General features: G+C 70.1%; 52 protein-coding genes and 3 tRNA genes. 39 read left to right on the top strand and 16 right to left on the bottom strand.

The genetic code is table 11. The features are described from left to right. Positions 1-237: 237 nt before the first annotated feature. Entirely contained in the window at positions 238-567 is a 330-nt protein-coding gene (locus tag ACOJUJ_RS05160; RefSeq protein ID WP_420125781.1) for a hypothetical protein, read from the top strand. Between the two features lie 169 nt (positions 568-736). Next, complete coding sequence (locus ACOJUJ_RS05155; protein ID WP_420125780.1) at positions 737-1,528, top strand: TerC family protein; 792 nt, start codon at positions 737-739, stop codon at positions 1,526-1,528. Between the two features lie 89 nt (positions 1,529-1,617). Here the strand turns inward: ACOJUJ_RS05155 and ACOJUJ_RS05150 are convergent, their stop codons facing one another. From ACOJUJ_RS05150 to ACOJUJ_RS05140, 3 genes are read right to left on the bottom strand one after another with little or no spacing between them, the layout of a single operon-like run. Next, positions 1,618-2,055 (bottom strand): helix-turn-helix domain-containing protein, encoded by a 438-nt coding sequence (locus ACOJUJ_RS05150; protein WP_420125779.1) that lies wholly within the window; start codon positions 2,053-2,055, stop codon positions 1,618-1,620. Between the two features lie 46 nt (positions 2,056-2,101). Beyond that, positions 2,102-2,515, bottom strand: coding sequence for a helix-turn-helix domain-containing protein (locus ACOJUJ_RS05145; RefSeq protein WP_420125778.1), 414 nt, complete (start codon positions 2,513-2,515; stop codon positions 2,102-2,104). 1 nt (position 2,516) lies between these two features. Next, positions 2,517-2,903, bottom strand: a complete 387-nt coding sequence (locus ACOJUJ_RS05140; RefSeq protein ID WP_420125777.1) for a type II toxin-antitoxin system RelE/ParE family toxin — start codon at positions 2,901-2,903, stop codon at positions 2,517-2,519. Between the two features lie 327 nt (positions 2,904-3,230). Between ACOJUJ_RS05140 and ffh the strand changes: the two genes are divergently transcribed. The 5 genes from ffh (at position 3,231) to rplS (ending at position 7,135) form a co-directional block, all read left to right on the top strand. Further along, positions 3,231-4,601 carry a signal recognition particle protein gene (ffh, locus tag ACOJUJ_RS05135; RefSeq protein ID WP_420125776.1) on the top strand — a complete coding sequence of 457 codons (1,371 nt, stop codon included), beginning with the start codon at positions 3,231-3,233 and terminating at the stop codon, positions 4,599-4,601. Between the two features lie 140 nt (positions 4,602-4,741). Further along, entirely contained in the window at positions 4,742-5,446 is a 705-nt protein-coding gene (rpsP, locus tag ACOJUJ_RS05130) for a 30S ribosomal protein S16 (RefSeq protein WP_420125775.1), read from the top strand. Between the two features lie 22 nt (positions 5,447-5,468). Continuing rightward, complete coding sequence (gene rimM / locus ACOJUJ_RS05125) at positions 5,469-6,008, top strand: ribosome maturation factor RimM (RefSeq protein WP_420125774.1); 540 nt, start codon at positions 5,469-5,471, stop codon at positions 6,006-6,008. Further along, entirely contained in the window at positions 6,005-6,709 is a 705-nt protein-coding gene (gene trmD / locus ACOJUJ_RS05120) for a tRNA (guanosine(37)-N1)-methyltransferase TrmD (protein ID WP_420125773.1), read from the top strand. Before rimM ends, trmD begins: the two co-directional genes overlap by 4 nt. Positions 6,710-6,784: 75 nt before the next feature. Beyond that, positions 6,785-7,135: a 50S ribosomal protein L19 gene (gene rplS / locus ACOJUJ_RS05115; RefSeq protein WP_420125772.1), complete on the top strand. Its 351-nt coding sequence runs from the start codon at positions 6,785-6,787 to the stop codon at positions 7,133-7,135. A 230-nt stretch (positions 7,136-7,365) separates the two neighbouring features. Here rplS and ACOJUJ_RS05110 read toward each other — a convergent pair whose 3' ends face one another. Next, on the bottom strand, positions 7,366-8,820 hold the full coding sequence (locus ACOJUJ_RS05110) for a sensor histidine kinase (protein ID WP_420125771.1): 1,455 nt from the start codon (positions 8,818-8,820) through the stop codon (positions 7,366-7,368). 222 nt (positions 8,821-9,042) lie between these two features. On the opposite strand from ACOJUJ_RS05110, the gene ACOJUJ_RS05105 reads away from it, so the two are divergent. The 7 genes from ACOJUJ_RS05105 to ACOJUJ_RS05075 all read left to right on the top strand — a co-directional run bounded on the left by ACOJUJ_RS05105 (position 9,043) and on the right by ACOJUJ_RS05075 (position 19,686). Further along, positions 9,043-9,792: a ribonuclease HII gene (locus ACOJUJ_RS05105; protein WP_420125770.1), complete on the top strand. Its 750-nt coding sequence runs from the start codon at positions 9,043-9,045 to the stop codon at positions 9,790-9,792. Continuing rightward, positions 9,792-10,214, top strand: coding sequence for a hypothetical protein (locus ACOJUJ_RS05100; RefSeq protein ID WP_420125769.1), 423 nt, complete (start codon positions 9,792-9,794; stop codon positions 10,212-10,214). Before ACOJUJ_RS05105 ends, ACOJUJ_RS05100 begins: the two co-directional genes overlap by 1 nt. A 164-nt stretch (positions 10,215-10,378) precedes the next feature. Continuing rightward, positions 10,379-10,699, top strand: coding sequence for a hypothetical protein (locus ACOJUJ_RS05095; protein WP_420125768.1), 321 nt, complete (start codon positions 10,379-10,381; stop codon positions 10,697-10,699). Between the two features lie 370 nt (positions 10,700-11,069). Then, on the top strand, positions 11,070-12,362 hold the full coding sequence (locus tag ACOJUJ_RS05090; RefSeq protein WP_420125767.1) for a dicarboxylate/amino acid:cation symporter: 1,293 nt from the start codon (positions 11,070-11,072) through the stop codon (positions 12,360-12,362). Between the two features lie 54 nt (positions 12,363-12,416). After that, positions 12,417-14,630, top strand: coding sequence for a sodium-translocating pyrophosphatase (locus ACOJUJ_RS05085; RefSeq protein ID WP_420125766.1), 2,214 nt, complete (start codon positions 12,417-12,419; stop codon positions 14,628-14,630). Between the two features lie 153 nt (positions 14,631-14,783). Next, positions 14,784-16,274: an APC family permease gene (locus ACOJUJ_RS05080; protein WP_420125765.1), complete on the top strand. Its 1,491-nt coding sequence runs from the start codon at positions 14,784-14,786 to the stop codon at positions 16,272-16,274. 895 nt (positions 16,275-17,169) lie between these two features. Next, the gene (locus ACOJUJ_RS05075; RefSeq protein ID WP_420125764.1) at positions 17,170-19,686 is read left to right on the top strand and encodes a TonB-dependent receptor domain-containing protein; all 2,517 of its coding nucleotides are present in this window, start codon (positions 17,170-17,172) and stop codon (positions 19,684-19,686) included. Positions 19,687-19,811: 125 nt separating this feature from the next. On the opposite strand, the gene ACOJUJ_RS05070 is transcribed toward ACOJUJ_RS05075, so the two are convergent. Beyond that, on the bottom strand, positions 19,812-20,303 hold the full coding sequence (locus ACOJUJ_RS05070) for a GxxExxY protein (protein WP_420125763.1): 492 nt from the start codon (positions 20,301-20,303) through the stop codon (positions 19,812-19,814). A gap of 106 nt (positions 20,304-20,409) precedes the next feature. Then, a complete protein-coding gene (locus ACOJUJ_RS05065; protein WP_420125762.1) occupies positions 20,410-22,104 on the bottom strand; it encodes an NFACT RNA binding domain-containing protein in 1,695 nt (564 codons plus the stop codon). 97 nt (positions 22,105-22,201) lie between these two features. Between ACOJUJ_RS05065 and panB the strand changes: the two genes are divergently transcribed. The 8 genes from panB to ACOJUJ_RS05025 are packed head-to-tail and all read left to right on the top strand — an operon-like array spanning position 22,202 to position 26,725. After that, entirely contained in the window at positions 22,202-23,023 is an 822-nt protein-coding gene (gene panB / locus ACOJUJ_RS05060; RefSeq protein ID WP_420125761.1) for a 3-methyl-2-oxobutanoate hydroxymethyltransferase, read from the top strand. Continuing rightward, positions 23,023-23,889 carry a pantoate--beta-alanine ligase gene (panC, locus tag ACOJUJ_RS05055; RefSeq protein ID WP_420125760.1) on the top strand — a complete coding sequence of 289 codons (867 nt, stop codon included), beginning with the start codon at positions 23,023-23,025 and terminating at the stop codon, positions 23,887-23,889. Before panB ends, panC begins: the two co-directional genes overlap by 1 nt. Positions 23,890-23,936: 47 nt before the next feature. After that, positions 23,937-24,311, top strand: a complete 375-nt coding sequence (gene panD, locus ACOJUJ_RS05050; RefSeq protein ID WP_420125759.1) for an aspartate 1-decarboxylase — start codon at positions 23,937-23,939, stop codon at positions 24,309-24,311. Positions 24,312-24,319: 8 nt separating this feature from the next. After that, positions 24,320-25,141 (top strand): hypothetical protein, encoded by an 822-nt coding sequence (locus tag ACOJUJ_RS05045; protein ID WP_420125758.1) that lies wholly within the window; start codon positions 24,320-24,322, stop codon positions 25,139-25,141. Positions 25,142-25,160: 19 nt separating this feature from the next. After that, the gene (locus ACOJUJ_RS05040; RefSeq protein ID WP_420125757.1) at positions 25,161-25,712 is read left to right on the top strand and encodes an HD domain-containing protein; all 552 of its coding nucleotides are present in this window, start codon (positions 25,161-25,163) and stop codon (positions 25,710-25,712) included. Then, positions 25,690-26,241 (top strand): LytR C-terminal domain-containing protein, encoded by a 552-nt coding sequence (locus ACOJUJ_RS05035; protein ID WP_420125756.1) that lies wholly within the window; start codon positions 25,690-25,692, stop codon positions 26,239-26,241. The genes ACOJUJ_RS05040 and ACOJUJ_RS05035 overlap by 23 nt, the downstream gene beginning before the upstream one ends. After that, a complete protein-coding gene (locus ACOJUJ_RS05030; protein WP_420125755.1) occupies positions 26,238-26,417 on the top strand; it encodes a hypothetical protein in 180 nt (59 codons plus the stop codon). The genes ACOJUJ_RS05035 and ACOJUJ_RS05030 overlap by 4 nt, the downstream gene beginning before the upstream one ends. Then, positions 26,414-26,725, top strand: a complete 312-nt coding sequence (locus ACOJUJ_RS05025; RefSeq protein ID WP_420125754.1) for a type II toxin-antitoxin system RelE/ParE family toxin — start codon at positions 26,414-26,416, stop codon at positions 26,723-26,725. Before ACOJUJ_RS05030 ends, ACOJUJ_RS05025 begins: the two co-directional genes overlap by 4 nt. Here the strand turns inward: ACOJUJ_RS05025 and ACOJUJ_RS05020 are convergent. From ACOJUJ_RS05020 to ACOJUJ_RS05005, 4 genes are all read right to left on the bottom strand, one after another. After that, complete coding sequence (locus tag ACOJUJ_RS05020) at positions 26,722-27,645, bottom strand: RluA family pseudouridine synthase (protein ID WP_420125753.1); 924 nt, start codon at positions 27,643-27,645, stop codon at positions 26,722-26,724. The genes ACOJUJ_RS05025 and ACOJUJ_RS05020 overlap by 4 nt on opposite strands. 184 nt (positions 27,646-27,829) lie before the next feature. Beyond that, positions 27,830-29,188, bottom strand: a complete 1,359-nt coding sequence (locus ACOJUJ_RS05015; protein WP_420125752.1) for an amidohydrolase family protein — start codon at positions 29,186-29,188, stop codon at positions 27,830-27,832. Positions 29,189-30,063: 875 nt separating this feature from the next. Then, on the bottom strand, positions 30,064-30,810 hold the full coding sequence (locus ACOJUJ_RS05010) for a LytR/AlgR family response regulator transcription factor (protein ID WP_420125751.1): 747 nt from the start codon (positions 30,808-30,810) through the stop codon (positions 30,064-30,066). Continuing rightward, positions 30,792-31,901: a sensor histidine kinase gene (locus ACOJUJ_RS05005; RefSeq protein WP_420125750.1), complete on the bottom strand. Its 1,110-nt coding sequence runs from the start codon at positions 31,899-31,901 to the stop codon at positions 30,792-30,794. The genes ACOJUJ_RS05010 and ACOJUJ_RS05005 overlap by 19 nt, the downstream gene beginning before the upstream one ends. A 405-nt stretch (positions 31,902-32,306) precedes the next feature. Here ACOJUJ_RS05005 and ACOJUJ_RS05000 point away from each other — a divergent pair, with 405 nt between their 5' ends. After that, entirely contained in the window at positions 32,307-32,615 is a 309-nt protein-coding gene (locus ACOJUJ_RS05000) for a hypothetical protein (protein ID WP_420125749.1), read from the top strand. A gap of 2 nt (positions 32,616-32,617) precedes the next feature. Continuing rightward, positions 32,618-32,875 carry a hypothetical protein gene (locus ACOJUJ_RS04995; RefSeq protein ID WP_420125748.1) on the top strand — a complete coding sequence of 86 codons (258 nt, stop codon included), beginning with the start codon at positions 32,618-32,620 and terminating at the stop codon, positions 32,873-32,875. 25 nt (positions 32,876-32,900) lie between these two features. Here the strand turns inward: ACOJUJ_RS04995 and rlmN are convergent, their stop codons facing one another. Next, the gene (gene rlmN, locus ACOJUJ_RS04990; protein WP_420125747.1) at positions 32,901-34,007 is read right to left on the bottom strand and encodes a 23S rRNA (adenine(2503)-C(2))-methyltransferase RlmN; all 1,107 of its coding nucleotides are present in this window, start codon (positions 34,005-34,007) and stop codon (positions 32,901-32,903) included. A 174-nt stretch (positions 34,008-34,181) separates the two neighbouring features. On the opposite strand from rlmN, the gene ACOJUJ_RS04985 reads away from it, so the two are divergent. The 8 genes from ACOJUJ_RS04985 (at position 34,182) to recN (ending at position 44,418) form a co-directional block, all read left to right on the top strand. After that, complete coding sequence (locus ACOJUJ_RS04985) at positions 34,182-34,640, top strand: PTS sugar transporter subunit IIA (RefSeq protein WP_420125746.1); 459 nt, start codon at positions 34,182-34,184, stop codon at positions 34,638-34,640. Continuing rightward, positions 34,637-35,026, top strand: a complete 390-nt coding sequence (locus ACOJUJ_RS04980; protein ID WP_420125745.1) for a VanZ family protein — start codon at positions 34,637-34,639, stop codon at positions 35,024-35,026. Before ACOJUJ_RS04985 ends, ACOJUJ_RS04980 begins: the two co-directional genes overlap by 4 nt. Beyond that, the gene (gene aspS / locus ACOJUJ_RS04975; protein ID WP_420125744.1) at positions 35,023-36,891 is read left to right on the top strand and encodes an aspartate--tRNA ligase; all 1,869 of its coding nucleotides are present in this window, start codon (positions 35,023-35,025) and stop codon (positions 36,889-36,891) included. The genes ACOJUJ_RS04980 and aspS overlap by 4 nt, the downstream gene beginning before the upstream one ends. Positions 36,892-37,237: 346 nt before the next feature. After that, positions 37,238-38,227, top strand: a complete 990-nt coding sequence (locus tag ACOJUJ_RS04970; RefSeq protein ID WP_420125743.1) for a PhoH family protein — start codon at positions 37,238-37,240, stop codon at positions 38,225-38,227. Further along, positions 38,224-40,527: an HD family phosphohydrolase gene (locus tag ACOJUJ_RS04965; protein ID WP_420125742.1), complete on the top strand. Its 2,304-nt coding sequence runs from the start codon at positions 38,224-38,226 to the stop codon at positions 40,525-40,527. The genes ACOJUJ_RS04970 and ACOJUJ_RS04965 overlap by 4 nt, the downstream gene beginning before the upstream one ends. After that, positions 40,520-40,972 (top strand): rRNA maturation RNase YbeY, encoded by a 453-nt coding sequence (gene ybeY / locus ACOJUJ_RS04960; protein WP_420125741.1) that lies wholly within the window; start codon positions 40,520-40,522, stop codon positions 40,970-40,972. The genes ACOJUJ_RS04965 and ybeY overlap by 8 nt, the downstream gene beginning before the upstream one ends. Positions 40,973-41,021: 49 nt before the next feature. Next, the gene (mgtE, locus tag ACOJUJ_RS04955; RefSeq protein ID WP_420125740.1) at positions 41,022-42,395 is read left to right on the top strand and encodes a magnesium transporter; all 1,374 of its coding nucleotides are present in this window, start codon (positions 41,022-41,024) and stop codon (positions 42,393-42,395) included. A gap of 346 nt (positions 42,396-42,741) precedes the next feature. Then, positions 42,742-44,418, top strand: a complete 1,677-nt coding sequence (gene recN, locus ACOJUJ_RS04950; protein ID WP_420125739.1) for a DNA repair protein RecN — start codon at positions 42,742-42,744, stop codon at positions 44,416-44,418. A 350-nt stretch (positions 44,419-44,768) separates the two neighbouring features. On the opposite strand, the gene ACOJUJ_RS04945 is transcribed toward recN, so the two are convergent. Further along, a complete protein-coding gene (locus tag ACOJUJ_RS04945) occupies positions 44,769-46,592 on the bottom strand; it encodes a hypothetical protein (RefSeq protein ID WP_420125738.1) in 1,824 nt (607 codons plus the stop codon). Positions 46,593-46,780: 188 nt separating this feature from the next. Here ACOJUJ_RS04945 and ACOJUJ_RS04940 point away from each other — a divergent pair. The 3 genes from ACOJUJ_RS04940 (at position 46,781) to ACOJUJ_RS04930 (ending at position 47,178) form a co-directional block, all read left to right on the top strand. Beyond that, a tRNA-Cys gene (locus ACOJUJ_RS04940) sits at positions 46,781-46,851 on the top strand. A gap of 80 nt (positions 46,852-46,931) precedes the next feature. Next, positions 46,932-47,004, top strand: a tRNA-Glu gene (locus tag ACOJUJ_RS04935). A 99-nt stretch (positions 47,005-47,103) separates the two neighbouring features. After that, positions 47,104-47,178, top strand: a tRNA-Val gene (locus tag ACOJUJ_RS04930). A 155-nt stretch (positions 47,179-47,333) separates the two neighbouring features. Here ACOJUJ_RS04930 and ACOJUJ_RS04925 read toward each other — a convergent pair. Beyond that, positions 47,334-47,792: a hypothetical protein gene (locus ACOJUJ_RS04925; RefSeq protein WP_420125737.1), complete on the bottom strand. Its 459-nt coding sequence runs from the start codon at positions 47,790-47,792 to the stop codon at positions 47,334-47,336. A 240-nt stretch (positions 47,793-48,032) separates the two neighbouring features. Continuing rightward, positions 48,033-48,269: a hypothetical protein gene (locus tag ACOJUJ_RS04920; RefSeq protein ID WP_420125736.1), complete on the bottom strand. Its 237-nt coding sequence runs from the start codon at positions 48,267-48,269 to the stop codon at positions 48,033-48,035. Positions 48,270-48,381: 112 nt separating this feature from the next. On the opposite strand from ACOJUJ_RS04920, the gene ACOJUJ_RS04915 reads away from it, so the two are divergent. Further along, positions 48,382-49,098, top strand: coding sequence for a phytanoyl-CoA dioxygenase family protein (locus ACOJUJ_RS04915; protein ID WP_420125735.1), 717 nt, complete (start codon positions 48,382-48,384; stop codon positions 49,096-49,098). Positions 49,099-49,113: 15 nt separating this feature from the next. On the opposite strand, the gene ACOJUJ_RS04910 is transcribed toward ACOJUJ_RS04915, so the two are convergent. Beyond that, on the bottom strand, positions 49,114-51,042 hold the full coding sequence (locus tag ACOJUJ_RS04910; protein WP_420125734.1) for a hypothetical protein: 1,929 nt from the start codon (positions 51,040-51,042) through the stop codon (positions 49,114-49,116). 275 nt (positions 51,043-51,317) lie between these two features. On the opposite strand from ACOJUJ_RS04910, the gene ACOJUJ_RS04905 reads away from it, so the two are divergent. Next, positions 51,318-52,100, top strand: coding sequence for a L,D-transpeptidase (locus tag ACOJUJ_RS04905; protein WP_420125733.1), 783 nt, complete (start codon positions 51,318-51,320; stop codon positions 52,098-52,100). Between the two features lie 106 nt (positions 52,101-52,206). Here ACOJUJ_RS04905 and ACOJUJ_RS04900 read toward each other — a convergent pair whose 3' ends face one another. Then, complete coding sequence (locus ACOJUJ_RS04900) at positions 52,207-52,947, bottom strand: sulfotransferase domain-containing protein (protein ID WP_420125732.1); 741 nt, start codon at positions 52,945-52,947, stop codon at positions 52,207-52,209. 100 nt (positions 52,948-53,047) lie between these two features. Here ACOJUJ_RS04900 and ACOJUJ_RS04895 point away from each other — a divergent pair, with 100 nt between their 5' ends. Together ACOJUJ_RS04895 and mrdA are read left to right on the top strand one after the other, a co-directional pair. Further along, positions 53,048-53,935: a nucleotidyltransferase domain-containing protein gene (locus ACOJUJ_RS04895; RefSeq protein WP_420125731.1), complete on the top strand. Its 888-nt coding sequence runs from the start codon at positions 53,048-53,050 to the stop codon at positions 53,933-53,935. Between the two features lie 222 nt (positions 53,936-54,157). Further along, positions 54,158-55,669, top strand: a 1,512-nt coding sequence (mrdA, locus tag ACOJUJ_RS04890; protein ID WP_420125730.1) for a penicillin-binding protein 2, incomplete at its 3' end; no start/stop codon positions are given.

Genomic DNA, 55,669 nt, shown 5'->3' with positions numbered 1-55,669 from the left:
GTCACCAGTGCGAAAGTACGAAAGTGCGAGAGTGCGAAAGTACGTGGCCGATGCATGCGGTGCCGGTACTCTCGCACCTCCGCGCTCCTCGCACGTTCGCACTCCTCTCCGGGCATGCGTTTGCTGCAAGCTACGCGCTCGCGGACGCCCGCGCATCGTACGGGCGGCGCGAGGGCGGACCGACACTGCCACGGACACGCTTGTACGGCTGCACGGCGGGCGCATAGATTTGCGACCGTGAGCGACTCTCGGACGTGGACCCGAACCCGGTTTTTCCTGGCGCTGCTGCTTGCGGCGCTGGTAGCCGGGGCCGTGCCCATCCGCGTCACCGCCTCCCGCGGCGACAAGTCGGCCGGGGGCGCGGCGTGGCGCGCTTCGTCCGCGCGCCCGATTGCTCCGCGTCCGGACCTAGACCTCGGCGGCACGTCGTTCCTCGCCGCCGCCGCGCCGGAACCGCTGCCCATCCCGCGCCTGGCGCGCGCGGAGGCGCCGCCGCCGCGACGCGTCGCGATCGCCGCGCCGCCACTGGCGCAGTCGCCGCTTCCCCGGGCGCCTCCCGTTTCGTAACCGCCTCCGAAACCGCGGTGAGACGCGTGCCGCGCTCCAGCATGAATCTGGGTGTGCGGTAGCGGCGCTGGACACCAGGCTCTCGGCGCGGCCGGGCATTGCACAGGTCTTCACGAACCATGCGGGCGGCGTGCGCTCGCTCATCCCTTATCCGACGGTCGCAAAACCCATGGAGCTTTTCACCGATCCGCAGGTGTGGGTCGCGTTCCTCACCCTGCTGGCGCTGGAGCTGGTGCTGGGCGTGGACAACGTGGTCTTCATCTCCATCCTGGCCGGCAAGCTGCCGCAGGAGCAGCGCAAGCGTGCCCGCCAGCTGGGGCTGGGGCTGGCGCTCGTCACGCGCATCCTGCTTCTCTTTTCGCTGTCGTGGATCATTCGCCTGACCGCCCCGCTCTTCGAAGTGATGGGCCACGCGTTCAGCGGCCGCGACCTTATTCTGCTGGGCGGCGGCCTGTTCCTGATGGGCAAGGCCGTCCACGAGATGCACAACCGCCTGGAGGGTGACGAAGGCCATTCGTCCGCCAAGGTACCGCCGTCGTTTCGCGGCGTGATCATCCAGATCCTGCTGCTGGACGTGGTGTTCTCGCTGGACAGCGTGATCACCGCCGTGGGGATGGTGGAGCAGATCGAGGTGATGGTCGCGGCCGTGGTGATCGCGGTGGGGGTGATGCTGGTGTCGGCCGGCGCCATCAGCGAGTTCGTGGAGCGGCATCCCACGGTAAAGATGCTGGCGCTTTCGTTCCTGCTGCTGATCGGCGTCACGCTGGTGGCCGACGGCCTGGGGCACCACATCCCCAAGGGCTACATCTACTTCGCGATGGGCTTCTCGGTGTTCGTCGAGGTGCTGAACCTGCGCGCCCGCACCAAGAGCAAGCCCGTCCACCTGCGCGAGGCGTACGTGGAGGAGCCGGCTGTTGCGGTGGCGCCGGGTACGCTGCGGCGGGACGGAGCGACGGGGTAACGACTGCGTGAGTGCGTGAGGGGGGCGGATCCGCGTGGATCCGCCCCCCTCTTCTTTGCGTTTCAGATGCTCTCCAACGCGCGTAACCATCACGCCGCGGCGCGGCGGCGTCTAGCGGCGGGTGCCTTCGATTGCTTTTCTGCTTCATCCAAGAGGCCACGTGCGCCCCGCCGACGCACACTCCAGGTTGCGATGCGGGCTTCCACGACAGCACGGGCACTCGCGATAACGGCCTTGTCCGGCTCCGCGAGAAGGTCCGACGCAGTCACGCCCAGCGCGAACGCGATACGGGAGATGGTGAGCAGCGTGGGATTCACTTCGTCGCGCTCGATGCTGGCGATTCGACGCCGCGTTGTCTTCGCCGCCTCGGCAAGCTGCTCCTGCGTCACCCCCTTCGTTTCCCGAAGGCTCCAGACGTTCAGCGTCAGGTTGCTGAACGGCCGGCCGACGGCGTGCGCGGCCGCGTATCCAGGCTCTTGGAGTCGGCGGGCCATGTACTCGTCCCACGTCATATCCCCGTCCATCATCCCTCCGGCTTTGCTGGTAAACCGTATCGCCTGCAGCCTGTAATGATCACGCGATGGCGCGGCGGCGTGGCGCGGGTTCCGGCACCTCTGTGGCATCTTCCGTCCTTTGCGCAACCCGTGGACGTCTCGTCTGCTTGGCGGCGGATGCTTCTACCAGTGCGCGAGCCTTTGCGAGCCTCGTATCGTCCGGTTCGGCGAGAAGGTCGGACGCGGTCACACCCAACGCGAACGCGATTCGCGATATGGTAAGCAAGGTGGGGTTGGACTCGTCGCGCTCGATGTCGGCGATGCGGGGCTGCTTCATCTTTGCCGCCTCGGCGAGCTGCTTCTGCGTCATCTCCTTCGTCTCGCGAAGGCTCCAGACGTTCAGCGCCAGGTTCGTGAAAGGTCGGCCGACCGCGTGCGCCGCTGCGTACTCGGGGTCCTTGAGCTGCTCGGCCAGGAACTCGTCGAGCGTCATGTCACCTTTCATCCGTTCCCTCCTCATCCTTCTTGTCGTTCTCCATCCAGGCCGTGCGGCGACCTTTCGCGCGCCGGATTTCCGCATCCAGCAGTCGCCGCTTCAGCGTAAGCGACTTGGCCGCACAGGTGGTGACCACGATCAACCGCGGCCTCCGTCCGGGCACCACGAAGAATAGCAGGCGGAAGGCCGGGCCGTGAGCCAGAACCCGCAACTCATAAATCCCGTCCTGCAGGTGCTTTACCGTCTGGTCTGCCATGGCTGCGGACCATCCCTTGGCGGCGAATGCGATCAGCTTGCGCTGGATCTGATCCTGATGGTCCCTCGGTAGCGCTCGGAGTTCGAGCATGTACCACGGGGATGTGAGAACCTTGACGCTGTCGTCCATCAGCTACCCCAATTCTATACGTTTTAGCGTATCGCGCAAGTGCCGCAGCGAAGAAGAATTGATCAGAGTAAACAGGGTAACGGAAAGGCACTTCGGCCGCTACGGGACAGAATCCGCCTCAGATGAGCAGGCGTGTACGGCTGCTGGCGCGGAGGGAGCGAGGGGCGGAGGGAAGTGGACGGGTGAGGGCCGAGAGAGGCGGGAGAGGGCGGCGGAGGGTTGTCCAACCCGGGGGATTCTTGTACCTTGTTGGGCTTTGCATCTCCCGCTCGGCCGGGTTCAACCGGCACGGGCGGCGTTTCGGCTTATCCGAACGGCGGCAATCAGGTGTTCGACCAGCTAAGCGACAAGCTCGAAGGCGTACTGTCCGGCCTGCGGCAGCGCGGCGTGCTCTCGGAGCCCATGATCCGCGAGGGGCTGCGCGAGATTCGCCGCGTGCTGCTCGAGGCGGACGTGAACTTTCAGGTCACGCGCGAGTTCATGAAGCGCGTGGAGGAAAAGGCGCTGGGCGAGCGCGTGCTCAAGGCGGTCTCTCCGGGCCAGCAGCTCGTGAAGATCGTGCACGAGGAGCTCACGTCCATGCTGGGCGAGCGCAAGGCCCCGCTGGCGCTGGCGCCCATCCCGCCCACCATCATCATGATGGTGGGCCTGCAGGGCTCCGGTAAGACCACCACCGCCGGCAAGATCGCGCGCCGCATGAAGCGCGAGATGCGGCAGACGCGCCTGGTGGCGTGCGACGTGTACCGCCCCGCGGCCGTGGAGCAGCTGCAGACGCTGGGCGAGCAGGTGGGCGTCCCCGTCTACGCCGAGCCGGGATCGAAGGACGTCGTCGGCATCGCCCGCCGCGCGCTGGAGCTGGCGCGCAGCGAGCGCGACCGCGTGGTGATCTTCGACACCGCGGGCCGGCTGCAGATTGACGAGGACCTGATGGACGAGCTGAAGCGCCTCAAGGAGGAGCTGAAGCCCCACGAGATCCTCTTTGTCGCCGACGGCATGATCGGCCAGGAGTCGGTGAACGTGGCCAAGGGCTTCGACGAGGCCCTGGACGTTTCCGGCGTGGTGCTGACCAAGATGGACGGTGACGCCCGCGGCGGCGCGGCGCTCAGCATCTACGGCGTCACCGGCAAGCCCATCAAGTTCCTGGGCGTGGGCGAAAAGCTGGACGGGCTGGAGGAGTTTGCGCCCGACCGCATGGCCGGCCGCATCCTGCAGCAGGGCGACGTGGTTGCGCTGGTTGAAAAGGCGCAGCGCTCGTTCGACGCCGACGAGGCGGCCAAGCTGGAGCGCAAGATGATGGGGACGGGTCGCTTTGACCTGGAAGACTTCCTCATCGCCCTGCGCCAGTTCCAGAACCTGGGCCCGCTGGAAAACCTGCTGAAGCTGCTGCCGGGCGTGAACAGCAAGATGCTGAAGAACGTCAAGGCTGATCCGCAGCGGATGAAGCACATCGAGGCGATCATCCTCTCGATGACGAAGCAGGAGCGGAAGCGCCCGGAGATGCTGAACGGCGCGCGCCGCGTGCGCATCTCCCGCGGCAGCGGCCGCCCGGTAAGCGAGATCAACCGTCTCCTGGAGCAGTTCAAGGAGATGCAGAAGTTCATGAAGCAGATGAAGTCGCTGCAGGGGATGATGCCCAAGGGCGGCGGCGGTGGTTTCCCGAAGCTGCCGTTTGGAGGAGGCGGCATGCCGAGGGCGTAGGAGGTACGAAGGTGCGATGTACGAGGGTACGCAACGACGTACCTTCGTACCCCGTACCCTCGTACCGTTTTCTTTCGATCGTCCGGACGCGGCACGTGGCCCGTCCCTGGACGCAACCCGATCCACACGAGGAACCAGCAATGGCACTGAAGATCCGTCTTCGCCGCATGGGCCGTAAGAAGGCCCCGCACTACCGCATCGTCGTGGCCGAGAGCGCCATGCCCCGCGATGGCCGCTTTGTGGCCAAGGTGGGCCACTACAACCCCACCACCCAGCCCGCTACGCTCGTCGTGGACCGGGACAAGGCGCTGCAGTGGATGGCCAAGGGTGCCATGCCCACCGACACCGTGCAGTCGCTGTTCCGCAAGGCCGGCGTGTACTCCGACGCGCCCACGGTCGTGTCCGAAGCGACGGCGGCGGTGACGGGCGCCGCCAAGAAGGCCGGCAAGGCGGCCGCGGGCGCGGCTTCGGCCGTGGCGGGCGCCGTGGCGTCGGCTGCTTCGGCGGTCGCGGGTTCCGCGGCGTCGGCCGCGTCGGCGGTGGCGGATTCGAGCGTGGGCGGTGCCGTGGCGTCGGCCGCGTCGGCCGTGGCCGAGGCGGCCCGTGACGTGGTGGAGAACGTGACCGAGCGCGTCAGCGGCGGCGCCGACGAGGCCGCTTCGGCGGACGCGGCTCCGGCCGAGACCGCCGGCGCGGACGACGTGGTGGCGGTGGAGGCCGAGGCGACGGAGCCCACGGCCGAGGCTACCGCCCCGGCGGGCGCCGACGAGGCCCCGGCCACCGACACGCCGGTCGCCACGGACGCCGAGGCCACCGAGCCCGCGGCGGACGAAGCGAACTCCTGATCCGCACCGGCCTGACCGGCGGATGACGGATTCGTCGCCCGAGTACCTGATCGTCGGCACGATCCAGAAGCCGCACGGCATCAAGGGCGAGCTGTTCGTCCGGCTGGAGACGGACCGCCCCGACGCGGTCTTCTCCGCCGGGCGTGCCCTGGTGCTGGGGGACGGCGAAGGCCGCGCCTCCGACGCGGTGCTGACGGTGGAGCGGGCCCGCGCCTTCAAGGGCGGGATGCTGGTGAAGGCCGCGGGCCACACCGGCCGCACGCCCGAGCTGGACGAGCTGCGCGGCCGCACGCTGCTGATCCCCCGCGACCAGGCCGCCCCGCCCGAGGAGGACGAGGTGTTCTACCACGACCTGCTGGGGATGAAGGTGGTGACGGAGGCGGAGGGCGAGGTGGGCACCATCGGCGAGGTGTACGACGCGCCGGCGGGGCCCATGCTCAGCGTGCGCCGCAAGGGCGCGAAGGAACTGCTGATCCCGTTCGCCCGGCAGATGGTGCGCCGGGTGGACGTGGCGGAGAAGGTGCTGGAGCTGGACCTGCCCGCGGGGCTGCTGGACCTGTGACGCTGCGCATCAACGTCGTCACGCTGTTCCCCGACTTCTTTCGGGGGCCGCTGGGGCTGAGCATTCCGGCGCGGGCGGCGGCGGCGGGGCTGGTGTCGTACAACCTGGTGCAGCTGCGCGACTTTACCCACGACCGCCACCAGACGGTGGACGACCTGCCGTACGGCGGCGGCGCGGGGATGGTGATGAAGCCGGACCCCTTCTGGGAGGCGGTGGAGTCGCTGGGGCCGGCGGGGGCGGACCGGCCACCGGGGCCGATCATCCTCATGTCGGCGCGGGGACGGCGCTTTGGGCACGGGGACGCGGTCCGGCTGAGCCTGCAGGAAGAGATCACCTTCCTGTGCGGGCACTACAAGGACGTGGACCACCGGGTGGCGGAGCACCTGGCCACGGAGGAGCTTTCGCTGGGGGACTTCATCGTCTCCGGCGGAGAGATCCCCGCGCTGGCCATGCTGGACGCGACGGTGCGGCTGCTTCCCGGCGCCATCTCGGACCACGAGAGCGCGTCGACGGACAGCCACTACGACGGCACGCTCAGCGCGCCGTCGTACACCCGGCCCGCGGAGTACCGCGGACACCGGGTTCCCGAGATCCTTCTTTCGGGAGACCATGCCAGGATCGCCGCCTGGCGGCGCGAGCAGGCCGAGGGCCTGACGCGCGAGCGGCGACCGGAGCTCCTGGAGCATCCGGATCACGAGTAGACGTCGGCGCTCGTATGCCGCTCACGGCGGCCGGCCCGACCTCTCCACTGCGTAGACTTGAAAGGAACACGAGAGATGCATCCGTTCATCGAGACCCAGAAGGAATACCTCCGGAGCGACGTTCCGGAGTTTGTCCCCGGCGACACCCTGCGCGTGAACGTGCGCGTTCGCGAAGGCGAGAAGGAGCGCATCCAGGCGTTCGAGGGCGTCTGCATCGCGCGCAAGCACGGCGGCATCAACGAGACCTTCAAGGTCCGCAAGCTGTCGGGCGGCGTGGGCGTGGAGCGCACCTTTCCGCTGCATTCGCCCATGATCGGCAGCATCGAACTGGTGCGCCGCGGCCGCGTGCGCCGCGCCAAGCTGTACTACCTGCGCGTGCTGCGCGGCAAGGCGGCCCGCATCCGCGAGCGCCGCGTCGCCCGCTGATTCACGGGCCGGGAAGAAGATCGCGGGGCGCGTCCAGCACGGACGCGCCCCGCTTCCTTTTGTCCCGTCCCGAACTCTGGAAAGGAATGCCTCACACGGAGTCAACGGAGCTAACGGAGTTGGTTCGATCCGCTTCCCCTGATCCCGTGGGAATCGTCCTGTCCTTCAGGTAGTCATCAAGCGGATTTGATGTTGCTGGAGGCCGGATGGGTGCACGAGAAAAACTCCGTTCACTCCGTTGACTCCGTGTGAGCCCCCATCCGTTGAGATGTCTCGGCGCGCGCGGAGGCAGGGGGTTCGTCCTCGTCGCGGAGGGGGAGCCAGAGGGTAAAGATGGCGCCCTCGCCGGGAACGCTGGATACGTCCAGGTCGCCGCCCAGCAGGCGCGCCACGCGGCGGCTGATCGCCAGGCCCAGGCCGTGGCCCTGGATCTGGGTCCCGTCGTGCAGGCGGGTGAACTCGTCGAAGATGGCTTCGCGCTGCTCGGGTGGAATGCCGGGGCCCGTGTCGATCACGCGCAGCACGGCCCACACGCCCTCGCGCGCGGAGCCGCCGTCCGCCTGCTCTACGCGCACGGTGATGCGGCCGGGCGCGGGCGTGTACTTGATGGCGTTGGAAACCAGGTTGCCCAGCACCTGCCGCACGCGCTGGGGATCGGTGTACACGCGCACGGCGTCGGGCGGGGCGGGGCACTCCAGCACGTGGCCGGCGGCGCGGGCGGCGGCGCGGTGGTCCTCCGCGGCGTCGCGGGCAATGCGCCCCAGCTCGGCGGGGACGCGCTCCACGTGCAGCCCGCCGCTGTCCGCGCGCGCCAAATCCAGCAGGTCCGCCAGGATCGAGAGCGCGCCGTCGATGGAGCGGCGGATCCCCTCCACGAACTTGGCCTGTTCCGGCGACAGCTCGCCCTTGATGCCCTGCTGCAGCAGCTCCGCGTAGCCGCGCGCGGCGCCCAGCGGGTTCTTTACGTCGTGGCTCACGCCGCGCAGCAGGTGGCTGCGCGCCTCCGTCGCCCGCGCCGTCTCGGCCAGCGCGCGCTCCGCTTCTTCGCTGTGCAGCGTGGCAACGGTGGCCAGCTGCCGCACGCGCCAGGAAAGCCAGGTGACGGTGGCGGCCGCCAGCAGCGCCAGCGCACCCAGCGCGACGGTCACCTGCAGGCCGAACCGCTCCACGCGGCGAATGTCTTCGCGGTTGCGCCGCGTCTCGCGCACCAGCGCTTCGTCCAGCTGGTTGCCGGCGGCCAGCCCCTGGTTGGCCAGCCGCAACTCTTCGCGCGCGTTCGCCAGCGCGGCAACCACGGACGCGGGCTGAACGCCGGTCGTATCCACCGAAACGCGTGCCTGCCACTGCGCGGCCAGCGACTGAAAGCGGCGGAACTCCCGCAGCACCTCGCCGCCCAGCGCCTCCGCGTACGCTTCCAGCTGGGGAAACTGCGCCTCCTCGTCCCTGCGGGCGGCGTGGTACTCCGCCATCGCCTCCGGCGCGCCGGTGGTGGAAACCAGCAGCAGCGCCGCGGCTTCGCGCGACAGGTCGAACTGAATGCGCCGCACCAGCGTGCGCGCCGGGTCCGCCACCTCCTCGACCCGCGCGCGCACGTCGTCCACCCGCCGCTGTACCAGGATGGGGACAACCACCAGCGCGGCGAGCGCCAGGAGCACGAACGCGCTCACCAGTCTGCCGAGCCACACGGGCGGGGCCGATATGCGCGGGGAGGAAGGTTCCGGGGTGGAATCGTCTGCCATACGGGCCGGTGGCGTCAAGGATCGCGCCATCCCCGTTGGCGGACGCGGCGGGCAAATCCGCCGGACGGCCGCGAATGGACGCCGAGACGGCGTTGTGCGTTGCGGCGGATTGTTTTATCCTCCGTGCCACCGACACTCCGCGCACTTACGACTTTCGCACGCATCCGGATGCCGCCTGCCGCCAAAGCAAAGCCCAAAGGCGCCAAGCGCAAACGCAAGCCGTCGCCGCAGCGGCTGCGCAAGCTGCTGGCTACGGAGTGGGGCTTCTGGGACCGCGGCCTGGTGCGCGTGGCCGGCGTGGACGAGGTGGGGCGGGGGCCGCTGGCCGGCCCGGTGATGGCCGCCGCGGTCATCCTTCCCGCGGAGACGTGGATCGACGGGGTGGACGACAGCAAGCGGCTGAACGCCGACCGGCGGCTGGATCTTTATCAGAAGATCATCGACACGGCGCTGGTGTGGGGCGTGGGGGCGGCGTCGGCGCGGGAGATCGACCGCATCAACATCCGCCGCGCCACGGCGCTGGCCATGCAGCGGGCCATCGCGCGGCTGGGGGACGTCGATCACCTGCTGGTGGACGGGCTGGCCGTACCGGAGCTGGGAACGGAGACGCACACGGCCATCGTGGGCGGCGACGGGTGCGTGCACTGTATCAGCGCCGCGTCCATTCTTGCCAAGGTTACGCGTGACCGGCTGATGGCGCGGCTGGCGGCGCGCTACCCGGAGTACGGCTGGGGGCGCAACATGGGGTACGGCACGCCCGAGCACCTGCAGGCGCTGGACCGGCTGGGGCCCACGCCGCACCACCGCAAGTCGTTCCAGCCCTGCCAGTTCGACTTCGCGGACGCGCTGCTGGCGCCCGCTTCGATTCCTGGCGGGATGGACGACCTCGACGACCCGGACGCCTCCATGGAGGGCTGATGCACACCGAGCACCTGCAGAACCTCAAGCCGTCGTGGGTGCTGTTCGGCTGGTTCGTAAGCGTGGCCGTGGTCTCGCTGATCGCGCTGGTGCTGGCGGCCATGGGGATGACGGACCCGGACGGGGCCAGCATGGGGCTGTGGGGGGTGATCGCGATCGGCGTCGGCTTCTTTCTCGGCGGGCTGGTCACCGGCGCGCGGGTGGGCGCCGCGCCCATCCTGCACGGGGTGTCGATGGGGATCGTCTCGCTGCTGGTCTGGTTCTTCGCCAACCTGGCCTTTGGCGAGGCGCTGGACGCGGAGACGTGGGGCGAGGGAACGCCCGCTTTTTACGCCGGCTCGCTGATCCTGCAGATGGCCGCCGCCACCGTGGGCGCCCGCTTTGGATCGCGCCAGCAGCGCCGCGCCACCGCCGGCTCCTGATCGTCTTCCATCGAACGCAACCAGACGCGCCTCGCCGGATCTGTCCCGCGAGGCGCATCTCGCGGGATAGACGGGGCACGTATCCGCGCCTGGGGCGTACCACACGGCGAGCCGCGCCCGGCGTTTGCGGGCGCGCAACCGCTTTACCGAACGATGGATACCCGATGAGTTCGCTGCGGGACAAGGACGAGTTCGATTCGTACTACGAGGACCGCGTCCAGGCGCCGGTGCGGGCCCGCGGCACGCTGCCGGCGGCGGGCGTGTACCTGGCCGGCGGGTGCTTCGAGGTGGCGGCGCACCACAGCCCCGCCGAGCGCCGTCTGCTGGACGCCGGCGCCCTGCTGATCGCCCGCGTGAGCTTTGACGGGCTGCAGGTGGCCGCGCTCACCGGCGGCGCCGCGCGCGACGTGCGGATGGCGGAGCTGGTGAAGGTGTCGGCCCGCGCCGTAGCCCGCGACGCGGAGCCGGAGCCCAGCGTGAACTGAGGGCGGGGAAGTACGAAAGTACGGTGTTCGCCGCACGGACGAGGGGCACGCTTCCATCCCGGAAGCGTGCCCCTCCGTACTTTCGTACTCTCGTACTCCGTACTTCCCGGTCTCCCGCCGCCGGGTCGCGAATCTTGGAGAACGAGGCGAAAACGGGCTTCAACGGTTGACGAAAGACGCCGGAACCAGCATCTTACGCGATTCCGTGCCGTATCCGGCCCTGGAAGCGAGACCGCGGCGTTCCGCGGAAAACTCCGCCGGGCCGGGCCTCGCGGCGCCGGACCCGCGGCCGCCCCTCTCCGCGCCCCGCCCCACCGGCTGGCCGGCGGAGACGGCGCCGTATTTTGTTCGTGTTCCCTTTCCTCGTACGATGGCGAGACTCAAGCGACCGTCCCTGACCCAGGCCATCCTGCTCGCGATGGTCGTGGGCACGCTGGTGGGCTGGCTGTTCCCGGACTTTTCGCAGAACCTCAAGCCGCTGTCCACCATCTTTCTGCGGATGATCAAGTCGATCATCGCGCCGATCATCTTCGCCACGCTGGTGATCGGCATCGCGGGGCATGGCGACGACATGAAGCGCGTGGGGCGGCTGGCGCTCAAGTCCATCATCTACTTCGAGATCGTCACCACCCTGGCGCTGTTCATCGGCCTGGCCGCCGTGAACATCACCAAGCCCGGCGTGGGCGTGGTGCTGGCCGGCGCCGACGCGCAGCAGGGGCAGCAGCTGGGCGAAACCGCGCAGTCGCTGACGGTGGGCGGGTTTCTGGAGCACGTGGTCCCCACCAGCGTCATCCAGGCGATGGCCGAGAACTCGGTGCTGCAGATCGTGTTCTGGAGCATCCTGTTCGCCGTGGGGCTGAGCCAGGTGCGCGGCGAGCCCAAGCGGATGGTGCTGGGCGTGCTGGAGGGGCTGGCCGAGGTGATGTTCAAGCTCACCGGGCTGGTGATGAAGTACGCGCCCATCGGCATCGGCGCGGCCATCGCGGTGACGGTGGGGCACAGCGGGCTGGGCGTGCTGGTGAACCTGGGCAAGCTGATCCTTACCCTGTACGCCGCGCTGGTGGTCTTTGGCCTGCTGGTGCTGCTGCCGGTGGCGCTGATGGCCCGCGTGCCGCTGAAGAAGTTTGCCCGCGCGGTCAAGGACCCGGCCCTCATCGCGTTCAGCACCACCAGCTCCGAGGCGGCGCTGCCGCGGGCCATGCAGGCCATGGAGGCGCTGGGCGTGCCCCGGCGCATCGTGGCCTTCGTCATGCCCACGGGCTACTCGTTCAACCTGGACGGAACCACGCTGTACCTGGCCCTGGCCTCGGTGTTCGCCGCGCAGGCGGCGGGGATCCACCTTACGCTGGGCCAGCAGCTGACGATGATGCTCACCCTGATGCTCACCAGCAAGGGCGTGGCGGCGGTGCCGCGTGCCTCGCTGGTGATCCTTTCGGGAACGCTGGCCACGTTCGGGCTGCCGCTGGAGGCGGTGGCGCTCATCCTGGGCGTGGACGAGCTGATGGACATGGCGCGCACGACCGTCAACCTGGTGGGCAACTGCCTGGCGACGGTGGTGATGGCGCGCTGGGAGGGCGAGTTCGATCCCGACCGCCCGGCCGAGGACGTGACCCCCGAAGAGGCGGCGCACATCCTGGGAACGCCGGAGCCGCAGCCGGCCTGAGTCGTTTCGCTGTTTCGCATTCCGGAAACCACAGAGCCTTAAAAGACTCTCCACATGCATCCGATCGCTTACGCCGTCCCCGTGTTCGGGGTGCTGGCCCTGCTGTACACCCTGTGGCGCTCGGCCTGGGTCACGCGGCAGGACGCCGGCAACGAGCGCATGAGCACCATCGCCAGGCACATCGCGGACGGCGCGCTCGCCTTCCTCAAGGCCGAGTGGAAGGTGCTGGCCATCTTCGCCGTGCTGGCGAGCCTGTTCCTGGGCTTCCTGTCGATGAGCGACGAACGGTCGCACCCGGCCATCGTGGGCGCGTTCCTGGTGGGCGCGTTCTTCAGCGCGCTGGCCGGCTACATCGGCATGACCATCGCCACCAAGGCCAACGTGCGCACCGCGCAGGCCGCGCGCACCAGCCTGAGCCGCGCGCTGGAAGTGTCGTTCGCCGGCGGCTCGGTGATGGGGATGGGCGTGGCCGGCCTGGCGGTGCTGGGGCTGGGCTCGCTGTTCATCCTCTTCTACTACATGTTCGCCGACGGGCATAGCGCCAACAGCCTGGAGATGGAGCGGGCGCTGGAGGTGCTGACCGGCTTCTCCCTGGGCGCCGAGAGCATCGCGCTCTTTGCCCGCGTGGGCGGCGGCATCTACACCAAGGCGGCCGACGTGGGCGCCGACCTGGTGGGCAAGGTCGAGGCGGGGATTCCCGAGGACGACCCGCGCAACCCGGCCACCATCGCCGACAACGTGGGCGACAACGTGGGCGACGTGGCCGGCATGGGCGCCGACCTGTTCGGCAGCTACGTGGCGACCATCCTGGCCACGATGGTGCTGGGCCGCGAGGTGGTGGCCACCGGCGACCAGTTTGGCGGGATGAGCCCCATCCTGCTGCCGATGGTGATCGCCGGGCTGGGGATCCTGTTCTCGCTCATCGGCATCGTGATGGTGCGGGTGAAGGAGAACGGCAACGTGCAGGGCGCGCTCAACATGGGCAACTGGGTGTCCATCCTGCTCACCGGCGTCGCCTCGTTCTTCCTGATCACCTGGATGCTGCCGGACAGCATGCAGATGGGCCGCACCGGCTCCGAGGCGTTCACCCCCATGGGCGTGTTCTGGGCCGTGGCGGTGGGCCTGGTGGTGGGCGCGCTGATGAGCATCATCACCGAGTACTACACGGCGATGGGCCGCCGCCCGGTGCAGTCCATCGTGCAGCAGTCGTCCACCGGCCACGCCACCAACGTGATCGGCGGGCTGGCGGTGGGGATGGAGTCGACCACGCTGCCCATCCTGGTGCTGGCGGGTGGCATCATCGCGTCGTACGAGTTCGCCGGCCTGTACGGCGTGGCCATCGCGGCGGCGGGGATGATGGCGACCACGGCCATGCAGCTGGCCATCGACGCCTTTGGCCCCATCGCCGACAACGCGGGCGGCATCGCCGAGATGAGCGAGCTTCCCCCCGAGGTGCGGCAGCGCACGGACATCCTGGACGCGGTGGGCAACACCACGGCGGCCACGGGCAAGGGCTTCGCCATCGCCTCGGCGGCGCTCACCTCGCTGGCGCTGTTCGCGGCGTTCATGGGGATTTCGGGGATCGACGTGATCGACATCTCCAACGCCCGCGTGCTGGGCGGCCTGTTCGTGGGCGCCATGATCCCCTTCATCTTCTCGTCGCTGGCCATCGCCGCGGTGGGCCGCGCGGCCATGGCCATGGTGGAGGAGGTGCGCCGCCAGTTCCGCGAGATCCCGGGGATCATGGAAGGCACCGGCACGCCGGAGTACGGCCGCTGCGTGGCCATCTCCACCCAGGCGGCGATCCGCGAGATGATCCTGCCGGGCGCCATCGCGCTGATCGTCCCCGTGATCGTGGGCTTTACCATGGGGCCCGAGGTGCTGGGCGGCCTGCTGGCGGGCGTAACGGTGAGCGGCGTGCTGATGGCGATGTTCCAGTCCAACGCCGGCGGCGCCTGGGACAACGCCAAGAAGAGCTTCGAGAAGGGCGCCACCATCAACGGCGTGCTGGTGTACAAGGGCTCGCCGGAGCACAAGGCGGCCGTGACGGGCGACACCGTGGGCGACCCGTTCAAGGACACCTCCGGCCCGTCGATGAACATCCTGATCAAGCTGATGTCCATCGTGTCGCTGGTGATCGCGCCGCACATCGCGGTGGGCGACCACGGCGGCGCGCGGGAGATCGAGGTGCACGCGCCGGCCGAAGCGCCGGCCGTGGCCGTGGCCCCGGCGGCCGCGCCGGTGGTGCTGGAGCCGGTCTCGCGCTAGTCCCGGGACGAACGAAGGGCCCGGCCGGGGGGATCTCCCGGCCGGGCCTTTGTATTTGCGGCGCCTGCGTCGTATGTTCAGGGCACACACCGCAGTTCCTCCCGCGCCCGGCGGCCGCCGGCGCGCGCAGTCCCATCCCCACGCCACACACACATGACGACAACGGAGACCACGCGGGCCGTGCCGCCCGCCGCGGCCGACGCGGGATTGAAGCAGGGGCTTACGCTGCTGGATGCCGTGATGCTGGTGGCCGGGTCGATGATCGGCTCGGGGATCTTCATCGTCTCCGCCGACATCGCCCGCAACATGGGGTCGCCCGGCGGGCTGGTGGCCGTGTGGGTGGCGTCGGGGCTGATGACGCTGGCCGCGGCGCTCAGCTACGGCGAGCTGGCGGCGGCCATGCCGCGCGCGGGGGGGCAGTACGTGTTCCTGCGCGAGGGGCTGGGGCCCATGACCGGTTTCCTCTACGGCTGGACGCTGTTCGCGGTCATCCAGACGGGGACCATCGCCGCGGTGGCGGTGGCGTTCAGCCGCTTTCTGGGTGTGTTCTTTCCCGCCGTCTCGCCCGACGTGTTCATGGGCGTCAAGGAGATCCAGATGCCCGGCGGCGTGGTTGACCTGGGGCTCAGCTGGCAGCGGGTGGTGGGGATCGTGGTGATCGTGCTGCTGACGTGGGTGAACCTGCGCGGCCTGCGCGAGGCCAAGTGGATCCAGACCAGCTTTACCATCGCCAAGACGGGCGCGCTGGCGGCGCTCATCCTGCTGGGCATTACCGTGGGCCGCAACGCGGATGCCATCCGCGCCAACTTTGGGGGCTTCTGGGAAGGGGCGCCCGGCGGCACGCCCGTGACGGTGGGGGGGCTGGTCATCCCGCTGATCATCACCGCGTTCGGTTCGGCCATGGTGGGGTCGCTGTTTTCGTCGGATGCCTGGAACAACGTGACCTTTGCCGCGGCGGAGGTGCGCCGGCCCGAGCGCAACCTGCCGCTGGCGCTGGCGCTGGGAACGGGGCTGGTGACGGCGCTGTACGTGCTGGCCAATTTTGCGTACCTGTCGGTGCTCACGCTGGCGCAGATCAAGACGGCGCCGCAGGACCGCGTAGGGACGCTGGCGCTGGAGCAGATCTTTGGGCCGGTGGGGCAGTACCTGATGGCGGGGGCCATCCTGATCAGCACCTTCGGCTGCATCAACGGGCTGATCCTGGCGGGTGCGCGCGTGTACTTTGCCATGGCGCGCGACGGGCTGTTCTTTGCCAGGGCCGGCGAGGTGAACCGCAACGACGTGCCGGCGTGGGCGCTGGTCGCGCAGGGCGTCTGGACGGCGCTGCTGTGCCTGACGGGCACGTATGGTCAGCTGCTGGACTACGTGATCTTCGCGGCGCTGATCTTTTACGTGCTCACCATGATCGCGCTGTTCCGCCTGCGGAAGCTGCAGCCGGACCTGCCGCGTCCGTACAAGGCGTTCGGCTACCCGGTGGTGCCGGCGCTCTACATGATCGCGGCCACGGGGGTCGCGCTGATCCTGCTGGTGGCCAAGCCGGTGTATTCGTTCAGCGGGCTGTTCGTGGTGCTGCTGGGCATCCCGGTTTACTACCTGTGGAGCCGCGGCGCAGCCAGCCGCGTGGACACGCGCCACCGCTCGTAGACGGCTGGGTGGATCAATGAAGAGCGGGCCGGCGATGTGCCGGCCCCGCTTTCTTTGAGGGTGGGTCCACGCCCTTCGACGTCAACGGGACTGCGGCATCCCACTCAGCATGCGATGCAGGGTGAACCGGTAAGCGGGGCGTCGCAGGTGTATCCACAGCTACCCGGCTCGTACGTATGTCCGCAGGTTCCACACGTGTAGTTCGGATAGCAAGTGATTCCGCCGGATGTGCCGGGTCCGTGCCCGTGCACTGTGCCCCGGGTGCCCAGTTGCATCGCAGGCTGGAACGAAGCAACCTTCAACGCCGCAAGGTCTAGCTTGATCTTCGTCATCGGATCGCACCTTTAGAAGAAGTACCTTGGATTCCGTTCAGCGGCAGGATAATGTCTTGTCGGTTAGTGCGCTACAATCTCCTACTCCGTTCCTCCGCACGCTTCATTTGAATGCCTGGGGCCGCGCGTGACCCCTGCTGTAAATCGTAGGATTGTGTTAAATTGTTGAGCTGAAACAACTTGACCGCGTGTTGGACTCTTCTGCCGCGATCCGCCCCTCCGGGGTGCGTGACCGCGGCAGACTGTTTGTGCGGCGGTGAGGGACGAGCGCGGCGGGCCGTAACCGAACGCTAATCCAACGTTCGTGCACCTCTGAGGGTCATGGCAACGTCGCGCCGATGCTGGAGTTTTCGCCCGGCGCGGCGCTGTGCTGCAAAAAAATTAGCATGAAACCGGACGGGCCCCCCCGCCGTACGCGGCGGGGCGGTCAGACGGCCCGGAAACGCGGACAACCATCCGCGTGCGGGACGCGTCAGAACCCGGCGCAGGGCCGCTCGAGAGGCGCTGCGGCCGTCCGCGACACGCTGAGACACTTCTCTTCACCTGCACGGATACGGATTCCGATGAACGTCCTCGGCAAGACCCTGGCAGCGGCGGTGGCCCTCGCGATCGCGAGCGGCGCGTCCGCGCAGACGCCCGGCGGCGCGCCACCCGCGGGCATGCGCCCCGGCGGCCCCGGCGCGGCCCAGCAGCAGGGCGGCACGGTGCGCGGCACGGTGCTGAACCCCGAAGGGCAGCCGGTGAATGGCGGCCAGGTGGCCGTGTGGAGCGCGGCGGACAGCACGCTGGTCACGGGCGCGGTGGCGCGTCCGGACGGCACCTTCCGCATCGACGGGCTGCGCCCCGGGCGCTACTACCTGCGGGTGAGCGCGCTGGGCTACAGCACCGCCACCACCAGCGTGGTCGCCATCACCCCGCAGGCCCGCGAGGCCGACGTGGGCACGGTGCGGCTGGCCGCGGGCGCGGTGGTGCTGGAAGGGCTTACCGTCACCGCCGAGGCGGCGCCGGCCGGGTTTGCGCCGGACCGCAACACCTACAGCACGCGTGACATGCCGGCCACCGCCGGGGGCAACGCCACGGACGTGCTGCAGAACGTTCCCGCCGTGGAGGTGGACCAGGACGGCAAGGTGAGCCTGCGCGGCAACCAGAACGTGGCCGTGCAGATCAACGGCCGCCCGTCGCCCATGACCGGCGACCAGCTGGGCAACTTTCTTCGCCAGCTCCCCGCCAACATGGTGGACCGGGTGGAGGTCATCCCCAACCCCTCCGCGCGCTACGAGCCCGAAGGGATGGCGGGGATCATCAACATCGTCCTCAAGCAGAACGCCGACCTGGGCCTGAGCGGCGGCGTGATCCTGGGCGGGGGGACGGGTGGGCGCTACAACGGCTCCGGAAACCTGGGATGGCAGGCGGGCGACCTTACGCTGTTCGGCAGCTACGGATTTCGCCACGACGAGCGGTCCAGCGAGGGGCTCAACTACCTGGAGCGCTACACCGCCGCGGGCTCCACGCCGTTTTCGCGGCTGAACCAGGACATTCTGGGGGTGGGCGGCATGACGTCGCACATCTTCAACGGCAGCGCCGACTACAAGCTGACGGCGAGGGACGTACTCTCGGCGACCACGATGTTCAGCATGGGCGACCACGCGAACGATACCGAGAACCGCTACCGGGAGCTGGATGGCGCCGGCGCCACGCTGCGCAACTACGTGGGTGAGAACCGGCTGGGCTTCAACGACCTGACGATGGACGGCTCGCTGTCGTGGAAGCGCACCATCACCCCGCAGCGCCACGAGCTGTCGACGGAGCTGCGCTTCAACCGCGGCGACAACGAGATCGAGAACCGCTTCAGCGAGTACCCGGTCAACATCGACAACAACCTGCCGGTGGAAGCCGATCCGGCGCTGCAGAACCTGCTGACGGACGCGCTGAACACCACCCTGTCGTTTCAGGCCGACTACACGCGCCCGTTTGGCGAGCGCACCAAGCTGGAGACGGGGTACAAGGGCACGCGCCGCACGCTGGACAACGAGCTGGACGTGACGGAGTTCGATTACGGCACGGACACCTGGGTGAACAACGCGTTGCGCAGCAACGCATTCGAGTACGACGAGACGGTGCACGCGGGCTACGGCGTGCTCAACCAGGGCGTGGGCAAGGTGGACCTGCAGGCGGGGCTGCGCGTGGAGCGCACCGACCGAGAGTTCTTCCTTGAGAACACGGGCGAAACGTATCCCAAGGGCTACTGGAGCTTCTTTCCCAGCGGCCTGGCCTCGTTCAGCATCGACGACCAGCAGCAGCTGCGGTTCAGCTACTCGCGCCGCATTCAGCGTCCGGACACGCGCATCCTGAACCCGTTCGGCTTTAACGAGGACCAGCGCAACCGCTTCGTGGGCAACCCGGCGCTGGAGCCGGAGTACACGCACGCGCTGGAGCTGGCGTACCAGCGTTCGCTGCCGTTCGGATCGTTCCAGCTGACGCCGTTCTTCCGCCGCACGGAGAACGCCATCCGCCGCATCCGCGAGTTCCGGGCTGACACCACGATCAGCACCTTCGCCAACCTGGCGACCAGCGACTCGTACGGCGCGGACGCCAACGCGTCGGTGCGCATGGGCAAGGTGAGCGGCTTTGCCAGTGTGAGCGCGTTCCGCCAGGTGACGGCGGCGGGCAACGTGGGCGACAACTTCAGCAGCGACGGGATCGGCTGGTCGGCGCGGGTGAGCGGCAACGTGCAGCTTACGCCGCGGCTGGACGTGCAGGGCTTTCTGATGTACCGCGCGCCCATGGACGTGGAGCAGGGCCGCATGGGCAGCTTTGTGATGAGCACGCTGGCGCTGCGCCAGAAGGTGATGGGCGAAAAGGGCTCGCTGAGCCTGCGCGTGGTGGACCCGCTTAACCGCATGGGCTTCAGCATGGAGACCAACGATCCGCTTTACTTTCAGCTGAACGAGCGGCGCTTTGGTGCGCGGGCGGCGTACCTTACGTTCTCGTACAACTTTGGCCAGACGCCGCGCCTGCGGAACCGTCCCCCCGCTGAGGCGCCCGAGGCGCAGTCGCCCAACCCCATGGGCACGCCCTGAGCTTTCCGCTTTGGGTGGATGAAGGATGAACGGCCGCGGGTCCTCGGTGGATCCGCGGCCGTTTTCGTATGGCGGGCAAAAAGATGGGCCTCACACAGAGTTAACAGAGTCAACAGAGTTTGTTCTCAGCGACTCCGCAGACCCTGTCGCGCAATCACCAGATCCGAGGGCCCGTGTTCCACTACGGTGCTGGAGACGGGCGTACGGTGATTGAGGATTCGGTGAATCCCATTCTTGAGGCTGACCTCTCCAAAGTTGATCAGCAGGCCAATCGGCAGATCGAGGAGGCGCAGATAGGTGAGAACCTGCTTGTGATGCACGGGATGCAGCCTCTCGATCGACTTCAATTCCACGATCACGCAGCCTTCAACGAGGAGATCCAGCCTGCCTGCCTCCTGGATCCTGATTCCCTCCCACTCGAAGGGGATCGCCTTCTGCTTCTCGACGTGCAGGCCTCGTTTGGTCAGCACGTGGAGCATGACGGACTCGTAGAACGACTCCATCATCCCCGGGCCCACGCGGCTGTGCAGGCGATACGCAGCATCTACGATCGCACCGGTAATCCGATTCACGTCCCTCATGATCCAGACCTCACGGCAGAAGAGGAGCGGCTTCACGCGTAAACGTCTCCTCATCCGCGCGGAAGTGCTCTACCCCTCGCACCTGGGCAGGTGGGAGGCACGAGAAAACTCTGTTAACTCTGTGTGAGGCACCATCTTTTGCTCAGCCAGGCTCCGCGCGCAGACGCTCTTCGACGGCGGGATCCGGGGCGACGAAGACGGTCTTGGCGTGCATGATGGACACGCGCCCCGGCGGAGCACCGCGCGGCTTGCGGACGTACTTGCGGCGCGTCCAGTCCACGGCCACGGTGCCCGACGTGCGCGCCTTGCTGTAGAACGCGGCCAGCACGGCCGCTTCCTCCAGGTCGCGGGCCGGCGGGGCACCGTCCTCCGCCCACCGCAGCACCACGTGGCTGCCGGGGACGGAGCGCGCGTGCAGCCACACGTCCGCGTGCGCCGCATGCCCGAACGTAAGCCGGTCATTATCCTTCGACGAGCGGCCCACGCGCACCTCGATGCCTCCAGAGGTGCGGTAGAGGCGGTACGGCATCCGCTCGCCGGGCTGCGGTGTGACGCGCGTCTCTTTCGATGCGACGCGGCGCAGCGCGCCTTCTACCCACACGGGCGTCTCGCCGCGCTCCAGCGCCTCCACGGCGCCGCTCCAGCGCTCCAGCTCCTTCTCCGCCGCCTCCAGCAGCTCGGGAAGGCGTGCTTCGGCGCGGGCGCGGCGTCGGGCCTCGTCGTACAGGCGCTCGGCGTTCTCGTGCGGCTTCAGCTTTGGATCGAGCTCGACGGTCACTTCGCCGCCGTCGAAGTCGGGGAGCACCACGGAGGCATCCCCCGGCTCCGCCCAGTCCAGATGGGCCAGCAGCAGGTCCGCCTGCGCGCGCAGCCGGTCGGCCTCGCCCACGCCCGCCATCTCCTCCCGCAGCCGCTCGATCCGCTTCTCCGCCCCCGCCACCTTGCGCCGCGCGGGAGCGAGGAGATCGGGCCCCGCCTTTTCCTCCTCCACCTCCGCGGGCGCGGCGGCGGCGATCGTCTCCATCGCCGCGAGGATCGAGGGGGCGCGGACGGATTCGACGCCGTCCAGCGCCATGGGATACGGCTGCGGGCCCGCTTTCGTCTGGAGGATGAAGGCGCCGGCATCGTCCCCATCCGCTACCTCCCACCAGCGCTCGAAGGCCACCTCCAGCAGCGCGGTGTCGTCGATCTGGGCGGCGCGATCCAGCAGCGCCGCGGCGTTCAGCGGGCTGGCGTAGGCGAAGCGGCGGACGAGCTCGCGCGGCCGGTCGGCGGGGGGCAGCGGACCCAGCGCGGAGATCCACGCCTGCCACAGCTCGTCGCGCGGGCGGTCGGGAAGGATGCGGCGCGCGGGCGCGGGGGGGTGGTAGAAGGCGCCGGGCTTGAGGCTGCGCCCGCCGGCGTCGCGCGCGCGCAGGGCGCTGACGATGCGGCGGTTCTCGGAGTCGATCAGCAGCACGTTCCACTGGTTGGTATGCAGCTCCACCACCAGCGACCGCTTGCCGCCCCGGAACCGTCCTCCTTCGTGCAGGTCGATGCGCAGCAGCCGCTCGTCCACGGGCGCGCTGACGCGGACCACGCGCGCGGAAAGGTCGGGATCGTCATCCCGTACTTTCGTACTCTCGTACTCTCGTACTTTCGTACTCGCCAGCGTAATCCAGCCGCGCCGCGGATGCAGGTCGAAGCGCAGCGTCAGACCGCCCTCCAGCGCCAGCGCGCAGGAGATGTCGCGGTCAAAGACGGGTTGCGGCTGGACGGAGCGGCCCTGGAGCGCGGCACGCAGCTCGGCCGAGACGGCGCGAACCAGCAGGGGATCGTAGCGGATCGGGTTTGACACCCCCTCAACATCGGATTAGCTTCAGCGCCCGTCAACCCGCCGTCACCAGCCGCAAATCCGGCGTGGCGGCGGCCCCTTTTCGCGGATATCCGAAGCCATGTCATCAGAGCGTGGTGGCGGAGCGCGGCGGTTGGCCGCGGCGGACCTCCGCGAGATGAAGCGCCGCGGCGACAAGATCGCCGCGATCACGGCGTACGACTACCTTTTCGCCCGGCTGGTGGACGCCGCCGGAGTCGATCTGGTGCTGGTGGGCGACTCGCTGGGCCAGGTGGTGCTGGGCCTGGGCAGCACGCTCGCCGTTACGCTGGACGACATGATCCACCACGCCCGCGCGGTGCGCCGTGGCGTGGACCGGGCCCTGCTCGTCGTCGACCTTCCCTTTCTTACCTACCAGGTCAGCCGCGAGGACGCGCTGCGCAACGCGGGCCGCGTGATGCAGGAAACCGGCGCCGCCGCCGTAAAGCTGGAAGGCGGCTCGCCGGAAACCTGCGACACGGTGCGCGCGCTGGTCCGTGCCGGCATTCCCGTGATGGGACACCTGGGCTTTACCCCCCAGTCCGTGAACCTGACCGGCACCCGCGTGCAGGCTCGTACCGACGACGGCGCCGCGCGCCTGCTGGAGGACGCGCGGCGGCTGGAGGAGGCGGGAGCGTTCTCGGTCGTGCTGGAGCTGGTTCCCGGCACGGTGGCGCAAACGGTGACCGAGGCGCTGCAGATCCCCACCATCGGCATCGGAGCCGGCGTGGGGTGCGACGGGCAGGTGCTGGTGCTGCACGACATGCTGGGGCTGAACCCCGGCTTTGCCCCCCGCTTTCTGCGCACGTTCGCCGACGTGGGGCAGGTGGCGGGCGACGGGGTCAGGGAGTACGTGCGGACGGTCAAGGCCGGGGAGTATCCCGGCCCGGAGCACACCTTCTGATGACGCCCACCGCGACGGCGGGGACCCGCCTGGTCCACACCGTGGACGAGGTGCGGGCCGTCGTGCGCCAGGTGCGCGCGAGCGGCGGCACCGTCGCGCTGGTGCCCACCATGGGCTACCTGCACGAGGGGCACATGTCGCTGGTGGATCGCGCCCGCGAGCTGGCCGACTGGGTGGCGATGTCCATCTTCGTCAACCCCATGCAGTTCGGGCCGAAGGAAGACCTGGCCCGCTATCCCCGGGATCTGGAGCGCGACCTGGAGATGGCGCGCGGGCGCGGCGTGGACCTGGTCTTTGCACCCGAGGTGGGGGAGATGTATCCCCACGGCGAGCCGCAGGTGTCGGTGGTTCCCGGTGCGCTGGCGGAGCGGATGGAGGGCGCCATTCGCCCCGGACACTTTCGCGGCGTGCTGACGGTGGTGGCCAAGCTGTTCGGGATTTTTCACCCCGACGTTGCCATATTCGGACAGAAAGATTTTCAACAGGCGGCGCTCATCCGGCGCATGGCGCTGGACCTTGACCAGGGGGTCCGGGTGGAGGTCGCTCCCATCGTCCGCGAGCCCGACGGGTTGGCAATGAGCTCCCGAAACGTTTATCTTTCACCCGAGGAGCGAGAGCGTGCGCGTGCGCTCTCGCGCGGACTGGAGCGGGGACTGGCCCTGTTTTCCGCTGGCGAACGGGACGCGGACGTACTTCGGGCCTCCTTGTGGAACGCCCTGTCGGTGCCGGGCGTGGAGCCCGGCTACGCGGAAGTGGTGGATCCGCTCACGCTGGAGCCAGTCGTGCAGGCGGCCCCGGGAGCCGTACTCCTGGTGGCGGCAAACGTGGGCAGGACGCGGCTGATCGACAACGCCGTACTGCCCTGAGCAGCAATCGCGCAGCACCCTTCGGGACATCAGCGGGAGACTGCGAAATGCTTCGCACGATGTGCAAGAGCAAGATCCACCGGGCCACGGTCACGGGCGCGGATCTGAACTACGTGGGGTCCATCACCATCGACCCCGTGCTCATGGAAGCCGCCGACCTGCTGGAGTACGAGCAGGTGGCGGTGGTGAACGTGACCAACGGCGCGCGCTTCGAGACGTACGTCATCCCGGGCGAGCGCAACAAGGGCGAAATCTGCCTGAACGGCGCCGCGGCGCGGATGGTGCACCCGGGTGACACCGTGATCGTCATCAGCTACGCACAGTACGACGAGGCCGAGATGGAGCGGTACAGTCCCAGGTTCATCTTTGTCGACGAGCACAACCGCATTCCGCGGGACACGCTTCGAGCCGTCGGCAGCTGACGTCCGCGATGGCTCCATGGACCGGCGTCGTCCTCGCCCTGAGGGAGCCGGAGTCCGAGCCCCTGGGTTCGCGGCTTTCCACCTACCTGCACCCGCTGGCGGGGCGGCCGCTGGGGTGGCACGCGGTGCACGCCGTCGCGTCGCTGTCGCCGGCCCCCGCGCGCGTGCTGATCGCCGGCGGCCTTGACCTGACCTCGGAGCTGTTCGCCGACGTGCCCGGCGAGGTGCGGCTGGTGGACACCCTGCCGGAAGTCGTGGAGGCGACCGAGGGCCGGGTGCTGGTGCTGGACGGCGCCGCGCCGCTGGCTGGCCCCGCGCTGGCCATGCTCCTGGCCTCCGACGGCGACGCGCTGCTGGAGGGGAGCGACGGCGAGACGGTGGCCGCCTGGCTGGGCGCCGAGGGATTGGCGCGTCTCGCTGTCTCCGGAGACCTGCGCGTGCTGCGCGAGGCGCTTTCCGGCGTGCCGGTGATGCGCGACCCCGACGGGTTCGCCGTCCGCACGCGCGAGGGGCTGGCCCGCGCCTCGTCCGCCATCCGCGACCGGCTGGTGCGGCGGCTGATGGAGGGCGGCGTCACCTTTCTCCTTCCTGAAGCCGTGATGGTGGACGTGGACGTGCAGATCGGCCGCGACACCATCGTCTACCCCTGGTGCGTGCTGGAGGGAAAGACGACCGTCGGCGAGGAGACGGTCATCGGCCCCTGCTGCCGCATCGACAGCTGCTGGATCGGCAGCGGGGTGGAGCTCAAGGGCTTCAACTACCTGTCGCACACCTCCATCCGCAACCGCGCCATCCTGGAACCGTATGTCCGCCGCGGCTTTGACGAGTGAGCGGTCCCTGAGCCCCGTGGTGCGCGCGGCTGCCCGCGGCGAGCTGCCCGAGTGGGCGCGCGCCTCGGAAAAGCGGCGCGCGCACATTGGCCGCGTGGCCGCGCTGCTGGACGAGTGGGCGCGGGGCCTGGGATTGGCGGAGGACGAACGGACGCGCTGGGTGGCCGCCGGCTGGCTGCACGACGTGCTGCGCGAGGCCGGCCCGGACGAGCTGCGCCCGCTGGTTCCCGAGGCCTTCCGCGAGCTGCCCGCCAAGCTGCTGCACGGCCCCGCCGCGGCCGAGCGCCTGGCCGGCGACGCGGATCCGGAGCTGCTGGAGGCCATCCGCTACCACACGCTGGGCTCGGCGCGCTTCGGGCGGCTGGGGCGGGCGCTGTACCTGGCGGACTTCCTGGAGCCGGGACGCCGCTACACGCCGGAGTGGACGGCCGCGCTGCGCGCCCGCATGCCGCACGAGCTGAACGCGGTGCTGCGCGAGGTGGTAGAGGCGCGCGTGCGGCACGTGACGGAAAGCGGATCTACCCTGCACCCCGAAACCCGCGCGCTGTATGAGCAAGTCCAGGGCGCGTAAAACCGGCACCAGCGCCACCGGCAAGCGGCTGCAGACGGTCGGCCTCTTCGTCACGCTGCTGGTTGTCGCGGTGCTGGTGGGCTCGCTGGCCGCGGGGCTCATGCGCGGGCGTTCCGGCGCGGCGGCGACCGCGGGTTCGCACGGGGTGACGGAAACGGCGACGGAGCCCGGCGGCGCGAACAAGCTCGGTGCCGCGACGGACCCGGGTGCCGCGGCGCGTCCGGCGGGGCGCGTGCGCGTGGAGGTGCTGAACGCGTCCGGCGTTCCCGGGCTGGCGGCGAAGGGTCGTACGGTGCTGCGCGACCACGGCTTCGACGTGGTCTACGTGGGCAACGCGAACGGCTACGAGCCGGATACGTCGCTGGTGCTGGACCGCGTAGGGCGGATGGAGCTCGCCCGCTCCGTGGCCGACCAGATGGCCATCCCCCGCGTTTATCCCCGCCCCGACTCCAACGTCTTCGTTGACGTTACCGTCGTGCTGGGCAAGGACTGGTCGTCGATGAACGATTCCGTGGAGGTGGAGCAATGAGCATGAAGGAAGATGCGATCCGTCTCGTGGAGCAACTGCCGGAGGAATTCTCGTGGGATGATTTGATGTACGAGATCTACGTCCGGAAGGCGATCGAGTCAGGTATGGCGGACAGCATAGCGGGACGTACTATTCCCGTGGACGAACTCCGTGCCCGCTTCGGCCTGAAGCCTTGAGGGTCCACTGGACGGAAACCGCGGCTGGTCATGTCACCGCAGTGCATGACTATATTGCTCGGGATTCGGAGGTCTTCGCCCGCAGAATGGTGGACCGTCTGACCTCCCGATCAAAGCAACTCGCGCGCTTCCCGCAGTCCGGGCGTACGGTGCCCGAGTATGAGCAGGTTGATGTACGGGAACTGATCGAAGGTTCATACCGGATCATCTACAGAATTCTCCCTCACCAGATAGACGTGCTTGCAGTCGTTCACAGCGCACGTGAACTTCCTCCGTCCGTCGGTAAGCTCTCGTCTCTTCCCGGCTAGTCTGCCGCCGCTACACCAAGGATGTGGATGGCGGTCTGCATGTCGGGCGCGGGGGCCGCGTCCAGGCGGATCGGCTCGCCGGAGGTGGGGTGCGCAAAGGCGAGGTGCGACGCGTGCAGCGCCTGGCGCTTGATCAGGTGCAGCCCCTTTCGCCCGTACTGCCGGTCCCCCAGCACCGGGTGGCCGGCGTGCAGCAGGTGCACGCGGATCTGGTGCGTGCGCCCCGTCTCCAGTTCCAGCCGCAGCAGCGTGGCGCCGGCGTAGCGCTCCGCCACCTCCCACCGCGTGACGGCCGCGTCACCATCCTTCCGCACGACACGCAGCACCGGGTTGCGCGGGTCCCGCCCGATCGGCGCGTCGATCACGCCGCGCTCCCCCTCTACCACCCCGTCCACCAGCGCCAGGTACTCGCGCTTCAGCTCCCCCGCGCGCAGCTGCAGGTCCAGCCGATGGTGCGCGTGCCCGGTTTTGGCGAACACCACCAGCCCCGACGTGTCGCGGTCGATGCGGTGCACCGGGTGCACCTTGGCGTGCACGCCCCGGCGCTCCAGGTGGTGCGCCACCCCGTGCGCCAGCGTGCGGTCCGGCTCGGGCGAGGTGGGATGGACGAGCAGGAACGGCGGCTTGTCGACGGCCAGCACCTCCGCGTCCTCGTGGACAATGCGCAGGTCCATCTCCACCGGAGGGAGGCCGGCGGATTCGGCGGGGTTCAGGCGCGCGGAGACCACGTCGCCGGCACGCACCTTCGACTTGAGCCACGCGGCGCGGCGGTTGTGCTGCAGTCCCTTGGCGCGCGTCAGGCGCTGGATCATCCGCCGCGACACGCTCATGGGTCCGGTGAGTATGTCCTGCACGGTGCGCCCCGCCTCTTCGGGCGTGACGGTGTGGTTCACCCAGGCGGAAGGAGATTCGTTCGGCATCTGCGTATGGACAGGATAACCCCGCGCGGCGTCGGGCCGCGCGGATCGCAGGCAATCTACGCACCCGCCGCCACGCGCGAAGGGGGTCCGGCTATGGCGCCGGACCCCCTAGTAGTGCATCGGCCGTCTTATCCCCCGAAAACCGGCCGCAGACGCAGGCGCGGAGCGGGGAATCTGCCGCCGTTCAGGTGCTGGCGGGCGGAGGCGGGACGTCGATGCGCTGGCCCTGCTTGATCCGCAGCCGCACGTCCGCCGTGCACTCCCAGCGCGCCAGCGGATCGCAGCCCAGGACGAGCAGGCTGGCTTCGTATCCGCCCTCCAGCCGCCCGATGCGCCGCGTGGGAAAGATGAGGCGCGGCGTGGTCTCGCTCCACATCCGCAGCATCTCCGCGGGGGTGAACACGCCCAGCCCGGCCGTGTACGCCGCCTCCGGCGCGGCGTCCTGCCCGTAGGTGTCGGACCCGATGGCCACGCGCACCCCGGCGCGGCGCAGCGTCGCCAGGTTGTGGATCTGCAGCTCGCGTGCGGCCCGAACGGCGGCCGTGTCGGTTGATGTATATCCCACGATCCCCCGCAGCGGCCCCGCGATCACCACGAGCCCGGCCCGGGCCGCCCGCTGCGCATCCGCGTCCGTCAGCCGGCGGATGGCGGCATCTCCACCGGCGGGAAGGTGATAGCCCGGGAGGTGCGCCAGCATGTCCACGCCGGCATCAAGGGCCGTGCGGAAGTCCGCCGCGCTCTCCACGTGTGCCGCCACCCGCAGCCCGTCCGCGTGCGCCCGGCGGACGACGAACGGCAGCAGCGCGGGGTCCAGCCCCACGTGCCCCAGCCGGCTGGTGTCGCGCGCGTTCTGGGCGTGGCGCTCGCTGTTCACCAGGTAGGTCTTGATGACGTCCGGCCGTCCGGAAACGATGCGCGGCCACGCCTCGTCCAGCTCCGCTTGCGAACGGATGATGAAGTACGCCTTCCCCTCGGCCCGCCGGTCCGTCCACGGGCGCAGGGAGTCGGCGTTGAAATCATAGCGCCCGCGCGCCAGCGTCTCGTAGATAAGAATCGGATGCCCGTGGGGGCCCGTGATCCCGGCGTCCGCCCACGCCACGTCCATGGTTTCCGTGCGCGCCCAGTAGGGCATCACGGCCGCGCGGTCCATCCAGTTGGTAAGCGACATCCCGTAGAAGATGCCGTCGCGCAGGTACATGGGGCCCACCCGCTGGGCCATCTGCAGGGATTCAAAGTGGTGCGCGTGCGCGTCCCCGAACGGCGGCACCACGAATCCGCCCGCCAGGTTCACCACGCTGTCCACCCGCGCCGGCCGCCGCGCGGAAAAGGTGCCGCCCGCGACGTACATCGTCCGTGGCTCGAAGCGCTCGCCCGTCCACCATGCGCCGTTCTCCAGCGCGTACGCCGTCGTCCCCTCCGGCACGGGCGCCGGGGCGGACTGCGCGGCGCACCCGGCGAGCAGCAGCAGGGCGGGGAAGTGGCGGAGGATGCGGGCCAGCCGGCGGCGCGGCGTGGACGACGGGGTGTGCGTGGGGCGATGCATCGTGTGGCTCCCGTACGGAGAAGGGAGGACGGGGCCGGATGCCCCGTCCGCGGCCTTCGGACGGGCCAAGATGCATGATGGTTGCGCCCCCATCACCCCCGATCCGCCGGACGGGCGATGCGCGCGGCGAACGGGCGGACGCGGCGGTGAACGGCGGACGCGGAAGGCGGGGGAGACGCTTCACATGGAATGTGCAAAGCGTGGCTACAAATGGCGAAGGAGAGTGGGTCGAGAAACCTCAGCTGTTCCTCCAGAACCACGCTGTCATTCTGAAAGGGTGGTGAGAAACCTCAGTTGTTCCTCCTCCAGAAGCACGCTGTCATCCTGAGAGTGTGTTTAAGAATCTGATCTTCAGATAACCCGAAGATTGATTTCCTGAGGGAGCGCGCCTCCGGAACTTGAAGCTAATCAATCGCTTGCGCGCGACCGAAGGATCTCGTCCCGGCGATCGCGGGGCTGGTTTGGCGGCACAGATTCAGCCCTCGGGTGCTGCCAGCGAGATCCTTCGGTCGGCGCCAAGTGTCTTTGTGGCAGCAGGTTCGGAGCGGCGCCTCCCTCAGGAAATCAGCTCTTGGTAAACACACTCTGAGGGAGCGCACTCCCGAATTAGCATGACCACAAGGGCTTGCGCGCGACCGAAGGATCTTTGTCGGGTTGCGCCGGGTCCAGCCCTCGGGAGCTGTTCACGTCCGGTTCCGCCGGCTGCTCTGGCTTCAGCGCGAGGCCCCGCCCGTTTCCGAAGGAGATTCTTCGGTCGGCGCACATGCACTGGTGCCAGATGGACGGTTCGGTGCGGGCGCCTCCCTCAGGCTCAGAATGACACCGTGCGTCCGTATCCAGTGTCCTGGGGAGCTCGCGTCAAGGCCGGATCCCAATCAGGCGATGAGCTCGCGCAGCTCCAGCGAGCCGGCGCGGCTGGCGAGCACCTCGGCGCCGTCGCGCAGGGTGATGACGAAGCGGCGGGCGTCGTGGTACGGGCGCAGGGACGCGACGTGGTCCAGGTTCACCACGTGCGAGCGGTGCACGCGCCGGAACCGCGCCGGGTCCAGCCGCCGCTCCAGCTCTGCCAGGGTAAGGCTCACCAGGTAGGTCTGTCCGCCGGCGTACACGCTCACGTAGTCGTCCGCCGCCTCCAGCCGCGCGATCTCCGCCACCCGCACGGGCACAATGCGGTCGCGGTGGCGCACGAACAGGCGCTCCAGCGGCCCCGTACCCTCCAGCGCCGCGGCCCGCTCCCGCGTCCGTGGCGGCGCGGGCGCCGTGACGGCCAGGCGACGCCGCACCCGCTCCGCCGCCGCCTGGAACCGCTCGCGGCCAAACGGCTTGAGCAGGTAGTCCAGCGCCTCCAGCTCGAACGCGGCCAGCGCGTACCCGTCGTGCGCCGTGGTAAAGACGACTTCCGGATCGTGGTGGATGCGGCGCAGCACCTCCAGCCCGGACAGCTCCGGCATCTGCACGTCCAGAAAAACCAGGTCCGGCGCCAGCGCATCGATCAGCCGCACCGCCTCGGCCCCGTCCGCCGCCTCGCCCACCACCCGCAGCCACTCCAGCTCACCCGCGAACTCGCGCAGGGTGCGGCGGGCCAGCGGCTCGTCCTCCGCGATCAGCGCGCGTACGACCATCGCTCCTCCTCCGCCGTCTCCTCCGCGGCCGCCGCGACGGGCAGCCGCACGTGCACGGCGAACCCCTCGCCCGGCGCCGTGCGCACGTCCATCCGCCCCGCGCCCCCGTACCGCGTCTCCAGCCGCTGCCGCACCACGCGCAGCCCCAGCCCCGCCGCGCGGGAGATCGACGCCGGATCCGCGCCCGGCCCGTCGTCCACCACCCGCAGTTCCAGCGCGCCGTCCACCCGCGCGATCCCGATGGTCACGCGGGCGCCACGCGCGTGGGGGCCAACGGCGTGGCGGATGGCGTTTTCCACCAGCGGCTGCAGCGTGAACGCGGGGACGGGGTGGTCCAGCGCCCCAGGGTCCACGTGCTCCACCACGCGCAGCCGCTCGCCCAGCCGAATGCGCTCCAGGGCCAGGTAGTCGCGCACGAACGCCCACTCCTGCGCCAGCGGCACGTCGTCCACCTCCGCGCGCTTGGCGTCCAGCGTGTAGCGCAGCAGCCCGGCAAAGCGCTCCAGCGCGGCCTCGGCCTGCGCCGGCTCGTGGCGCACCAGGGCCATCAGCGAGTGCAGGGTGTTGAAGAGAAAGTGGGGATTGAGCTGCGCGCGCAGGGCCTGCAGCTCCGCCCGCGCGCGCAGCGTCTCGGCACGCGCGGCACGTGCCTCCTGCTCGCGCGCCTGCCCGGCCGCCTGCACGGCGTAGGCGATGCCCGCGATAGCCGCGTACACCATCACCCCCGCGAACATCTGCCAGGGGAACGCGTAGCCGCCCAGGTACGAGAGCGACAACCGGCCGCGGGCAAGGCTGACCCGCAGCGTGAACACCGCCGCGATCGCTGCCCACCACGCCGCGGCGTAGGCGACCGCCAGCCCGGCCTGGACCAGGAAGAAGGCCACCGGTCGCCGCGCCGGCCAGCGCATGCGATCCGTGGCCGCCAGCGCCGCCACCCCCAGCAGCGCCGCCGTGCCCACGTTGGAGAGCATGTCCGCGACCGCCTCGCCCACGGTACCGCGGCCCCCCGTGACGAAGATGAGGAAGTACAGCACCGCGTACGGCAGCCAGGCCGCCGCGTACACCTGCCAGAAACGGGGTGAGCGGTGCATGCGCGTGGAACCGGCGGAGGGGAAGAAGCGCGAGCGGAGGCTGGGGCAAGGTACCGGGTCCACACCCGGGTGCGCGAGTCGGCCATCCTGGCAGACAATCTACGCCGCCGATGCGTTGCGCGAAGGGGGAGCGGCACGAAAACCGGGCACCGTGCCGGCAGAAGCTCCAGAGATGATGCACGCGGCAGGCCCGAACGGAGCGGTTGATTTCAGGAAAACCAGCATTCCCGCCGGTCGTGGAAGTAAAGGTGTGTAGCGCGGTTGGCGTTGACGGAGCGCTCCAAATTGGGGCCTTGATGGCACGCCGGTCGGTGTGTAATCGTTGATGCGTCGCGGAGGGGGCAAGGGGCTCCGCGAGGTCCACCACCCAGCCTGGAGGAGGCAAGGATGCAACATGGCCAGCCGATGACCTTCGAGGAGATGGCGGTCGAGCGGGACCGGGAGCTCGAGCGGCAGCGCGCGGCCGCCGAGGGCGAGAGCCCGTACGAGCACCGCGATGCGTTCGGCGCGCCGCCGTCCGCCTCGATGGTGTGCGAAACCGCCGCGGTCACCTGGGGCTTCGAGGCCATCCCCGGCGGCGACTATTCGACGGGAGTGACGCGCCTCATCAGCCATCTGTGGTTCATTCTGTACACGATCGGCGAGCAGCGGCAGGAAATCGTGCGGCTGCGCGAAAACACGCGCCAGGTGCTGGGGCGCCTGGCTCCCGCCTGACGATGTGGAAGTCGCTGTATGAGCTGGTGCGCACCGTGGTCAACCTGTCCGAACGCGTGCAGGAGGACCGCGAGGAGCTCAAGGAGGTCCGCAAGGACCTGCGCGATCTCACGCTGGCGGTGGAGCGGCTGGGTGCTCAGGTGGTGCACGTGAGCGAGCGCGAGGAGCGCGAGCGTGCCATGCTGATGCTTCAGCTGGAGAACGGGCTGCTGCGGGGCGGGCGGGCGCTGCTGGTGGGCGAGGGCGACGGGACCGCCTGAGCGCGTCCCGTCTCCGAACGCAGGGTCAGAGGGAGCCCATCTGCACCGGCTTGCGGCCCTGTGTGACCTCGGCGCGCAACTGGCCGCAGGCGGCGGCGATGTCGCGGCCGCGCGACTCGCGCACGTGCGCGGTCACGCCCTGGCGCCCCAGCCGGTCTACGAACCAGTCCAGCCGCGCACGCTTGCTGGGCGCCCACTCCGTCCCCGGGATGGGGTTGAAGGGGATCAGGTTCACAAAGGCCGTGAACTCCTTGACCACGCGCGCCAGCTCGTCCGCCAGCTCGGGAAGGTCGGTGACGCCGTCGATCATCACGTACTCGAAGGTGATCCGCTTGCCCCCGGCCGCGTCGAACTTGCGCAGCGACTCCAGCAGCTCGGGGAGCGGATACTTCTTCTCCAGCGGGATGAGCCGCTGGCGCAGCTCGTGGTTGGGCGCGTGCAGCGATATGGCCAGCCGGTACTGCTCGGGCATCTCGGCCAGGCGCACGATTCCCGGCACCACGCCCACGGTGGAAATGGTGATGCGCCGCGCGCCGAACTTGTAGCCGCGGTTCAGGATGGACAGGGTAGGGAAGAGCGCCTTCGGATTCATCAGCGGCTCGCCCATCCCCATGAACACGATGTTGGTGATGTCGTCGTAGCCGTTGCCCTGCGCCCAGCGGCGTGCCCCGCGAAACTGGGCCACGATCTCGCCCGCCGTCAGCTGGCGGCGGTAGCCTGCCCATCCGGTGGCGCAAAAGGTGCACGCCATGGCGCACCCCGCCTGCGACGAGATGCACAGCGTCAGCCGGGTGGGGGTGGGGATGAGGACGGACTCGATGAGCTCGCCGTCGGCCAGGCGCCACAGGTGCTTGGCGGTGCCGTCGACGGAACGCGACACCTTGGCGGGCTCGGGCGCGGTAAAGGCGAAGGCTTGGGCCAGGGCGGCGCGCTCCGCCTGGGGAAGGTCCGTCATCTCGGCGAAGGATGCGGCGCCGCGCTCGTACAGCCAGCGCACCACCTGCCCGGCGCGGTACGCGGGCTGCCCGCGCGCGGCAAAGTGCGCGCGGACGGCGGCGTCGGCCTCTTCGGGAAGGAGGCCCACCAGGTCGGGGCGGGCGTCGGTCTGCAGCTGCTCGGGCGTGGCGATCATCCGTGGTGTTCCCGGTTCCCTGTCTGGATGCGGCAATCCTCCTGATTCACCGCGCCGGGCATTGGGTTCCCCCCGTGCTTGCAGCGCCCGCGGTGTGGACGTTAGTTTGCAAGGTCCACACCCGGCCACGCCACGGCGTGGCCTGATCCTTTTATCGGCCCAGAGGTTGGCAAGGTGCTGCTGAGCGAGCTGCTCACCCCCGAGCGCGTACGCGTGCCCCTTCAGGGCGCTTCCAAGGAGGCGCTGCTGGAGGAGCTGGTCGGCGTGCTGCGCGATTGCGGCGCCGTGCAGGACGCCGGCGTGGTGCTGGGGGCGGTGCGCGAGCGCGAGCGGGTGCTGAGCACGGGGGTGGGGAGCGGCGTGGCCATACCGCACGGCAAGGCGGAGAGCATTCCCGCGCTGGCCATGGCGGCGGGGGTCACCGGCGAGCCGGTGGAGTTCGAGTCGCTGGACGGGCAGCCGGTGCGGCTGGTGTTCCTGCTGGTCGGTCCGGACTCGGAGGCGGGAGCGCACGTCAAGGCGCTGGGCCGCATCTCGCGGCTCATGCGGCGCGACGGCTTTCGCGAGCGGCTGATCGCCGCGGCGTCGCCGGAGGAGTTCATGGCCGTGCTGGCCGAGGCGGAAGAGGGGTGAGGCGGCTGCTGGCCTGGCTTCCCGCCATCGCCTGGGCGCTCGTCATCTTCAACCTTTCCGCGCAGTCGCGCGTGCCGGGGCCGGAGGTGCCGGGGTTCGACAAGGTGGCGCACTTTGGGGCGTACGCGCTGCTGGGGTGGCTGGCGGTGTGGGCGGCGGACCGGTCGGCGCTGCCGCTGGCGGCGGGCGCGGTGCTGGGGGTGCTGTACGGCGCCACGGACGAGATTCACCAGATGTACGTGCCCGGCCGCTCGCCGGACGTGATGGACTGGTTTGCCGATGCGGCGGGAGTCGCCGCGGCTTTTTTCGTGTACACGCGCCTGCGTGCCCGCCGTGCCGCCCGCAGGGGCGCGCCCGGGGCCGGGGCGCCGTCTCTGAGCGCATGACGGACTTTCTCGCTACCGCGTACCGTACCCGCGCCGCCGGCTCGCTCCGCGCGGCCGACGCCGGCAGCCCCGCTTCCGTGGCCGGCTGGGTGCACCGCCGCCGCGACCTGGGGGGCATCGTGTTCCTGGACCTGCGCGACCGTGAAGGGATCGTGCAGGTGTCGTTCGATCCCTCGTGGACGCCGGCGGAGGCGCTGGCCGAGGCGCGCCGCCTGGGGCCCGAGGACGTGGTGCGGGTGGACGGAATGGTGTTTCCCCGCATCCACGGGCAGCTGAACGAGACCCTGGAGACGGGCGAGATCGAGATCCGCGCGACGGGGCTGGAGGTGCTGACCCGGGCGGAGCCGCTCCCCATCCAGGTGGACTACGCGGCCGACGAGGAGCTGCCCGGCGAGGACCTGCGCCTGCGCTACCGCTACCTGGACCTGCGCCGGCCGGGGCTGCTGCGCAACTTCGTCATCCGCCACCAGGCGGCGCAGGCGGCGCGCGCGTTCCTTTCCGCCCAGGGATTCCTGGAGGTGGAGACGCCGCTGCTGACCAAGCCCACGCCGGAGGGGGCGCGCGACTTTCTCGTCCCCAGCCGCGTGCACCCGGGCGAGTTCTACGCGCTGCCGCAGTCGCCGCAGATCTACAAGCAGCTGCTGATGGTGAGCGGATTCGACCGCTACTTTCAGATCGCCAAGTGCCTGCGCGACGAGGACCTGCGCGCCGACCGGCAGCCGGAGTTCACGCAGATCGACGCCGAGATGGCGTTCGTGGACGAGGACGACGTGTTCCGCACGGCCGAGGGGCTGATGGCCGCCATCTTCCGCGACGTGGCGGGAGTGGAGCTGGAGACGCCGTTTCCGCAGATCACCTACGCGGAGTCGATGGCGCGCTACGGCACCGACAAGCCGGACCTGCGCTACGACCTGGAGATCGTGGACGTGACGGAGGTGCTGCAGCAGGCGGACTTCCGCATCTTTCAGGGCGTGCGGGGGACGGCGCAGCGCATCCGCGGGCTGCGCATTCCCGGCGGGGCGCGGCTGTCGCGGCGCGAGCTGGACGAGCTGCAGGACGTGGCCAGGCGGGGCGGGGCGGCGGGCGCGCTGTGGGTCAAGCGCGGCGACGACGGCGCGCTGGCGGGGCAGTTTGCCAAGGGGCTGGACGAGGGGCTGGCGAACGCGTTCTACGAGGCCACGGGCGTGGCGGCGGGCGACCTGTTCGTGGCCGTCGTCGGCCGGTTCCGCGGCGGCGAGGGCGAGGGGGCGGAGGTGGACGGCGCGCTGGACGAGCTGCGCCGGCACCTGGCCCGCAAGCTGGACCTGGTCGACACGAGCAAGCACGCGTGGCTGTGGGTGACGGAGTTTCCCGTATTCGACTGGGACGCGGACCACGAGCGCCTGATCTACGCCCACAACCCGTTCAGCATGCCGGGGGACGGGGCGGTGGAGGCGATCCTGGAGGCCACGAAGGACGGGACGCCCACGGGCGAGGCGGCGCGCAAGCTGTACGGGATGGGGCTGCGCTCGCGGGCGTACGACGCGGTGTACAACGGGGCCGAGATGGCCAGCGGCTCGGTGCGCATCCACGTTCCCGCCTGGCAGCAGGCGGTGTTCACGGCGCTGGGGATCGGGCCGGAGGAGGCGCAGGCCAAGTTCGGGTTCCTGCTGGAGGCGTACCGCTTTGGCGCGCCGCCGCACGCGGGTTTCGCCTTTGGCTTCGACCGGCTGGTGATGATGCTGACGGGGACGAACAACCTGCGCGACGTGGTGGCGTTCCCCAAGACCACGTCGGCGCGGGCGCTGTTCGAGGAGGCGCCGACGGCGATTCCGGACGCGCAGCTTCGCGACGTGCACGTGCAGGTGCGCGCCCCCGGCGCCTGACGCCGCACGCGGCGGCACGGTCGGTGTAACAGCACGGAGGGGCGAGGGTACTCCTCGCCCCTCGCGCGTTGGGTGAGCGGGTGGACGGGTGAAGCGGCGCCGACAGGCGCCGTCGCGTGAGGGATGCGCGCCCGCAGGGCCGAGAACCCGGCGCGCATGCACGAGATCCGCGGAAACGCATCGATGCCGGTGAGCGCCGGGGGCTCGGCGCACTTGGGCACAGTTGTATCGTGCCCTAGTGCGCGCGCAGCCCGACCCGGAGCGCAGCGGAGGGGCACGCCCAAACCCGTCGTTGCCGTCGTCGGTAGCTGTTGACGTTGAGGACGCAAAAGATACCAGAGGATAAATGCCAGATACCAACAACGCGGTGCAGCACCGCATTCCCGCGGACGGCGCCGATCCGCTGGCGCTGGGCGGGGTGAACGACGCCAACCTGCTGGAGCTGGGGAAGCGCGCGGGGCTGCGCGTGGTGCTGCGCGACGACCACCTGCTCCTTTCGGGCGAGCTGAAGGACGTGGAGCGCGCGGTGCCGGTGGCGCAGCACATGGTGCAGATGGCCCGCAACGGCGTCCCGTTTGGCACGGACGACGTGGCGCGCTACTTCGACGCGTCGGTCACGGAGAACGGCGTGCGCCGGCTGGCCGAGGCGGGGACGGTGGCGGTGCCCGGGCCGCGGAGGACGGTGCGGCCCAAGAGCGAGGGGCAGGCGGGCTACCTTTCGGCGATCGAGGAGAACGACGTCGTCGTGGGCATCGGGCCGGCGGGTACGGGCAAGACCTACCTGGCGGTGGCGATGGCGGTGGACGCGCTGTTCAAGAAGCGGGTCAAGCGCATCATCCTGGCCCGCCCCGCGGTGGAGGCCGGTGAGAACCTGGGCTTTCTTCCCGGCGACCTGCAGGAGAAGATCGACCCGTACCTGCGCCCGCTGTACGACGCGCTGGAGGACATGATTCCGCCGGACCGGCTGCGCCGGGCGATGGAAAGCCGGTCGATCGAGATCGCGCCGCTGGCGTACATGCGCGGCCGCACGCTGGCCGACGCCTTCGTGATCCTGGACGAGGCGCAGAACGCCACCCGCGCGCAGATGAAGATGTTTCTGACGCGCATGGGGCTGAACAGCAAGGCGGTGATCACGGGCGACAAGACCCAGATCGACCTGCCGCGCCGCGAGGACTCGGGGCTGGTGGAAGTGGAGCAGGTGCTGAAGGGGATCGAGGGGATCGCCTTCGTCTACATGTCGGGGCAGGACGTGGTGCGCCACCGGCTGGTGAAGGACATCATCCAGGCGTACGACGCGGCCCGCGGGGAAGGGACGGAGGGCGCGCCCCCGCAATGAAGAACGGGGAGCGCGCCTTCCCCGAGCGCCGCGCCACGCCGCGCGAGCCCGCGGAGCCGCCGCGCCGCACCGGAGCGGCGGCCTGGCTGCACCACGGCCTGCGCGCCGCGGTGCTGCTTGGCGTGTCCATCGCGGTCTACCTGTGCTTTCCCGGCGCGCAGACCTCGGACGTGCCGGTGCTGGAGCAGGGGGTGGTGGCGCGCGAGGAGGTGATCGCGGAGGTGGCGTTCACCGTTCCCAAGACGCAGGAAGAGCTGCGGCGCGAGCAGGAAGAGGCGGCGCGCGGTGTTCCGCCCGTGTTTGTCTACCGCCCGGCGGCGGGGGACAGCGTGGTGGGCGGGGTGCGCCAGTTCTTTGCCGCGGTTGAGCAGGGGCTGCGTACGGCGGTGCCCGGGCAGGAGCAGCTGGCGGTGCGCGCGGCGCTGGACGCGGCGCGGGTGCCCACCACGCTGGGGGCCATCGAGGTGCTGATGGACGCGTCGCGCCGCTTTCAGCTGCAGGCGGCGACGGAGCTGGCGGTGCGGGAGCAGTTCACGCGCGGGGTGGCGGCGGCGTCGCCGGAGCGCGCGGGGTTCAGCGCCGTGCAGGTGCGCGGGCTGCCGGGGGGCGAGCGGCTGATTCCGGCGGATTCGGTGTTCACGGCGGACCAGTTCTACCGCGCGGCGCAGCAGCGGCTGCCGGCGGAATCGGGCGCGGACGCGGCGGAACTGCAGCGCCTGCTGCTGGTGCGCTGGTTCCGCCCCTCGCTGGCGGAGGACGAGCGGGCGACGCGGGCGGCGCGGGCGCGGGCGGGGGCGGCGGTGGATTCGGTCAAGGAGCGCATCCTGGCCGGGCAGCGCATCGTGGGCGCGCGCGAGCAGGTGACGGCGCGCGAGGTGGAGCGGCTGCGCGCGTACCAGCACGCGCTGCAGGGCCAGCGGGTGGAGGGGCAGGGTGCCCGCGGCGCGCTGCGGGTGGTGGGCGCGGTGCTGTTCAACGCGCTGCTGCTGATGATCGTGGGCGCGCTGCTCAAGGTGGTTCGCCCCCGCATCTACGACGACACCCGCGCGGTGCTCTTCCTGGCGATGCTCGTCGTCGCGGTGGCGGGGATCGCGTCGCCGATCGCGCGCTTCGAGCTGCCGCCAGAGCTGATCCCCATCCCGTTCGCGGTGCTGATGGCGGCGGTGCTGTGGGGCGGACGGCTGGCGCTGGTCTTTGCCCTTGTCCTCGCGCTCCTTCTTGGCGGGCAGCAGCCGTTCATCGGGTTGACGGTGCCGTTCGAGGCGGCGGTGGCGGGGGCGGCGGCGGCGTTCGGGCTGCGGCTGGCGCAGCGGCGGCTGCAGGCGTGGGGGCTGATCGCGGTGATCGCGGTGGCGTACGCGGGGGCGGTGCTGAGCGTCGGCCTGCTGCGCGCGCGGGGGCTGGACGAGATCGCGCGGTCGATGCTGTGGGGCGCGGTGAACGGCACGGCGTCGACGCTGCTGGCGATCGGGTTCTTGCCGCTGGCGGAGTGGTTCACCCGGGTGACGACCAACCAGACGCTGATGGAGCTGGCGGACCCCAAGCACCCGCTGCTGCAGCGCCTGTCGATGGAGGCGCCGGGGACGTACGCGCACACCATCAGCGTGGCCAACCTGGCGGAGGCGGTGTGCAACGCCATCGGGGCCAACGCGCTTCTGGCGCGGGTGGGGGTGTACTACCACGACATCGGCAAGATCACCAAGCCGCTGTATTTTATCGAAAACCAGCCCCGCGGGCGCAATCCGCACGACAAGCTGAAGCCGGCGATGAGCGCCGCCGTCGTCCGCAGCCACGTGGTGGAGGGGCTGAGGCTGGCGGCGGAGTACCGGCTGCCGCAGGCGGTGAAGGACTTTATCGCGCAGCACCACGGCACGCAGCCGATCTCGTTCTTTCTGGACCAGGCGCGGGCGGCGGACCCGGGGGCGAAGCTGAACCCGGCCGACTTCGCGTACGGAGGCCCGCGGCCGCAGACGCGCGAAGTGGCGGTGGTGATGATGGCGGACTCGGTGGAGAGCGCCGCGCGGGTGCTGCAGGACCCGTCGCCGCCGCGCATCCGCGACCTGGTGGCGCGCATCGTGGACGCCAAGATCGCGGCGGGGCAGCTGGACGAGTGCCCGCTCACGCTGCGCGAGATCAACGTCACCAGGGAAGTGCTCGCCAAGGTGCTGAGCGGGATGTATCATCAGCGCCTCGACTACCCGGCCCCGGCGGGGAACGGCGGCGGCAACGGCTCCGACGCCGCGCCCGCCGCCCCGGAGCGGGTGGCGGCGCCCGCGCGCGAGGGGGTGGGGAATGGATGAGCTGGACGTGGACGTGAGCGTGGGCGAAGGAGTGGCGCCGCCGGTGGACCCCGCGCGCATCGAGGCCGCGGTGCGCCACGTGCTGCGCGCGGAGGGCGTGGAGGCAGGGGAGATCTCCATCGCGCTGGTAGGCGACGACGAGATCGCCGCGCTGAATCAGCAGTACCTGGACCACGAGGGGCCCACGGACGTCATCTCGTTTCACCTGCACGACCGCGGCGAGCCGCCGCTGGGCGACGTGTACGTGGGGGTGGACCAGGCGGCCCGGCAGGCGGCCGGGTTCGGCGCGTCGGTGGCGGACGAGGTGCTGCGGCTGGCCGTCCACGGCACGCTGCACGTGCTTGGCTACGAGCATCCGGAAGGCGACGACCGCGCCGGGTCGCCGATGTTCGTCCGCCAGGAAGCGCTCCTGAAGGAATTCCTGTCCGGCGGCGAGGGCGCGTGAGCCCCCTCCGCCGCATCCGCCCGGTCCACACCCCCACCCGCCCCGCATGATGGCTGTCGCCGCGCCCGACGACGACCTGACCGCCCTGGAGCGCCTTCGCGAGCTGCTGGAGGCGGGGGACGACGCGGGGCTGCGGGTGTTCCTGGAAGAGATCTCGCACGGCTCCGACCTGGCCGACCTGCTGGAGGCGCTGGACGAGGACGACCGCCTGCGCGTGCTGCAGGTGCTGGCGCCCGAGGACCCGGCGCTGGCGGCCGAGGCGCTGGCGGAGATGGAGCCGGAGGAGCACCCCGAAGAGTCGCTGGCGGCGCTGCACCCGGACGACATCGCGGCCGTCGTCGCGGAATTGTCGGACGACGACGCGGCCGACATGATCGGCGAGCTGGACCCGGAGGACCGGGACCGGGTGCTGGCCGCGCTGCCGCACGAGGACGCGGGCGACATCCGCGACCTGATGCGCTACGACGAGGAGTCGGCCGGCGGCATCATGACCACCGAGCTGGTGGTGGTGCCCATGGACGCCACGGCGGCGCAGGCGATCGACGAGGTGCGGCGCCAGGCGCAGGAGGTGGAGAACTTCCACGGCGTCGTATTCGTGGTGGACGCGGACGAGGTGCTGCTGGGTACGGTGTCGCTGCAGTCGCTGGTGACGGCGGACCCGCGCGTCCACGTGCGCGAGCTGGTGGTGGAGCCCGAGGCGGCGGTGCTGGCCGAGACGGACCAGGAAGAGGTGGGGCGCGTTCTTTCCCGCTACAACCTGACCATCGTGCCGGTGGTGGACAGCCACGGGCGGCTGCTGGGCGGCGTGACGTTCGACGACGTGATCGACGTCATCGAGGCCGAAACCACGGAAGACATCCTCAAGTTCGGCGGCGTGTCGGGCGAGGAGGAGTTGCGCGGCGGATGGCTGGAGGCGGTCAAGTCGCGGCTGCCCTGGCTGCTGGTGAACCTGTGCACGGCGGCGGCGGGGGCCACGGTGGTGCTTCTCTTCGAGCCCACCATCGCGCGGCTGACCTACTTGGCGGTGCTGATGCCGGTGGTGGCGGGGCTGGGCGGCAACAGCGGCACGCAGGCGCTGGCGGTGACCATCCGCCGCCTGTCGCTTTCGCGCGAAAGCACGGAGCAGCGCTGGGGGGTGGTGGGGAAGGAGTTCCTGGTGGGGCTGGGGAACGGCCTGGTGATCGGGTTGATCGTCTCCATCCTGGCCACGGTGGTGGAGGGGGAGCCGCGGGTGGGGCTGGTGGTGATGCTCGCCATGTGGATGAACCTGACGGTGGGAAGCTTTGCCGGCGCGTTCGTGCCGATCGTGCTGGAGCGGCTGAAGGTGGACCCGGCCGTGGCGTCGTCCATCTTCGTGACGGCGTTCACCGACATGTGCGGCTTCTTTCTGCTGCTGGGGCTGGCGACGCGGTTCCTGCTGTAAGAGGGGCCGATTCGGCGCGTCGAGGGCGGTTCGGGCGATGAACCCGTGGCTGAACCACCGGCCTCTGTCCCGGGGCGGCTAAAGCCGCAGCTGGAACTGCACGAAGCCCCGCAAACAGCGCGGGGCTCGTCTCTGACGACTGGTTGCCGCTCCGGCGCGCCGCAGCGTCGGCTACAACCCGCGAAGGCGGGTTTCGTGACCAGCCGCGATTTCAACCGCCTGAGATGATGCCGGCGGATCCGCTTCGAACCCGTTCGTCTCGTTCGACCATCCGACTCGCTGTCTGCCGTTCCGGGCCGCCGCGACGACCCCTTGAACGCTGTCCATCTTCGGTGTATCTTCGCTCATGCTTTCCGAGCTGCGGATCCGCAACTTCGCGCTGATCGACCGGCTCACCGTTCGTCTGGGGCCGGGACTCAACGTCCTGACCGGCGAGACGGGCGCCGGCAAGTCGATCATCGTGGGCGCGCTCTCGCTGCTGCTGGGCGAGCGCGCGTCCGCGGACGTGGTGCGCGCGGGTGAAGACCGCGCGTCGGTGGAAGGCGTGTTCGACGTGGCCGGGCGCACGGACGTGGCGCGCATCCTGGACGAGCGCGGCATCGACGCCGACGAGGACGGGCTGCTGGTCCTGAAGCGCGAGGTGGCGGTCGAAGGGCGCAACCGCGCCTGGATCAACGGCTCGCCCACGACGGCGGCGGTACTGGGGGAGCTGGGGCGCGCGCTGGTGGACCTGCACGGCCAGCACGAGCACCAGACGCTGCTGCGCCGCGACGAGCAACGCGCCATCCTGGACGCCTACGCCGCCGACGCGCCGCTCCTGGCCCGCGTCCGCGAGGCGCACGGCGCGGCGTCCACGCTGCGGCGCGAGATCGCGGGGCTGGACGCGCGGCGGCGCGAGGCGGCGCAGCGCGCGGACTTTCTGCGCTTTCAGGCGGAGGAGATCGAGGCCGCGTCGCTGCGGGCGGGCGAAGAGGAGGAGCTGGAGGACGAGGCCCGGCGGCTGAGCCACAGTGAAGAGCTGCAGGCCCTCTCCGGCGGGCTGGCGGACGCGGTGAGCGGGTCCGAGCGCGCGCTGCTGCACGAGGTGGGTTCGCTGCGCCGCCAGGTCGACCAGCTGGTGCGCATCGATCCCGCGCAGGACGAGGTGCGCGAGCTGTACGAGAGCGCCTACTACGCGCTGCAGGAGCTGGGTGAGCGGATGGAGCGCTACGCGGCCGGCATCGAGCACGACCCGCGGCGCCTGGACGAGATCCGCCGCCGCCAGGACCTGATCTTTCGGCTCAAGACCAAGTACGGCCAGACGCTGGACGAGGTGCTGGAGGTGGGCGCCCGCGCCCGCGCCGAGCTGGACCTGCTGGACAACGCGGAGTGGGAGCTGGGCGCGCTGCAGAAGAAGCTGGCGGCGGCGGAGGCGGAGCTGGCGGCGGCGGCGGCGGAGCTCACGGCGGCGCGCGAGGTGGCGATGGCGCGGCTGACCGGCGAGGTGAGCGCCGTGCTGCCGGAACTGGGGATGAGCGGCGGCGCCGTCTTTCGTGCTGAGCGCATTCCCTTGGCCGAGGCGGGTGCGTTCGGCGCGGAGGAGGTGGAGTTCCGCGTGTCGCTCAACCGCGGGTTCGAGCCCAAACCGCTTTCGTACGTGGCCAGCGGTGGCGAGATGAGCCGCATCATGCTGGCCATCAAGACCATCCTGGCGCGGCTGGACTCCGTGTCGACGCTGGTGTTCGACGAGGTGGATGCGGGGATCGGGGGGCGGGTGGGGCTGCAGGTGGGGGAGAAGATGCGCGACGTGGCGGGCACGCACCAGGTGTTCGCCATCACCCACCTGCCGCAGATCGCCAGCCGCGCCCACGTGCACCTGCTGGTGCGCAAGGGCGAGCGCGACGGCCGCACCACCACCGACGTGCTGCCGCTGGAGGCGGACGACCGCGTGCACGAGATCGCGCGGATGCTGGGCGGCGACCCGGAAAGCGCGGTGTCGCTGGAGCATGCCCGCGAGCTGCTGGACCGCGCCGTCGGCGTGTAGCGCCAGGTACGGGCGCGCCCCGCGCTTGCGGTAGTACGCCAGAAGCCCCGCCCATCCGCGCTCTGCGGGTGGGCGGGGCTTCGAGTATCGGGACGGAGCCTATCCACCCCGCAGTGATCTTCTTCTCCCAATCCGGGGAGCCCCGCCGTTCACCTCTGGCAAGGAGCAGGCGGATGGTTCTCCAGATCGCGCATCAGGTGGTGCGATCGACTTGCTTCCCTGCAGTGCGGCAGATCATCGACCGATCTACATCCCTCTCAAAAAAATTCTCATGGCCCCCTGCCGCATTCCATCTGCTTCCCGTTGCCGACAGCCCTACAAAAGATCGCGCCTCGTCGACCGACCCACCTTTATCCGACACCTGGGAATATCGCTTCGAAGCAGGAGATCAGAGGAAACGGCACGAGAAAACTCCGTTGACTCCGTTGACTCCGTGTGATGCCAATCTTTTCCTGCCCCCGCACAGCACCGAGCCGTGGCCGGTTCGAGCCCGTCCGAGTCTCCGCATCCCCTCGTCCAATCCTGCCTCCCGTGGCAGGTGATGTCGCGGGGGGAGTGGGCGGCGGGGCCGGCGGCGTCGCGGGCGGCTCCGTCACCACCGGACGCGGCGCGGGCTGGACGGGCGGCTCGGCAGCCGGCACGGAGTCCGGGCGCACCTGCGAGGGTACGGTGTCGAGGGGTGCGTCGGGCGGGGGGATGATGCTGTCGGTGCCGCGGCCGGGGAGCAGCGCACGGACGCGCCGCGGATCCATGAAGATGCGCCCCGTCAGCCGCACGGAGAACGCGTCCGGCGCCTGCAGCGTTCCCAGCACGGCCTCGGACGCGGAGAGCGTCAGCTCGAACGGCACCCGGGCCCGGCCGCGCGCGAACGCCTGCAGCGACGAGTAGCGCATCCCCAGCCCCAGCGCGTGCATCGCCCCGCCCGTGCGCCAGTCGAAGGGGCTGGGCAGCAGCGAATCCCCGGCCTCGTAGCGCGTGCGGGCCTGCGCCAGCATGGCGTACTCGCCGTGGAACGAGATTTCGTCCGTAAGCCGCCAGCGCGGCGTGACCGAGAACGCCACCCGCGGACCCGGCGAGCGCCGCGCCGTGGTCAGCGTGGTGTCCACGGGGAACGGCTGCGCGAGCGTAAACGGTTGGCGCTGCACGTCGGCGGGGAGCATCCAGTCGCCGCTGGCGGACACGTTCACGTACCAGCGCTGGGTGAGAAATACGTCGTTCAGCACGTCCACACCCAGCCCCAGGTGCCCGCCGCCCGGCGGAACCTCCGTGGGCAGCCGCGTGTCGCCGCTGCCGGTGGGGAGCCGCAGCCGCACGCCCAGGCTGGTGCGCAGCGAGCGGCGGATGATGGTGTCGGGGTGCGGCCACCCCGGCGGCCCGGGGATCAGCAGAAAGCGCGCGCCCAGCTGGATGTCGCCCAGGTGGTATGGGCGGCGCGTGGACACGATCCCCAGCGCCGCCGCCTCCGTTTCCGACAGCTGCGCACGCAGGTCGGGGCGCGCCAGGATGTCGTCGAAGTTCAGGGGGCGCGCGGGAAGCAGCAGCGTGTCGCCGCCCCCATCCTCCCGCGCCCGCAGCCGGCTTTGCAGCTCGATCCCGTCCGCCGACCCGCGCGTGGGCAGGAGCAGCCCGCGTCCCAGTTCGGCGTAGCGCGGGTCCAGCTCGGCCAGCACCCGGCGGTTGACCGTGGTGTCGGGGTTCAGACCCAGCGTGGCGCCGGTGAAGTACGGGCCAAACACCACCGTGCCGCTGCGCTCCAGCGGAAGGACCGCGAACACCGTCAGCCGGTCCGTGAGCCCGTAGCGCACGTTGAACGGCACCGACCGCACGTCGCCGCCAAAGCGGAGCGAAAGGGCGCCGGGGCTCAGGCTGAGCGGGTCCGAGGCCGAATCGGGGTCAATGGTGTTTGCGAACAGGTCGGTAAGCGCCGCCTGCACGGGCTCTGCCTGGCCGCCCAGCAGGCGGTTCGCCAGCGTCTGGTAGGGGCCAATCAGCTCCGCGCCAAAGGGCATGCCGTCCAGGCGCGTATCCCAGCCGGCGTACGATCCGGTGGCGCTTATCTCCAGCAGGCCGCGAGGCAGCACCCACGCCTCCGCCTCCTGCGCGGCGGCGCGCGCGGGGGCGGCCGCGGCCAAAAGGGCGAGCAGGGCGCAGGCGGCCCGGGACGACAGCTTCATCCGCCGTGAGTTCAGGATACGGGGAGTGGGAAAACGTGCGTCTACAGGCGGCTGACGGTAGCGTGCGCGCGGGGCGCTGTCAAACCGCGCGGGGTGAACAAATGCCTTGCGGGGGTTGACTCGCAGCCCCCGCGCCGATACATTCGCCGGGCGTTCGCGGCCTCAGACGGGGCCGCGAACGCGCGATCGGCGCCGTAGCCAAGTGGTAAGGCAGAGGACTGCAAATCCTCCACCCCCGGTTCGAATCCGGGCGGCGCCTCTCGGCCGGGTCACCCCCGCCGATTCCGTCGTCCCGCGGGGTTGACGGAACGCAGTGCCCGCGCTAGTTTTGGCGCTTACGCCCCGTTCGTCTAGTGGCCTAGGACATAGCCCTCTCAAGGCTAAAACACGGGTTCGATTCCCGTACGGGGTACTGGTTGTTTTTGAGAAATCTGGAGGGCAAAGGGTCAGGTCCCCGCAGGAAGCAGCCCACTCTCCGGCGCGGGCGCGGGTACCCCCCGGCCCGCGATACGGTCGCTTAGCTCAGCTGGTCCAGAGCGCTCGCTTCACACGCGAGAGGTCATAGGTTCAAATCCTATAGCGACCACTTCCATCGAATCGCCCCGCCGCATCCATGCGGCGGGGCTTTTTCGTGTCCGCCGTTCGGGAAGGATGGACGGCGGATCTGCTTCTCCGCGCATCCGGCAATCGGGTCGAACCACCATCGGTGCTAACAGATCGCCGGTGTATGTCCGCCCGCGATCAGTCCCGCGGCGGCCTTCGCGGATACGACTGCACGGCACCCCACACCCGCACCTCGCGCACCGCTACCCGCGGACCCAGGACAAAGAAGTAGTCCTCCCGATGAACCCATTCTCCACGGACAATCGTCAGGTACCCCTTCACTGTCGCATCCTGTTCGCGCGTCAGGGAGTCGACCAGCACCACCTTGCGCGTGCTCCGCTCCGCGACGGACGGGCAGGGAGCGATCAAGGCCCGTACCGCCTCCGGAAAGTCAGCCACCACGTGCTCCGGCGCGACTTCGAGAACTCTGGCCACCGAGCACCCGTCGAACTTCGTAGCGGTATCACCAAGCACAGACATTCGGTACGCCATGATGCTGGCGAGGGCCTCCGCCTTCCAGCTCGTCTCGGATTGCGCGGCAAGTGGGCTGCGCACGAGCAGGAGGACCGCGATCAGGAGCGTTGCTGCACGTGTCATCCTGGTATACATGAGTTGGAGCCGGGGTTCAGGAACGTGAACGGCTCATCCGTATCGTAGTCGCGCCCCTGCGAATCAACCGTCGGCCCAATCGGGCACACCTTCCCGGCCCAGTGCCACACCGTCCGCAACCTGCGCACCGCTCCCGCGCACGTAATCGTAATATCCAATTCGCAAAACGATTTGGCGTGAGAACCTGCAGTTGGGAATCATGAGTGTATTTGCGGATTCGGTGTAAGGCTATCCCGATCCCAGCAGATACGACTGTCCCCACAGGAGAGCCGCGCTGCCATACAGCCAGAGCTGAAGCCGGAACGGGGGAACCCAGCCGAGGTCGAAGAAGTCGATCGAAAACACGCTCCTGAACCACGTCCGCAACGCCTGCTTGAACTCTGCCGCGGTGCCGTAGATGGCGATTCCGATCGCCACGACGAGCAGAACGTCAGCGATGGCCAGGAGGATGGGATCGATGGTCACGGCCGATGCGCGTCGTTGTACGAGATTGGGGGGGAGCGCCCCAGAAAAATATCCCTACGTATGCCGCACCGGTCCGGTTGCATCCTCCGCGGCCGTTCCCCACAATCCGCGGATGACGAGCAACGAATCTTATCTGCGCGCCATCGACCGCGACGGCTTCGCGGTGGTGCCCGGTGTCGCCGGATGCGACGCGGTGGACCGGCTGCTGGACGCGATGGCGGAGGTCGACAGCTCCGCGGCGATCGCGCGGCGGGGGAGCGTACACGCCGTGCGCAACCTGCTGGAAGCGGTGCCGCGGGTGCGGGAGCTGGCCCGCTCCGAACCGGTGCGGGCGCTGGTGGAGCCGGTGCTGGGGGCGGAGTGCTTCGTGGTGCGCGGCATCCTGTTCGACAAGACGCCGGAGGCCAACTGGAAGGTGGCGTGGCACCAAGACCTGACCATCGCCGTACGCGAGCCGCGCGAGGCGCCGGGGTTCGGGCCCTGGTCGGAAAAAGCGGGGATCCCGCACGTGCAGCCGCCCGCGGAGGTGCTGGAGCGGATGCTGACCGTGCGGGTGCACCTGGACGCGTGCGGGCCGGAGAACGGGCCGGTGCAGGTGATCCCCGGCTCGCACCGCGCGGGGCGGCTGGCGCCGGGGGAGATCGATGGTTGGCGGGAGCGGGCGCCGGCGGTGGCGTGCACCTCGCCGCGCGGCGGGGCGCTGGTCATGCGCCCGCTCATCCTGCACGCGTCGTCACCCTCCACCCTGCCCGCGCACCGCCGCGTGGTGCACCTGGAATTTGCCGCGGACGCGCTGCCGCACGGGCTGGATTGGCACGGGCGCTGGTAGCGCCCGTGCCCCGGATCAAGGGGCGCGGGGCCCGCCCCGCGGCTGCAGCGCGGGCGGCAGCGGCGGCATCCCGGCGGGCGGAGCGCCCGGCTGGCCCATCCCCTGGGGAAGCCCGCCCGGCATCTGCGGCAGGCGGGCGCCCGGGTTGTTCGGCTGCAAGCCGGCCGGGATTTGCGGCACCCCGCTGCCGGGCCGCGCCCCCGGGAGCGCGTCCCGGCAGTAGGAGAACGGCACACGTACGTTCTCCGTCTCCGTGGGCGCGGCGCGCACGTTGGCGATCTTCTCCGCGTCGTCCGTAAGGGCCAGGAGGGTGGCGCGTCCCGGCCCTCCGGCTCGCATCACGCAAAACGCCCTGGGGCGCTGCATGAGCACGGGCGACAGGTACATCATGGCGATGTTGTCCAGGTAGTCCATCACCACGTACCTGGCGTTGGACTCGCGCGCAAAGGCGATCAGGGTGTCGGGGTTGTTGGTGAAGGGGTACGGCCGCGAGGGGTACCCGGACTGCGCCCAGAACAACGTGGGCTTGCGCGAAAGCACCGCGGCGTCCGCCGGCAGCTCACCCCGCACCGACGCCGCCAGCGCAAGAAAGTCCTGCCACTCCGCCGGCAGGCACGGGTGCGGCAGATCCGGCGTGTACGCCGCGCGGCACGAGCTGGAAAGCTTGACCTCGGCCACCACCTTGGGCACGCCGCCCACCGCCAGCACGCCGACCAGACCCGCCCCCAGCAGCAGCGGCTGTCCGATCCGCTTTCCCCCGGCCCGCACCACCTCGGCGGCACACAACAGCAGCACCGGCAGCGCCGGAAGCAGAAAGCGCTCGCCGGACCACTCCGAGGGCCAGATGAGCACCAGTCCCAGGTACAGGGGGAGCCACACCTCGGCCAGCCCGGCCCGGCGCACCCGCATCCCCCAACCCACCGCCGCCAGCACCAGCACCGTCACGCCCACCGCGATCGCCGGACCCGTGTCCCGGCTGCCGATCAGCAGGTAGGGCAGGTGGTCACCCCCGTACTCCACCACGTTGCGGGCGATGCGCTGCAGCATCCCCCCGAACGTCACCGTTCCCAGCGAGGGCGTGTACGGGTCCACGTACCACAGGTGCCCCGCGTACGAGGGGTTGCCCGCCACGCGCCCGCGCAGCCACCACGCCACCGCGAACGGACCCACCACGGCCGCGAACAGCGCCAGCGCGCGTCCGCGGTGCCGCCACGCCAGCCAGACGGCGGCCGCCACCACCAGCGGCAGGCCGGCGGAGCGGGTGACGTACGCCAGCAGCACCGCCAGCGCGCCCAGCGCCGGCGCGCGCCATCCGCCCGGCCACGGTTCCCCCGCTGCCGCCGCGCTTTCCACGGGCACCGCGGCCGGGTCCGCGCCCTGCTCCGCGGGCCTGGCCATGCGCGCAAACGCCCACAGCGCCAGCATGGTAAAGGCCCAGAACGGCACGTCCGAAAGCTCCCACCGCGCCAGGTCCACCACGCCCGGTGAAAGCGCCAGCACGCCCGCCACCGCCAGCGCCACGCCGGTGGTCGACACCCGCCGCGCCCACAGATAGGAGAGCACGACGGCCGCGCAGGAGAACAGGATGGACAGCACCTTGAAGCCCACCCACGGCTTGATCCCCACCGTCATCGCCCCCGCCAGCACCAGCGGCCACCCCGGCGGATACTGAACGTGCGGGCGCATGGCCGGGTCCCACAGCTCCTGATAGGTGCCGCGCTCCATGATGGACCGGGCCAGCGCCAGGTACGCGGCGTTGTCGCCGCCGTTGTGCAGGGTGGGGTCCAGCGAGAGCAGCGCCAGAATGCCGTGCAGCACCGCCAGCAGCACGGCCGCGTGCCACGGGCGCGCGCGCTCGCGCCACGTCTTCCGTAGGACGGGCGCGGGGGCCTGGGGTACGCGCTTGCGTGCGCGGGGCTTGGCGGGTTGGTTGCGGGGGCTCACGAATGGAAAGACGGTTGGCTGGATCGGGAAAGGCCGGCGGGGCGGTCGTGGAACGGCGTGGAAACTAGCGTGCGGGAACGCGTTGGACAACGCACGCCGCCTGCGCGTCCGCGGATCTCCACGCGATCGGGACGCGGACGGGCGGGACGGCTGTGCGCCGCGGCGCCACGCACGTATCTTTCGGCGTGCGGAAGCCGGACCCTCGCACGGGCGCCGCGGGTACGCCCCGCGACATCGAATCCATCGACCCCCCGTTCCCTGAAGTCTCCTCGCGCATGAAGCTGAAGTCCCTTCTCGTTGCCCTGGCGCTCACGCTGGCGTCCGCGACCGCCGCGGCGGCGCAGTTGCGGATCGACGTGAACATCCCCGCCAACCGCCTGCGGGTGCTGGACGGCGACAGCGTGCTCCGCACCTACCGCGTGAGCGTGGGCGTGGCCGGCCACGACACACCGGACGGCGAGTTCACCATCGAGCGGGCGGAGTGGAACCCGTCGTGGCGGCCGCCGCCGGGGCGCGAGTGGTCACGCGACGCGCAGTTCACGCCGCCGGGCCCCAACAACCCCATGGGCCGGGTAAAGCTGTTCTTCGCGCCGCTGTACTACATCCACGGCACGTCGGACACGGCCAGCATCGGCCAGCCGGCGTCGCACGGGTGCATACGGATGCGCAACCGCGACGTGATTGCGCTCGCGCGCCTGCTGCACCAGCACGCGCAGCCCACCGTGGCCCCGGCGGAGATCGACGGAATCCTGCGCCGCTCCGGCACCACGCGCTGGTCCACCTTTCGCGCACCCGTGCCGCTGGCCCTGCGCTACGACCCGGTGGAGATCGAGGGTGACGAGCTTCGCATCTATCCCGACGTCTACTCGCGCAGCCGCGTCCACACCGAGAGCGTGATCCAGGCGCTGCTGGCGACGGGGTACGACGCCCCCTCCATCGACCGCCAGCAGGTGCGCGCCGTGCTGCGCCGCGCGGGCGAGGCGGAGGGCACCTACACCGTCAAGCTGGCCGACGCGTTCCGGGGCCTGCGCCGCCGCGAGGACGTGGCGGCGAACTGAGCCGGATTGCGGTGGATGATGTAAAGCGAAGGGCGAGGCCGCGTGCCTCGCCCTTTCGCGTTTGGGTACCACATCAATTCCCTTGCGGGCACCGACGGGGCACGCGTCACGACATGCCACGCGGAAAGGGATCCACCTCCACCCCCATGGAGTGCAGCAGGTGCACGGCGTGGGTGGACAGGCCGCGGTCCAGCTGCTCCTGGATCTCGAAGATCTCGTCCGGCTGCAGGTGGTCCCAGAAGTTGCCCTCCTGGCCCGTGCGGATGCCGCGCGCGCTGCGCATCTCGCTGGCGCGCAGCACCGTGGCCTGCACCAGCGCGGGATCGGCGGGGTGGTCCAGGAACTCCAGCACCCGCACGAGCGCCGCCCCCGGGTCCGCATCCAGCTCGCCGTAGGAGAGCAGCATGGCGTCGCGGTGGGTGAGCAGCGTGGGCGCCCAGCTGTTCATGTACTCCATCCACGTGGCCAGTCCCAGCCGGGGATGCCGGATGAAGTCGCCCATGGAGCCCGTGTACTCCGGCTTTTCGTGCGTGTAGTAGACGTACGCCGACACCACCACGTCGTACGCGTTGCGCGCCAGGAAGGCCAGCGGCGCGCCGCGGTGCAGCTCCCAGGAGTACGGCTGATGGCACACCGCCGCCAGCGGAAGCCCCCGCCGGCCCCCGAACCGGTACGCGCGGCAGCCACGGGGCCCCTCCTGCACGTGGTCGGGCACCACCGCGAACACCGTCTGCGGCGTGACCTCGATGCCCAGCCGGTGGTGCGCGGCCAGGTAGTGCGCCAGCAGGTAGCGCAGCCAGCGTCCCCCGCTGCGGGGGTGGGAGCAGAGCAGGGCGTCGGTATCCATGGCGACGGCAAGGGCGAGGAGGTGCAACGCGCGCCCTGAGGCTAACGGGCAACGGGCGGAACGAGCAAGGCGGTGGCGGCCCCGGCGCCGTGCGGGGAACGTGAATTGCCCCGTCCGCCGCAACACCAGGGAGAAGGGGATGCGGCGGATGGGGGATGCACCGGGCGCGGGCGATCCGCGCGGCGGGGAGGCGCTGGACGCGTGCCTGGACGGCCGCGAGCGCGCGGCGGCCATGGAGGTGGTGCGCCAGGTGCGGCGCCGCGTGGGCGCGCGGCTGGAGCACGCGCTGCTCTTTGGCTCCAAGGCGCGGCGGCAGGCGCGGCCGGATTCGGATGTCGACGTGCTCCTCGTGTTCCGCCGCCTGCCGCCGGACCGCGAGCCGCAGGCGTCTGACGCGGAGCGCATCGCGGACAAAGTCGCGCGCCGGACGGGCGTGCCGGTGGGCGTGTGGAGCGTGTCGCTGGAGGATCTGGAGCAGGGCCGCCGCACGCCAATGCTGGTGGACGCGCTGGACGACGCCGTCCCGCTCTGGCCGGGCGCCGATCCGCCGCGCGTCCCTTTCACCCCCCTGGACGCCGCCTTCTGCGCGGCGCGTCTGCTGGAGCGGGTGGACGAGGGAGGCGAGAAGGTGGCGCGCAGCCTTGCCCGCGGCGACGACGAGTGGAGGCGCCGAGGGCGCGACGACCTGGTGCGCCTGTGCACCGCCGTGCTGTTGCTCGCCGGCGACACGCGCCCGCGCCGCGGCGACGCCATCCGCGCCTTTCTCGCGCGGAACCCGCGCTTCCCGCTCTCCGCGGCCGAGCGCGCCGTGCTGGCGTGGGCCGCCCGATCCTATCCTCGCGGCCACCTGGAGATGGACGACGACCATCCCGTCCCCCATCCTCCCACCGATCCCGCCGTGCTGCTGGACCTGATCGAGCGCCTCCGTGAGCTCGTCGCCTCGCGTGGCGCCTTCGCGGAGAAGGCCGTCTGCTTCGTGCACCGCTGACCGCGCGCCGGTATCTCCGCACTCACGCACTCACGCACTCACGCACTCACGCACTCACGCACCCGTTCACCCTCACACCCGTTCACCCTCACACCCGTTCACCCTCACACCCTCACACCCGTTCACCCCCACACGCTCCCGGGCGCGAGACTTGCTGTTTTCCCACCGCCGGCCGGACCGCCGGCCAGTACCGTGTAACTCCGCAGCTTACGCAAGACAGCCATGAGGCTCTTTCAGGCCGACACCCGGCAGCGGCGCTCGCTGGGCGCCGTGTTCGCCGTGACCTTCATCATCGCCGTCCTTCTCACCGCGTTCTTCCACACGCAGGTGATGACGGGCAAGGCGTACGCGGCGCGCTCGGAGGAGAACCGCCTGCGCGGCATTCCCATCCCGGCCCCGCGCGGCACCATCCTGGACCGCTTTGGCGAGGTGGTGGCCACCAGCATCACCTCCTACTCCATCGCCGTGCTCCCGGGCGACAGCGCCCTGGTGCGCAACACGCTCAACGACCTGGCGCCGTTCCTTGGGCTTGCGGGGACGGACCTGGAAGAGCTGATGGAGAAGCGCAACCGGCGGCCGCACGACCTGCTGGAGGTGACCAACCGCGCCACCTTCTCGCAGGCCGCCGCGGTCGAGGAGCGGCGCTCGGCGTTCCCCAACCTGATGGTGGTGGAGCGCCCGCAGCGCTTTTATCCCGCGGGCGAGGCGATCGGCCACATCACCGGCTACGTGACGGAGATCACCAAGGAGCAGCTGGAGCTTCCCGAGTACCGCCAGGCGGACTACAAGCAGGGGCGGCTGATTGGCCAGGCGGGGATCGAGAAGCAGTACGAGCTGGTGCTTTCGGGCCGCGACGGCGCGCGCTTCGTGGAGGTGGACGCCAAGGGGCGCGTGGTGGATCCGCGCGCCACGGTGGGCGCCCGCGCGCCGGTGCCGGGCAACCCCATGAAGCTCACGCTCGACCTGAAGCTGCAGGAGTACACACACGACATCTTTCCCGACACCATGAAGGGCGCCGTGGTGGCGATGGTGCCTTCCACGGGCGAGATCCTTACGCTGTACAGCAACCCCGGCTACGACCCCAACGCCTTTGTGGGACGCATTCCCGCGCGGCTCTGGGGGGCGCTGAACACGGACAGGGACAAGCCGCTGCTGGACCGCACCATCACGGCGCGGTATCCGCCCGCCTCCACGTTCAAGACGGTGACGGCGGCGATCGGCATCGAGCGCGGGCTGGTGACGCAGACCACGCGCATGCCCATCTCGTGCACCGGCGGCATGGCGTACGCCGGGCGCTACTCGCGCTGCTGGTACCGCGCGGGGCACGGCTCGGTGGACCTGGCGCAGGCCATCGAGAACTCGTGCAACGTGTACTTCTACCAGCTGGGCATCCGCATCGGGCTGGCGGAGCTGGCGCGGGCGGGAGCACGGCTGGGCTTTACCCAGCGCACGGGGATCGACCTGCCGGGCGAGCTGCCGGGGACGTTCCCCAACAGCGTGGCCTGGTACCAGGAGTACTTCGGCAACCCGGCGGTGCCGTCGGACGTGATGAGCCTCGCCATCGGCCAGGGGCCGAACGACCAGACGCCGCTGCGCATGGCGTATGTCTACAGCGCCATCGCGGGCAACGGCACGGCGCCGCCGCCGCACCTGGTGGTCAGCGACAGCACCCGCAACGCCGCGGCGGGGATCGACCTGGGGCTGGACGCCAAGGGGCTGGAGGCGCTGTGGGAG

The sequence above is a fragment of the Longimicrobium sp. genome (genome assembly GCF_048594345.1).
In the GTDB taxonomy this organism is placed as follows: Bacteria; Gemmatimonadota; Gemmatimonadetes; order Longimicrobiales; family Longimicrobiaceae; genus Longimicrobium.
The sequence above is the reverse complement of the archived record's forward strand: the minus strand, read 5'-3'. Positions and strand labels throughout refer to the sequence as shown.

What these genes read in the sequence shown, in the direction of transcription:
- ACOJUJ_RS05155 (WP_420125780.1), top strand. Translation starts at nt 737, where the DNA reads ATGGAGCTTTTCACCGATCCGCAGGTGTGGGTCGCGTTCCTCACCCTG.
- ACOJUJ_RS05150 (WP_420125779.1), bottom strand. Translation starts at nt 2,055, where the DNA reads ATGATGGACGGGGATATGACGTGGGACGAGTACATGGCCCGCCGACTC.
- ACOJUJ_RS05145 (WP_420125778.1), bottom strand. Translation starts at nt 2,515, where the DNA reads ATGACGCTCGACGAGTTCCTGGCCGAGCAGCTCAAGGACCCCGAGTAC.
- ACOJUJ_RS05140 (WP_420125777.1), bottom strand. Translation starts at nt 2,903, where the DNA reads ATGGACGACAGCGTCAAGGTTCTCACATCCCCGTGGTACATGCTCGAA.
- rpsP (WP_420125775.1), top strand. Translation starts at nt 4,742, where the DNA reads ATGGCACTGAAGATCCGTCTTCGCCGCATGGGCCGTAAGAAGGCCCCG.
- rimM (WP_420125774.1), top strand. Translation starts at nt 5,469, where the DNA reads ATGACGGATTCGTCGCCCGAGTACCTGATCGTCGGCACGATCCAGAAG.
- rplS (WP_420125772.1), top strand. Translation starts at nt 6,785, where the DNA reads ATGCATCCGTTCATCGAGACCCAGAAGGAATACCTCCGGAGCGACGTT.
- ACOJUJ_RS05105 (WP_420125770.1), top strand. Translation starts at nt 9,043, where the DNA reads ATGCCGCCTGCCGCCAAAGCAAAGCCCAAAGGCGCCAAGCGCAAACGC.
- ACOJUJ_RS05100 (WP_420125769.1), top strand. Translation starts at nt 9,792, where the DNA reads ATGCACACCGAGCACCTGCAGAACCTCAAGCCGTCGTGGGTGCTGTTC.
- ACOJUJ_RS05095 (WP_420125768.1), top strand. Translation starts at nt 10,379, where the DNA reads ATGAGTTCGCTGCGGGACAAGGACGAGTTCGATTCGTACTACGAGGAC.
- ACOJUJ_RS05090 (WP_420125767.1), top strand. Translation starts at nt 11,070, where the DNA reads ATGGCGAGACTCAAGCGACCGTCCCTGACCCAGGCCATCCTGCTCGCG.
- ACOJUJ_RS05085 (WP_420125766.1), top strand. Translation starts at nt 12,417, where the DNA reads ATGCATCCGATCGCTTACGCCGTCCCCGTGTTCGGGGTGCTGGCCCTG.
- ACOJUJ_RS05080 (WP_420125765.1), top strand. Translation starts at nt 14,784, where the DNA reads ATGACGACAACGGAGACCACGCGGGCCGTGCCGCCCGCCGCGGCCGAC.
- ACOJUJ_RS05075 (WP_420125764.1), top strand. Translation starts at nt 17,170, where the DNA reads ATGAACGTCCTCGGCAAGACCCTGGCAGCGGCGGTGGCCCTCGCGATC.
- panB (WP_420125761.1), top strand. Translation starts at nt 22,202, where the DNA reads ATGTCATCAGAGCGTGGTGGCGGAGCGCGGCGGTTGGCCGCGGCGGAC.
- panC (WP_420125760.1), top strand. Translation starts at nt 23,023, where the DNA reads ATGACGCCCACCGCGACGGCGGGGACCCGCCTGGTCCACACCGTGGAC.
- panD (WP_420125759.1), top strand. Translation starts at nt 23,937, where the DNA reads ATGCTTCGCACGATGTGCAAGAGCAAGATCCACCGGGCCACGGTCACG.
- ACOJUJ_RS05045 (WP_420125758.1), top strand. Translation starts at nt 24,320, where the DNA reads ATGGCTCCATGGACCGGCGTCGTCCTCGCCCTGAGGGAGCCGGAGTCC.
- ACOJUJ_RS05035 (WP_420125756.1), top strand. Translation starts at nt 25,690, where the DNA reads ATGAGCAAGTCCAGGGCGCGTAAAACCGGCACCAGCGCCACCGGCAAG.
- ACOJUJ_RS05030 (WP_420125755.1), top strand. Translation starts at nt 26,238, where the DNA reads ATGAGCATGAAGGAAGATGCGATCCGTCTCGTGGAGCAACTGCCGGAG.
- ACOJUJ_RS05020 (WP_420125753.1), bottom strand. Translation starts at nt 27,645, where the DNA reads ATGCCGAACGAATCTCCTTCCGCCTGGGTGAACCACACCGTCACGCCC.
- ACOJUJ_RS05015 (WP_420125752.1), bottom strand. Translation starts at nt 29,188, where the DNA reads ATGCATCGCCCCACGCACACCCCGTCGTCCACGCCGCGCCGCCGGCTG.
- ACOJUJ_RS05010 (WP_420125751.1), bottom strand. Translation starts at nt 30,810, where the DNA reads ATGGTCGTACGCGCGCTGATCGCGGAGGACGAGCCGCTGGCCCGCCGC.
- ACOJUJ_RS05005 (WP_420125750.1), bottom strand. Translation starts at nt 31,901, where the DNA reads ATGCACCGCTCACCCCGTTTCTGGCAGGTGTACGCGGCGGCCTGGCTG.
- ACOJUJ_RS05000 (WP_420125749.1), top strand. Translation starts at nt 32,307, where the DNA reads ATGACCTTCGAGGAGATGGCGGTCGAGCGGGACCGGGAGCTCGAGCGG.
- ACOJUJ_RS04995 (WP_420125748.1), top strand. Translation starts at nt 32,618, where the DNA reads ATGTGGAAGTCGCTGTATGAGCTGGTGCGCACCGTGGTCAACCTGTCC.
- rlmN (WP_420125747.1), bottom strand. Translation starts at nt 34,007, where the DNA reads ATGATCGCCACGCCCGAGCAGCTGCAGACCGACGCCCGCCCCGACCTG.
- aspS (WP_420125744.1), top strand. Translation starts at nt 35,023, where the DNA reads ATGACGGACTTTCTCGCTACCGCGTACCGTACCCGCGCCGCCGGCTCG.
- ACOJUJ_RS04970 (WP_420125743.1), top strand. Translation starts at nt 37,238, where the DNA reads ATGCCAGATACCAACAACGCGGTGCAGCACCGCATTCCCGCGGACGGC.
- ACOJUJ_RS04965 (WP_420125742.1), top strand. Translation starts at nt 38,224, where the DNA reads ATGAAGAACGGGGAGCGCGCCTTCCCCGAGCGCCGCGCCACGCCGCGC.
- ybeY (WP_420125741.1), top strand. Translation starts at nt 40,520, where the DNA reads ATGGATGAGCTGGACGTGGACGTGAGCGTGGGCGAAGGAGTGGCGCCG.
- mgtE (WP_420125740.1), top strand. Translation starts at nt 41,022, where the DNA reads ATGGCTGTCGCCGCGCCCGACGACGACCTGACCGCCCTGGAGCGCCTT.
- recN (WP_420125739.1), top strand. Translation starts at nt 42,742, where the DNA reads ATGCTTTCCGAGCTGCGGATCCGCAACTTCGCGCTGATCGACCGGCTC.
- ACOJUJ_RS04945 (WP_420125738.1), bottom strand. Translation starts at nt 46,592, where the DNA reads ATGAAGCTGTCGTCCCGGGCCGCCTGCGCCCTGCTCGCCCTTTTGGCC.
- ACOJUJ_RS04925 (WP_420125737.1), bottom strand. Translation starts at nt 47,792, where the DNA reads ATGACACGTGCAGCAACGCTCCTGATCGCGGTCCTCCTGCTCGTGCGC.
- ACOJUJ_RS04915 (WP_420125735.1), top strand. Translation starts at nt 48,382, where the DNA reads ATGACGAGCAACGAATCTTATCTGCGCGCCATCGACCGCGACGGCTTC.
- ACOJUJ_RS04905 (WP_420125733.1), top strand. Translation starts at nt 51,318, where the DNA reads ATGAAGCTGAAGTCCCTTCTCGTTGCCCTGGCGCTCACGCTGGCGTCC.
- ACOJUJ_RS04900 (WP_420125732.1), bottom strand. Translation starts at nt 52,947, where the DNA reads ATGGATACCGACGCCCTGCTCTGCTCCCACCCCCGCAGCGGGGGACGC.